Source organism: Streptomyces sp. NRRL F-5123 (genome assembly GCF_000721495.1).
Classification (GTDB): Bacteria; Actinomycetota; Actinomycetes; order Streptomycetales; family Streptomycetaceae; genus Actinacidiphila.
In genome coordinates this window covers 164,511-220,873 of the sequence record NZ_JOHY01000005.1, presented here as the reverse complement: position 1 = coordinate 220,873, position 56,363 = coordinate 164,511, and the positions used below count along the sequence as shown (strand labels likewise).

At 74.3% G+C, this 56,363-nt stretch carries 46 protein-coding genes, 1 pseudogene and 1 riboswitch (1 of these 48 only partly in view); of the genes and pseudogenes, 26 read left to right on the top strand and 21 right to left on the bottom strand.

Annotated features, from left to right (window positions below):
- Positions 1-15: 15 nt before the first annotated feature.
- Positions 16-1,557 carry an ATP-dependent DNA ligase gene (locus IH54_RS0107250; protein ID WP_031514007.1) on the bottom strand — a complete coding sequence of 514 codons (1,542 nt, stop codon included), beginning with the start codon at positions 1,555-1,557 and terminating at the stop codon, positions 16-18.
- 170 nt (positions 1,558-1,727) lie between these two features.
- Between IH54_RS0107250 and IH54_RS0107245 the strand changes: the two genes are divergently transcribed.
- The 3 genes from IH54_RS0107245 (at position 1,728) to IH54_RS0107235 (ending at position 3,860) form a co-directional block, all read left to right on the top strand.
- Positions 1,728-2,351: an alpha-ketoglutarate-dependent dioxygenase AlkB gene (locus tag IH54_RS0107245; RefSeq protein WP_031514005.1), complete on the top strand. Its 624-nt coding sequence runs from the start codon at positions 1,728-1,730 to the stop codon at positions 2,349-2,351.
- 415 nt (positions 2,352-2,766) lie between these two features.
- Positions 2,767-3,255: a DUF5709 domain-containing protein gene (locus tag IH54_RS0107240; RefSeq protein ID WP_031514003.1), complete on the top strand. Its 489-nt coding sequence runs from the start codon at positions 2,767-2,769 to the stop codon at positions 3,253-3,255.
- Between the two features lie 38 nt (positions 3,256-3,293).
- Complete coding sequence (locus IH54_RS0107235) at positions 3,294-3,860, top strand: hypothetical protein (RefSeq protein WP_031514001.1); 567 nt, start codon at positions 3,294-3,296, stop codon at positions 3,858-3,860.
- 79 nt (positions 3,861-3,939) lie between these two features.
- On the opposite strand, the gene IH54_RS0107230 is transcribed toward IH54_RS0107235, so the two are convergent.
- Positions 3,940-4,362, bottom strand: coding sequence for a hypothetical protein (locus IH54_RS0107230; RefSeq protein WP_031513999.1), 423 nt, complete (start codon positions 4,360-4,362; stop codon positions 3,940-3,942).
- Positions 4,363-4,790: 428 nt separating this feature from the next.
- Between IH54_RS0107230 and IH54_RS46620 the strand changes: the two genes are divergently transcribed.
- Positions 4,791-6,218 carry a GH12 family glycosyl hydrolase domain-containing protein gene (locus tag IH54_RS46620; RefSeq protein WP_078861996.1) on the top strand — a complete coding sequence of 476 codons (1,428 nt, stop codon included), beginning with the start codon at positions 4,791-4,793 and terminating at the stop codon, positions 6,216-6,218.
- A gap of 129 nt (positions 6,219-6,347) precedes the next feature.
- On the opposite strand, the gene IH54_RS0107220 is transcribed toward IH54_RS46620, so the two are convergent.
- The 5 genes from IH54_RS0107220 to IH54_RS0107200 form a co-directional block, all read right to left on the bottom strand.
- Positions 6,348-8,981 carry a discoidin domain-containing protein gene (locus IH54_RS0107220; protein ID WP_420711713.1) on the bottom strand — a complete coding sequence of 878 codons (2,634 nt, stop codon included), beginning with the start codon at positions 8,979-8,981 and terminating at the stop codon, positions 6,348-6,350.
- Positions 8,982-9,439: 458 nt separating this feature from the next.
- A complete protein-coding gene (locus IH54_RS0107215) occupies positions 9,440-10,138 on the bottom strand; it encodes a maleylpyruvate isomerase family mycothiol-dependent enzyme (RefSeq protein WP_031513994.1) in 699 nt (232 codons plus the stop codon).
- Positions 10,139-10,390: 252 nt separating this feature from the next.
- Positions 10,391-12,322: an alkaline phosphatase family protein gene (locus IH54_RS0107210; RefSeq protein ID WP_052397158.1), complete on the bottom strand. Its 1,932-nt coding sequence runs from the start codon at positions 12,320-12,322 to the stop codon at positions 10,391-10,393.
- Between the two features lie 220 nt (positions 12,323-12,542).
- Positions 12,543-13,802, bottom strand: a complete 1,260-nt coding sequence (efeB, locus tag IH54_RS0107205) for an iron uptake transporter deferrochelatase/peroxidase subunit (protein ID WP_031513989.1) — start codon at positions 13,800-13,802, stop codon at positions 12,543-12,545.
- Entirely contained in the window at positions 13,799-15,064 is a 1,266-nt protein-coding gene (locus tag IH54_RS0107200; RefSeq protein ID WP_031513987.1) for an EfeM/EfeO family lipoprotein, read from the bottom strand. The genes efeB and IH54_RS0107200 overlap by 4 nt, the downstream gene beginning before the upstream one ends.
- A 238-nt stretch (positions 15,065-15,302) precedes the next feature.
- Between IH54_RS0107200 and IH54_RS0107195 the strand changes: the two genes are divergently transcribed.
- Entirely contained in the window at positions 15,303-15,752 is a 450-nt protein-coding gene (locus IH54_RS0107195; RefSeq protein ID WP_052397157.1) for an RNA-binding S4 domain-containing protein, read from the top strand.
- Between the two features lie 54 nt (positions 15,753-15,806).
- Here IH54_RS0107195 and narI read toward each other — a convergent pair whose 3' ends face one another.
- From narI to IH54_RS0107175, 4 genes are read right to left on the bottom strand one after another with little or no spacing between them, the layout of a single operon-like run.
- Complete coding sequence (gene narI / locus IH54_RS0107190; protein ID WP_031513983.1) at positions 15,807-16,526, bottom strand: respiratory nitrate reductase subunit gamma; 720 nt, start codon at positions 16,524-16,526, stop codon at positions 15,807-15,809.
- On the bottom strand, positions 16,523-17,218 hold the full coding sequence (gene narJ / locus IH54_RS0107185) for a nitrate reductase molybdenum cofactor assembly chaperone (protein WP_031513981.1): 696 nt from the start codon (positions 17,216-17,218) through the stop codon (positions 16,523-16,525). The genes narI and narJ overlap by 4 nt, the downstream gene beginning before the upstream one ends.
- Positions 17,219-17,223: 5 nt before the next feature.
- Positions 17,224-18,897: a nitrate reductase subunit beta gene (narH, locus tag IH54_RS0107180; RefSeq protein ID WP_031513979.1), complete on the bottom strand. Its 1,674-nt coding sequence runs from the start codon at positions 18,895-18,897 to the stop codon at positions 17,224-17,226.
- Entirely contained in the window at positions 18,897-22,622 is a 3,726-nt protein-coding gene (locus tag IH54_RS0107175; protein WP_052397156.1) for a nitrate reductase subunit alpha, read from the bottom strand. The genes narH and IH54_RS0107175 overlap by 1 nt, the downstream gene beginning before the upstream one ends.
- Positions 22,623-22,990: 368 nt before the next feature.
- Between IH54_RS0107175 and IH54_RS0107170 the strand changes: the two genes are divergently transcribed.
- Positions 22,991-23,947: a tellurite resistance/C4-dicarboxylate transporter family protein gene (locus IH54_RS0107170; RefSeq protein WP_052397171.1), complete on the top strand. Its 957-nt coding sequence runs from the start codon at positions 22,991-22,993 to the stop codon at positions 23,945-23,947.
- On the opposite strand, the gene IH54_RS0107165 is transcribed toward IH54_RS0107170, so the two are convergent.
- Complete coding sequence (locus IH54_RS0107165) at positions 23,929-24,459, bottom strand: GNAT family N-acetyltransferase (RefSeq protein WP_031513972.1); 531 nt, start codon at positions 24,457-24,459, stop codon at positions 23,929-23,931. The two genes, IH54_RS0107170 and IH54_RS0107165, sit on opposite strands and share 19 nt — an antisense overlap.
- 26 nt (positions 24,460-24,485) lie before the next feature.
- Positions 24,486-24,881, bottom strand: coding sequence for a VOC family protein (locus IH54_RS0107160; RefSeq protein WP_031513970.1), 396 nt, complete (start codon positions 24,879-24,881; stop codon positions 24,486-24,488).
- Positions 24,882-24,944: 63 nt separating this feature from the next.
- Between IH54_RS0107160 and IH54_RS0107155 the strand changes: the two genes are divergently transcribed.
- The 4 genes from IH54_RS0107155 (at position 24,945) to IH54_RS0107140 (ending at position 28,464) form a co-directional block, all read left to right on the top strand.
- Entirely contained in the window at positions 24,945-25,382 is a 438-nt protein-coding gene (locus IH54_RS0107155) for a MarR family winged helix-turn-helix transcriptional regulator (RefSeq protein WP_031513969.1), read from the top strand.
- A gap of 213 nt (positions 25,383-25,595) precedes the next feature.
- The gene (locus IH54_RS0107150; RefSeq protein WP_031513967.1) at positions 25,596-26,786 is read left to right on the top strand and encodes an acetyl-CoA C-acyltransferase; all 1,191 of its coding nucleotides are present in this window, start codon (positions 25,596-25,598) and stop codon (positions 26,784-26,786) included.
- A gap of 110 nt (positions 26,787-26,896) precedes the next feature.
- Positions 26,897-27,763 carry a metallophosphoesterase family protein gene (locus IH54_RS0107145; RefSeq protein ID WP_031513965.1) on the top strand — a complete coding sequence of 289 codons (867 nt, stop codon included), beginning with the start codon at positions 26,897-26,899 and terminating at the stop codon, positions 27,761-27,763.
- Positions 27,760-28,464 carry a 4'-phosphopantetheinyl transferase family protein gene (locus IH54_RS0107140; RefSeq protein ID WP_031513963.1) on the top strand — a complete coding sequence of 235 codons (705 nt, stop codon included), beginning with the start codon at positions 27,760-27,762 and terminating at the stop codon, positions 28,462-28,464. Before IH54_RS0107145 ends, IH54_RS0107140 begins: the two co-directional genes overlap by 4 nt.
- A gap of 20 nt (positions 28,465-28,484) precedes the next feature.
- Here the strand turns inward: IH54_RS0107140 and IH54_RS0107135 are convergent, their stop codons facing one another.
- From IH54_RS0107135 to IH54_RS48060, 3 genes and pseudogenes are all read right to left on the bottom strand, one after another.
- Positions 28,485-29,537: a LacI family DNA-binding transcriptional regulator gene (locus IH54_RS0107135; RefSeq protein ID WP_031513961.1), complete on the bottom strand. Its 1,053-nt coding sequence runs from the start codon at positions 29,535-29,537 to the stop codon at positions 28,485-28,487.
- Between the two features lie 220 nt (positions 29,538-29,757).
- Complete coding sequence (locus tag IH54_RS48065) at positions 29,758-31,449, bottom strand: discoidin domain-containing protein (protein ID WP_420711717.1); 1,692 nt, start codon at positions 31,447-31,449, stop codon at positions 29,758-29,760.
- Between the two features lie 882 nt (positions 31,450-32,331).
- A pseudogene (locus IH54_RS48060) lies at positions 32,332-32,817 on the bottom strand (discoidin domain-containing protein); the annotation flags it as partial.
- A gap of 402 nt (positions 32,818-33,219) precedes the next feature.
- On the opposite strand from IH54_RS48060, the gene IH54_RS0107125 reads away from it, so the two are divergent.
- From IH54_RS0107125 to IH54_RS0107080, 11 genes are all read left to right on the top strand, one after another.
- Positions 33,220-35,766, top strand: a complete 2,547-nt coding sequence (locus IH54_RS0107125) for a glycoside hydrolase family 3 C-terminal domain-containing protein (protein ID WP_107060121.1) — start codon at positions 33,220-33,222, stop codon at positions 35,764-35,766.
- A 730-nt stretch (positions 35,767-36,496) separates the two neighbouring features.
- Complete coding sequence (locus tag IH54_RS0107120; protein WP_031513955.1) at positions 36,497-37,012, top strand: hypothetical protein; 516 nt, start codon at positions 36,497-36,499, stop codon at positions 37,010-37,012.
- On the top strand, positions 36,982-38,403 hold the full coding sequence (locus tag IH54_RS0107115) for a hypothetical protein (RefSeq protein WP_031513952.1): 1,422 nt from the start codon (positions 36,982-36,984) through the stop codon (positions 38,401-38,403). The genes IH54_RS0107120 and IH54_RS0107115 overlap by 31 nt, the downstream gene beginning before the upstream one ends.
- On the top strand, positions 38,400-39,875 hold the full coding sequence (locus IH54_RS0107110) for a vWA domain-containing protein (RefSeq protein ID WP_031513949.1): 1,476 nt from the start codon (positions 38,400-38,402) through the stop codon (positions 39,873-39,875). Before IH54_RS0107115 ends, IH54_RS0107110 begins: the two co-directional genes overlap by 4 nt.
- A gap of 81 nt (positions 39,876-39,956) precedes the next feature.
- Positions 39,957-41,102, top strand: a complete 1,146-nt coding sequence (locus IH54_RS0107105; protein WP_031513947.1) for an ATP-binding protein — start codon at positions 39,957-39,959, stop codon at positions 41,100-41,102.
- On the top strand, positions 41,099-43,897 hold the full coding sequence (locus IH54_RS0107100) for a DUF5682 family protein (RefSeq protein WP_031513945.1): 2,799 nt from the start codon (positions 41,099-41,101) through the stop codon (positions 43,895-43,897). The genes IH54_RS0107105 and IH54_RS0107100 overlap by 4 nt, the downstream gene beginning before the upstream one ends.
- Positions 43,898-44,106: 209 nt before the next feature.
- On the top strand, positions 44,107-44,262 hold the full coding sequence (locus IH54_RS45365) for a hypothetical protein (protein ID WP_159011702.1): 156 nt from the start codon (positions 44,107-44,109) through the stop codon (positions 44,260-44,262).
- Between the two features lie 170 nt (positions 44,263-44,432).
- Entirely contained in the window at positions 44,433-44,699 is a 267-nt protein-coding gene (locus IH54_RS45360; RefSeq protein WP_159011700.1) for a hypothetical protein, read from the top strand.
- Between the two features lie 213 nt (positions 44,700-44,912).
- Positions 44,913-46,112 (top strand): glycoside hydrolase family 6 protein, encoded by a 1,200-nt coding sequence (locus IH54_RS0107090; protein ID WP_031513941.1) that lies wholly within the window; start codon positions 44,913-44,915, stop codon positions 46,110-46,112.
- Between the two features lie 184 nt (positions 46,113-46,296).
- Entirely contained in the window at positions 46,297-46,815 is a 519-nt protein-coding gene (locus IH54_RS0107085) for a hypothetical protein (RefSeq protein WP_052397154.1), read from the top strand.
- Between the two features lie 116 nt (positions 46,816-46,931).
- Positions 46,932-47,876, top strand: a complete 945-nt coding sequence (locus IH54_RS0107080) for a carbohydrate kinase family protein (RefSeq protein ID WP_031513937.1) — start codon at positions 46,932-46,934, stop codon at positions 47,874-47,876.
- Positions 47,877-47,951: 75 nt separating this feature from the next.
- Here the strand turns inward: IH54_RS0107080 and IH54_RS0107075 are convergent, their stop codons facing one another.
- The 4 genes from IH54_RS0107075 to IH54_RS0107060 form a co-directional block, all read right to left on the bottom strand.
- Positions 47,952-48,824: a DUF6227 family protein gene (locus IH54_RS0107075; RefSeq protein WP_052397153.1), complete on the bottom strand. Its 873-nt coding sequence runs from the start codon at positions 48,822-48,824 to the stop codon at positions 47,952-47,954.
- Positions 48,825-49,057: 233 nt separating this feature from the next.
- Positions 49,058-49,255 carry a hypothetical protein gene (locus IH54_RS39400; RefSeq protein ID WP_043180044.1) on the bottom strand — a complete coding sequence of 66 codons (198 nt, stop codon included), beginning with the start codon at positions 49,253-49,255 and terminating at the stop codon, positions 49,058-49,060.
- Positions 49,252-50,358, bottom strand: a complete 1,107-nt coding sequence (locus IH54_RS0107065) for an AraC family transcriptional regulator ligand-binding domain-containing protein (protein WP_052397152.1) — start codon at positions 50,356-50,358, stop codon at positions 49,252-49,254. Before IH54_RS0107065 ends, IH54_RS39400 begins: the two co-directional genes overlap by 4 nt.
- A 314-nt stretch (positions 50,359-50,672) precedes the next feature.
- Positions 50,673-51,362, bottom strand: a complete 690-nt coding sequence (locus IH54_RS0107060; RefSeq protein ID WP_052397151.1) for a TetR family transcriptional regulator — start codon at positions 51,360-51,362, stop codon at positions 50,673-50,675.
- A 105-nt stretch (positions 51,363-51,467) separates the two neighbouring features.
- Between IH54_RS0107060 and IH54_RS46090 the strand changes: the two genes are divergently transcribed.
- The gene (locus tag IH54_RS46090; RefSeq protein WP_031513931.1) at positions 51,468-51,620 is read left to right on the top strand and encodes a hypothetical protein; all 153 of its coding nucleotides are present in this window, start codon (positions 51,468-51,470) and stop codon (positions 51,618-51,620) included.
- Between the two features lie 88 nt (positions 51,621-51,708).
- Complete coding sequence (locus IH54_RS0107050) at positions 51,709-51,990, top strand: hypothetical protein (RefSeq protein ID WP_043180041.1); 282 nt, start codon at positions 51,709-51,711, stop codon at positions 51,988-51,990.
- 112 nt (positions 51,991-52,102) lie between these two features.
- Here the strand turns inward: IH54_RS0107050 and IH54_RS0107045 are convergent, their stop codons facing one another.
- Positions 52,103-53,554, bottom strand: a complete 1,452-nt coding sequence (locus IH54_RS0107045) for a glycine hydroxymethyltransferase (RefSeq protein WP_031513927.1) — start codon at positions 53,552-53,554, stop codon at positions 52,103-52,105.
- A 21-nt stretch (positions 53,555-53,575) separates the two neighbouring features.
- Positions 53,576-53,678, bottom strand: a riboswitch (ZMP/ZTP riboswitch).
- A gap of 134 nt (positions 53,679-53,812) precedes the next feature.
- On the opposite strand from IH54_RS0107045, the gene IH54_RS0107040 reads away from it, so the two are divergent.
- From IH54_RS0107040 to IH54_RS0107030, 3 genes are all read left to right on the top strand, one after another.
- The gene (locus IH54_RS0107040) at positions 53,813-54,811 is read left to right on the top strand and encodes an enoyl-CoA hydratase/isomerase family protein (RefSeq protein ID WP_031513925.1); all 999 of its coding nucleotides are present in this window, start codon (positions 53,813-53,815) and stop codon (positions 54,809-54,811) included.
- Between the two features lie 90 nt (positions 54,812-54,901).
- Positions 54,902-55,642, top strand: coding sequence for a class I SAM-dependent methyltransferase (locus IH54_RS0107035; protein ID WP_031513923.1), 741 nt, complete (start codon positions 54,902-54,904; stop codon positions 55,640-55,642).
- A gap of 197 nt (positions 55,643-55,839) precedes the next feature.
- On the top strand, positions 55,840-56,363 hold the 5' portion of the coding sequence (locus IH54_RS0107030; protein WP_031513921.1) for a LacI family DNA-binding transcriptional regulator. 502 nt of this gene lie beyond the right edge of the window; the window shows 524 of its 1,026 coding nt (coding positions 1-524); it begins with the start codon at positions 55,840-55,842; its stop codon lies off the right edge, out of view.

The window sequence follows — 56,363 nt, the reverse complement described above, 5'->3', positions numbered from 1 at the left end:
GCGGCGTCGGGCGCCTCAGCCCGCGTGGGCTGCCCGGACGGCGGACACCGTGTCCGCCTCGTCCGCCCGCTTGTCCTCCCGGTAGCGGACCACGCGCGCGAACCGCAGCGTGAGCCCCGCCGGGTAGCGCGGCGACCGCTGCACACCGTCGTAGGCGATCTCGACGACGAGTTCGGGCCGGACGGTCACCACGTGGCCGTCGTCGCGCACCGCGAGCCCCAGCAGGCGTTCGGTCTGCCAGGCGAGCAGCGCGTCCGTGAGGCCCTTGAAGGTCTTGCCGAGCATGACGAACGTGCCGTCCTCCGCCCGCGCCCCGAGGTGCAGGTTCGACAGCTTGCCGGTACGCCGCCCGTGGCCCCACTCCGCGGCGAGGACGACGAGGTCGAGCGTGTGCACGGGCTTGACCTTGATCCACGAGGCCCCGCGGCGCCCCGCCGCGTACGGCCCGTCGTCGGCCTTGACGACGACGCCCTCGTGGCCGCGCTCCAGCGCCGCCGCCATGAAGTCCTCCGCCGTACGCACGGCCGCCGGGTCCGCGGGGTCGGCGAGGAACGCCCGCCGGACGCGTACCGCCGGCGGCACGATCGCCTCCAGCTCCGCGTGCCGCACACCGTAGGGCAGGTCGAGCAGGTCCCGGTCGCCGGCGGAGAGCACGTCGAAGAAGACGGCGGAGACGGGCAGGGCGGCCGCGGCCGCCGCGACGTCGACGCGCGAGCCGACCCGGCCGGCGGTCTCCTGGAAGGGCCGCGGCCGCCCGTCCTCGCCGAAGGCCAGCACCTCGCCGTCGAGGACGAACCGCGTGCCGGTCAGCGCACGCACGGTCGTGACGATCTCCGGCAGCCGGCCGGTGACGTCGTCGAGGGTGCGGGTGAAGAGCCGCACGTCGTCGCCGTCGCGGTGGGCCTGGATGCGGATGCCGTCCAGCTTCTCCTCCACCACGCAGGGCCCGCCCGCCTTGCCGACGGCCTCCGCGACGGACTTCGCGGAGGCCGCGAGCATCGGCAGCAGCGGGCGGCCGACGGTCAGCCGGAAGCGGGCGAGCGCCTCGTGGCCGTGGGCCAGCAGGGCCTGCGCGACGGGTTCGAGCGCGCCGGCCAGCATCACGGCCCGCCGGACCTCCGCGGGCGGGGCGCCAGTGGCCGCCGCGAGCCCCTCCGCCGCGGCCGCGTCCAGCGCGCCCTGCCGGACCTCGCCGGTGATCAGGGCGATCAGGTACTCCTGCTCGCCCGCGGTGGCCGCACCCATCAGGTCCTGGAGGAGGGCGCGGCGCCCGGCCTGGGCACCCTGCCCCGAGACGGCGGCGACCTCGGTGAGCGCCGCGTCCACCTCGGCGACGGTGAGCCGCGGCTCGGCGGCGGGGGCGGCGCGGTCGTGCAGCGCGGCCCAGCCGACGCCGAGCCGCCCCTGCGGCAGCCGGCCGGCGAGGTACGCGATGGCGGCGGGCGCGTCGCCCGCCTCCGCCTCCCGGAAGAAGCCCGCGAGCAGCTCGGTCTTGCGCGAGCGCGACGCCGTGCCCGCGACGTCCCGGGAGACCCGGGCGACTTCCGCGAAGAGCATGCCTCCATCGTGCGCCGGGCGCGGCGCGGGCGCACGGCTTCGCGCGGTCCCGCCGGTCGGGGGCCGTGGGCCGTGGCCCGGGGCTGTGCGCCGGAGCCGGGTCCGGGCTCGGCGGGATTCACTCGAACGGGTAATCGAAAAGATGTGCGATCTGGCGTTATGGTGGAGGCATGATCCTTCAGCAGACCTCACTCTTCGCCACCGGCGCCCCCGTCCTGGGCGGTCTCGACGGGCTGCGCCGCACCCCGCTCGGCCACGGGGCGTGGATCGACGTCCTGCCGGGATGGCTCAGCGGCGCCGACGACCTGTTCGCGGAGCTGGCCGCGCGCGTGCCGTGGCGGGAGGAGCGCCGCACGATGTACGACAGCGTGGTGGCGGTGCCCCGGCTGCTCGCCCACTACGCCGCGGGCGCCCCGCTGCCCGACCCGGTGCTCGCCGAGGCGCGCGACCGGCTGAGCGGGCACTACGCCGCCGAGCTGGGAGAGCCCTTCGTGAGCGCGGGGCTGTGCTACTACCGGGACGGACGGGACAGCGTCGCCTGGCACGGCGACCGGTTCGGGCGCGGCGCCACGCGCGACACGATGGTCGCGATCCTCTCGCTGGGCGAGCCGCGCCCCCTGCTGCTGCGCCCGCGCGGCGGCGGGGCCCCGGCCCGGAAGGTGCCGCTGGGCCACGGGGATCTGATCGTGATGGGCGGCAGCTGCCAGCGGACGTGGGACCACGCGATACCCAAGACGCGGGCGGCGGTGGGCGGCCGGATCAGTGTCCAGTTCCGTCCGCGAGGGGTGGCCTGACGGCACCTGGGACGAACGGGCCGCGCCCAGGAATCCGCCGCATCGGCCGAGGGGCAGCCGGGCCGGGACCGGGGTCCGTGCCGGCGGGTGATGCCGCGCCGGCCGGGCCGGGGGCGGCCGGCCCGCCCGCAGGCGCCCGGCGGGGGGTCGCCGCATGATGGAGGTGGGCCGTCCGGAGTAACGGCGGACGGCACCCCGGCCGGTTTCCGCGCCGGCCGGACGGGCAGGCGAGCGGGTGGACGACCCGCCCCGCCGCCGCGGTGGCGCGGCGGCAGCGCGCGGGCCGTACGGCTCCTGATCAGGGAGGACGGTGGTCAATCGTGCGACGTGCGCCCGACGCGGCAGGTCCGGCCGCCGCTCCGCGGGCCGCGGTCCGCGGATGTGCCAGGCCGGCGGACGAGGCAGGTGCGGTGAGATGACCGAGCGGATCGACGGCACGATGGGCGACGACGTCTACCAGCCGCAGTCGGACGGCAGCGGGATCCAGGAGGACGCCGGTCCGCTGGAGCCGGAGGACACCCTTGTGGTCGGCGGCCCGGACGACGTCCTCGACGAGGGGTACTCGCCCCCGGAGAAACCCCGCGCCGTCGACGAGTACGGCACCACCGCGGCCGAGCAGGAGGCCCGGGAGAACCTGGACGAGCGGCTGCCCCGCGAGCGGCCCGACGTCCGCCCGCTGTCGGGCGACGGCCTGGGCGACACCCCGGACTCCGACGGCGAGCTGATCGACATCGAGGCGGGGGAGCGGCGTTCCGGGCGGCTCGTCGCCCCCGACGAGGGGGTGCACGTGCGCCGGGACGGGATGGTCGGCGAGGACGTCGGTATCGACGGAGCCGGGGCCTCCGCGGAGGAGGCGGCCGTGCACGTCGTGTCGGACGCGGAGTGGCCCGAGCCGGAGGAGTAGCCCCGGCGGCCGGGCAGTGAAGGCAAGGAGCGAGTGCGATGAGCGAAGTGACCAGGCCAGAGGACACCCCGGGCGTGCCCCCCGAACACGACCGCATCGCGGGCCCGGCGAGCATCCGCGGCCAGGCGGCCTACTTCGACGAGCGGGCGAAGGCCGACGTCGAAGCCCAGGTCGCGGCCAGGGACCACCACGAGGGGCTGTCCGCGCGCATCCAGGAGTCCGCCGGCGAGATCCACGCCATGGTGGACGGCGTGCGGCACGACGACACCCGCATGCCCACGCGGGCGGATCTGCGCCCGGTGGCCAACGCGCTGGCCCGGCATTTCGAGGCGACCGAGAAGACCGCCCGGCAGGCGCTGGACGAGCGGCACGCGGCGGCCGACGTCGTCCGGGAGGACCGGGAGGAGGGCGAGCGGCTGCAGCGGAATCTGGACGACCTGCTCACGCGCGAGCAGCCGGAGGACACCTTCAACGTGTCCGCGTCCGGGGTGCTGGGCGAGATCGACCTGTACATGGCGCACGAGCGGCGCGACCTCATACCGGCGATCGACCGCGAGCTGTCGCCGACCCTGAGCGCCCGCCTGGCCCGCTCCTTCGCCGTCTGACGGCGCGTCCGAGCCGCCCGTACCCGGGCCCCCGCCCCGCACGGCGCGGACGGCGGCGTGCGGGGCCCGGGGCGTACGGTCACAAGCCGATGAACTGGTAATCCGTGGCGATCCGGCCGTCCGCGGCGAGCAGCAGGACCTGGAGGCCGCCGCCCTGCGGTTCACCGTCGGCGCGCGGCACGTAGGCCCAGCTGAAACGGACCACGTCGTGCAGCCGCTGCACGTCCCCGTGCACGCGGAATTCCGCCTCGCCGGGGGCGACGAACTCCTCGTAGGCGGTGCGGACCCGGAATTCGAGGGCGTCGTGGCCGCGTGCCTCCAGGACCACATCGCGCATGCCCACCTTCTCCGCCGCCTCCCGCATCGTCTGCGGCGGCTGGAGGACCTGGAGGGCGTCGTCGGCCCAGAGGCGTTCGACGGCCTTGCGCCGCGCGCCGGGGTCGGGTTCGTTCCAGACCGCGACGTAGCGGTCCGCGAACGCGTCGAGAGCGGTGTCGGGCATCGGTGCCACCTCAGGGGGAGTCGTCGTCGCGCGGTGCGCGGGTACGTCCCAGAGCCTGGTGCGCCCGGGTCGACCGGACAATTCCCGCCGGGGAATGGTCAGGATCCGGCCCGGACCGGCTTCGGCCGGGCTCGAACGGTCAACGCCCGTTCCACACGAAGAGCTTGACGGTGTGCGTTCAACTCATGAAGCCGTGACAGGGTCTTGACGGCGCGCGGGGCGGCTGGATTCCATGTGTTGCGGTGCCGGGAGCCGCTCCGGCCCCGAGAGTCGACGTCTGACGCCGCACCAGAGCCAGCGTTGTGTAAACCCCTTGGACCCAAAGGAATCCCGGGGTCAGCAGCACGACGGTTTGGGAGCGCTCCCATGGCGTGCTCCGCTTCCGTCCCGCAGGCCATCCCCCCACGTACTGGTGAAGGGACCATCCAGTGACTCGCCCACTCGTCCCCACCCGCCTCCGGTTACGGCGGCCGCTGCCGCGTCGGCGGCGCCTGCGGCCCGCAGCCGCGGTGCTCACCGCGCTCGCCGCGCTGCTGCTGCCGCTCACCGCGGCGCAGTCCGCGCACGCCGCCTCGGTGCAGACCTGCGACCCGCAGGGCACCATCGCGGCCGGTGACTACACCATCCAGGCCAACGAGTGGAATTCCACCGACCGGCAGTGCGTCACGTACACCGGCGGCACCGCCTGGTCCCTCGACACCGCGAACTTCGGGCTCGGCACGAACGGCGCCCCCGCCACCTACCCGTCGATCTTCAAGGGCTGCCACTGGGGCGACTGCACCCCGGGCAGCGGCCTGCCGCTCAAGGTGAGCGACCTCGGCAGCGTGACCTCGTCGTGGAGCACCGTCCAGCCCGCCTCCGGCGCCTACGACGTGGCCTACGACCTGTGGATCAACTCCGCGCCCAGCACCGCGGGCCAGCCCGACGGCACCGAGATCATGATCTGGCTGAACAGCCGCGGCGGCGTCCAGCCCTTCGGCGGCAGGACCGGCACCTCCACCGCGGCCGGCCACAGCTGGGACGTCTGGACGGGGCAGCAGACCTCCTGGAAGATCATCTCCTACGTCCTCCAGGGCGGCGCCACCTCCGTCGCCGGCCTCGACGTCAAGGCGCTGATCGACGACGCGGTCGGCCGCGGCTCGGTCGACCCCGCGCACTACCTGATCGACGCCGAGGCGGGCTTCGAGGTCTGGCAGGGCGGCCAGGGCCTGGCCACCACGGGCTTCGACTTCACGGCGAGCCCCGCCTCCGGTGGCGACACGCAGCCGCCCACCGCGCCCACCGGGCTGACCGCGTCCCCCTACCTGACCGACCGGGTCGACCTCAGCTGGTCGCCGGCCACCGACGACACCGGCGTCACGGCCTACGACGTCTACCGCGGCGGCGCCCTCGCCGGCAGCACCGCGGGGACGTCCTTCAGCGACACCGGACTGAGTCCCGCGACCGCCTACACCTACACGGTCAGGGCCAGGGACGCGGCGGGCAACGTCTCGGCCGCGTCCGCCCCGGCCACCGCCACCACCTACCCGGGCCCCGGCACCCCGCCCCACGACGACGGCACCTGCACCGCCGCCTTCACGCTCAACGACTGGGGCACCGGCTTCACCGTCGACGCCACGGTGACGAACACCGGAACCTCCACCCTCCACGGCTGGACGGTGAGCTGGACGTACGGCGGCGGCCAGCAGGTCACCGGCGGGTGGAACGCCACCGTCACCCAGACCGGCACGGCGGTGACCGCCAGGAACCTGTCCTACAACAGCGAGGTGGCCCCCGGCGCGACCACCCACTTCGGCTTCCAGGGCACCTCCACCGGTGCCGCCACCGTCCCGCGGCTCACCTGCACCGCGGGCTGACCGCCGTGTCCCCGCCCCCCACCGGGGACAGGGCAGGGGCCGCCGTCCCGGTCTCCCGGAACGGCGGCCCTTTCGGTCCGTCAGGTCGTCGTGTCCGACGACCGCGTGGCGGCCCTCACCGCCGCGCGGCTACGGGTACGAGGTGACCGTCGACGGCACCGTGCTGGTACCCGAGGTGCCGGGACCGGTGCTGTTGATGACGTGGGCGTACTGGCCCATGCCACCGAGCGACACCACCAGCAGGTCGTGGAACTTCACGCCGGGCGTCGCAGGGGCCTCGAAACCGTGGTCCTGCACGATCGTCGGATCGGCGGTGAAGTTGCAGTAGCTGCCGAGTCCCCAGCCCTCGTGCGAGGTCACGTTGTCGTCGACCTTGTAGGCCGCGTAGCCGCGGATGCTGCCGTTCTGGATCGCGGCCTGGTTCGGCGGGTCGTAGGCGATCTCGTTCTGGAAGAAGATCGTCTTGCCGTTCTGGCCGTGCCACTCGACGTCGTACTTCTCGAAGTGCTCCACGAACAGACCGGTGGCCAGCACGTTGTTGCCGTTCACCTTCATGCCGTAGTTGGACGGGTTGGTGGTCCACCCGACTCCGGCACCGTGGTCCGCGCGCCACAGCCAGGTGTGGTCGATGATCACGTCGTTGCTGTTGATCTCGAACGCGGTGTCCGCCTTGCCCGGGCCCGCCCCGCCGATCCGGGCGAAGACGTCCTGGATCGTGGTCGGGTTGGACGCGTGGCTCGCGGACGAGCCGGGCGCGCCCACCTGGAGCAGCTGCGCGGAGTTGCCGGTGCCGGCGTCGATCAGGAAGCCGGCCAGCCGCACGCCGTCGACGTCCGCGACCTTGACCGCGTCCACGCCGTTGTCCGGGATGACCGTGGCGTAGCCCAGGCCCAGCACCACGGTGTTGGCGCGGGTCACGTTGATGGGCTGGTCCACGTGGTAGATGCCCGGGGTGAGCAGCAGGTTCAGGCCCTGGGCGAGCGCGGCGTTGATGTGGGCCGCGGAGTCACCGGGGTGGGCCACGTAGAACTGGGTCAGCGGGATCGAGGTGCCCGGGGTGTTGGGCCACGACACACCGCTGGCGTTGGTGCGCAGGCTCGGCACGAACACCGAGTAGTTGTTGCCGTCCAGGTACATGTACGGCTTCTCGCGCGACTCGGGAGTGGTGTTCAGCGTCGTGTAGACCGGGTTCGGGAAGCCCTGCGCCGGAGCGCCCTGGACACCCGAGAAGACCATGTTCCACACGCCGTTGGTCCAACCGCCGATGGAGCTGTCGCGGGTGTACCACTGCTGCTGCGAGTACGGGCCGACGGTGCCGTCGATCTTGCTGTCGGCGATGTAGCCGCCGGACGCCCAGCCGTAGCCGTTGGGCGCGAGGTTCAGGCCGCCCTCGACGTGGATGCGGCGGAAGGGCGCGGCCTGCGCGACGGCCCAGCGGTCGTCGCCGCTGACCGGCTTGACGGCCAGGTTCTCCACCGAGCGCCAGAAGTTCTGGGTGGCGTTGCCGTTGAACCAGCCGGCGTCCACGGTGATGTCACCGTTGATCTGGACGTCGTCGGGGTTCTTGCCCAGACCGGAGACCGAGGTGTAGAAGCCGACCTGGTCGTTGAGGCCGTTGTAGGTGCCCGGCTTGAAGAACACCTGGTAGCGGGCGTCGCCGAACTGGTTGCTCTCCTGCTGCTGGAAGATCTGGTCCAGCTGGCCCTGGATGTTCGCGGTCGACGGGTCGAAGACCTTGACGTTCGGGCCGAGGTCGCCGCCGCCCTGGATCGGGCCGCCCGGGTCGGTGGTGGGCGGCGTGGTGGGCGGGGTGGTCTGGCCGCCGCCGGCGGTGCCGTAGACCTGGAACTCCCACAGCGAGTAGCCGTAGCCGGTGGCCCGGACCGTGCCGTACACCCGCACGTACCGGCCGGTGCCCGAGACGTCGAGCGTCTGGGTGCCGCCGGTGCCGGTGGTGGTGGAGTAGACGTCGGTCCAGTTGGTGCCGTCGGCCGAGGTCTGGATCTTGAAGGACTTCGCGTACGCCGTCTCCCAGTTGAGGGTGACCGACGAGATGGTCGCGGTGGCGCCGAGGTCGACCTGGAGCCACTGCGGGTCGCTGGCCGCGGAGGACCAGCGGGTGCCGGTGTTGCCGTCCACCGCGGCCGAGGCCGGGGTGCCGGCGTTCTCGGTCGAGGAGGCGGTCGCCGTCTTGCCCTGCGACAGCAGCGTGCCCGCGCCCGGGTTGGAGCCGCCGCCGGTGCTGCCGTAGACCTGGAACTCCCACAGCGACACGCCGTACTGGGTGGCGCGGACGGTTGTATAGATCCGGACATAGCGCCCGGAACCGTTTACGGTGAGGTTCTGGACGCCACCGGTCGCGGTGGTGGTGGAGTAGACGTCGGTCCAGTTGGTGTCGTCGGCCGAGGTCTGGATCTTGAAGGACTTCGCGTACGCCGTCTCCCAGTTGAGGGTGACCGACGTGACGGTGTCGGTGGCGCCGAGGTCGACCTGGAGCCACTGCGGGTCGCTCGCGGCGGAGGACCAGCGGGTGCCGGTGTTGCCGTCGACGGCCGCGGAGGCGGGGGTGCCGGCGTTCTCGGTGGAGGACGCTGTCGCGGTCTTGCCCTGCGACAGCAGGGTGTCGGCCGCGTGCGCCGAGTGCATGGGCACGAAGAGCAGCAGCGAGGCGATCAGCGCCGTGATCACCGCCGCGGCCACCTTGCGCCGGTTCGACAGCACCGGGGATCTCGGTGCGGCCGTCCCGGTGGGGGGAGCGAGCATGGGCAACTCTCCTGGTTCCACAGGTGGGGGGCAGAGGGTGCGCGTCCGGGCGCATACGTGTCCGGACGGTTCGTCAGGTGCCGGAGAAAGCATCGGTGAGCGCTCTCCCGGTGGAAACCCGATGGAAATGAGAGCGCTCTCCCGGCACACACGGTGATGTTTCTCCCTGTGTTTCATCCATGTCAAGAGTTGTGCACAAAGCCGGTACGGCGAAAAGGTGAAGGGTCAACAAGTCCGGCATATGGCCCGTAACTTGCGACAGATGTTGAACTTGACGCGTTGACCAGCACATATCGCGCTGGGTGTTCGGCGCGCGGTACCGCCGTGCCTCGTGTCCACCGTGGTCGGGCAGCTTCCGGGCGGCGGCGGGGGTGTGAGGAGCCTTCAGATCATGAACGCGGAAGCGGTGGTTCCCCTTCTGTGCGCGCGGAGCCTCCCGGCGGCGCGGTGCCCCGCGGTCACGGCACCAGCGGGCCGCGCAGCACGGCGTCCGCCGCCTCCGCGTCGCCCTTCCGCACCAGCCGCGGGTCCTCGGCGGGCAGCCGCCGCCACAGCATCAGCAGCAGTTCCTCGGCCCGCCCGGTGACCGCCGCCACGGGCGCGCCCGGCCCGTACGTCCACGAGCCGCCGGTGTCGGTCGCCTCGAAGGCCACCGCGCGGGGCGGCGCCGCGGCCCGGCCGACCGCGACCTGCCGCGGCGCGAAGGTGTCCAGCACCTCCGCCACCCCGTCGGCGGCCAGCTCCGGGTCGAGGGGGCCGGGCGTGTCGCCCGCGGCCTGCTGCGCGTCCCAGCGGTGCACCAGTGTCTCCAGGCAGCGCCGACGCTGCCAGAAGCCCACCGTGTGCGGCGGGTGGAAGGTCCACGCGGGCCCGGCCGGGTCGGTGTCCAGGGCGGTGAGGAGTTCCGCGCAGCGCTCGTCGAACCAGGGCAGCAGCGCCGCCTGCTCGCGCGGCGGTACGGGCGAGCGGTGCGCCGGGCGGCGGGCCCTGATCGCGGTGACGGCCTTGGCGTGGCCGGCCCCGAGGTGGCCCGCCAGGTCCCGCAGCGTCCAGCCGGGGCAGTGCGGCACCGGCGCGTCCGGGGCGCCGCCGGCCAGGCAGCCGCGGAGGGCGGCGCTCTCCCGGCGCAGCGCGGGCAGGTAACCGGCGGTCTCCATGGCGCGACCCTAAGCCTGCCCCGCCGCCCCGCCCGGCTGCGACGCGGCGCCGGGCACCCGGCTGCCGCAGTGGCCCGCCCGCCCGCGGAAGGGCGGCGCGGCCCCCGGGCCGCCTTCGCACGGCCGGCTGCCGCGGCGGGCACGCGAAGGCCGCCCCGGCGGTGCGCCGGGGCGGCCTCGGGTGGCGAACCGGGGTCAGGGGGTCCGGTTCAGCCGTGCGGCCGGGTCAGGGGCCGCTCGCGCGGGGTGCGGTCAGGCCGCGGCTCCCGTGCGGCTGGTGCGGTGCTTGCGGGCGTACCACAGGGCACCGCCGCCGGCCAGCAGGACGCCCGCGGTGATGCCCAGGGGCAGCACCGGGGAGCTGCCACCGGTCTCGGCCAGGGTCTGGGTCTCGGCGTTGTTCCCGCCGGTACCCTGCCCGTTGCTGCCGCCGTTGCCGTTGCCGCCGGTGTTGGCGTTGTTCCCGCCGCCGGCGTTGCCGTTCCCGTTGCCGCTGTTGCTGATCGGCTTGACCGACTTCACCGAACCGTCGGCGTTGAGCAGCACCTGCTGGTTGTTCGGGTGCTTGAAGTCGAAGGCGCCGTCGAGCGTGTTGGCGCGGGCGTCGAAGGACGCGTCACCGATGCGGCCGGTCTTCCAGTTGTCCTCGATGAACTTGGTGATCGAGGTCTGCTCGGTGCGGGTGTGGTCCACCGAGTTGGTCTTGCTGTAGGGCGAGATCACCAGCAGCGGCTGCCGGGTGCCCGGGCCGCAGCGGTCCGCGTAGCCGCCGGCCGACTGCGGACCCGCCTGGCAGGCCGGGCTGTCGATCGCCTTGCCGTTGGAGCCGACAGTGGCGTCCTTGGAGCCGTTCTGCGGCGTGGCGTACGCGTGGTCGTACCAGCCGTCGGAGTCGTCGTAGGAGATGACGACCGCGGTGTCCTTCCACTCCGGCGACTGCTGGAGCTGGTTGATCTCCTTGACCAGGAAGTTCTGCTCGTCGATCGGGTCGGAGTAGGCGGCGTGGCCGTCCTGGAACTCCGCGGCCTTCAGGAAGCTGACGGCCGGCAGGTTGCCCGCCTTGAGCGCGGCGTCGAAGTCGGTCAGGTCGTAGTTGTGGTTGGCCTGACCGTCGTGGCCGATCTCGGCGGTGTTCTTCGGTGCCAGGTGGTGCGGGTTCGACGTCGACTTGTAGTACTGGAACGGCGAGTGGTGCGGGCTGTAGTCCACCGAGGTCGCGCCGGCCACGTTGGTGTGCGTGCTGCCGGCGCAGGAGGCGTAGTCACCCTGCTTGCCGTCCCACGCGGTGGACGGGCGGAATCCGCCCTGGAACCAGCCCCAGCTCACGTCCTGCTGGTTGAGCAGGTCGCCGATGTTCTTGCCCTGCATCGCGGCCAGCGAGTTCTTGCTGGCGTGGCTGTTGTCCGAGCAGTCGTCGAACGCCGGGTCGGGGTCGTTGACGACCGTGCCGACACCCTTGGCGTCGGGGGAGAGGACCGTGTACGCGTCCGGCGTGGCGGTCTGCTTGGGGTTCTCCGTGCCCGAGGCCGGGTCCACCGAGACCACGCCGTGCGTCTGGCCGGAGACCAGGTTCAGCGCGCCCGGGGTGGAGGGGCCGTAGACGGTGCTGTAGGAGTTGTCGCCGAGCGAGTAGTGCTGGGCGTAGTTCCACAGCGCCGTGACGGTGTTGCCGTCGTAGTAGTCCATGACCAGGCCGGGCTCGCCGAACAGGCCGCCCGAGCAGGTGCTGGTCTCGGTGTTCTGGACGTACAGGTCGGCCTTGCCGCCGTTCGCGGCGTACTGCTCGGGACCGTAGTTGTGGTTCTGGTCGCAGGTGACGGCCTGGTCCGGCGTCAGACGCTTGGGCGCGTACTGGTTGGGGTTCTTCTTCAGCAGGCCCGCGTGGCTGAGGGTGTCGACGTTCTTCGGCGTGTTCTTGGCCGCGGTGAACGTCGTGCCGTCGGTGTTGGCGGCCACCGGGTAGCTGCCGAAGTAGTGGTCGAACGAGACGTTCTCGTCGTAGATGACGACCAGGTGCTTGATCGGCGTGGCGGTGGAACCGCCGCCCTTGCCGTGGCCGTTGGAGTCGGCGAACGCGGGCGCGGTGCCGCCCGCCAGAACGAGCGCTGCCGCCCCCGCGAGGGCAGCCCAGCGAGCCGGGCGCGCCCCTCTTTGCCTGCTCGTACCGCCGCCTGTGGTGCTCATGCTTTCTCAGCCTCCGCTACGTGGCGCTTTACGCGTGCCGCTGTCGATTCGTGCACGTTGTCGAACGAGATCGTCCGGGCGGTCCGCGACATGACAACGGCCCCGTGGTGGCGGCAGGGTGAACAGCGGGTCAGTAAATCCTTGGGAAAACTTGACCGTCCTTTTACCTGGGGCGCCGGGGCCCGGCCGGGTGCGACACGCCCGGCCGGGCGGGTTCCGGTCAGGCGAGCAGCGCACGTCCGAGCCAGTCCGAGCGGTCCTTCACCCCGGGCAGCGCGAAGAAGTATCCGCCGCCGAAGGGCGAGATGTAGTCCGTCAGCGGTTCGCCGGCCAGTCGCTGCTGCACCGCGGCGAACTGCCGCTCCAGGTCCTGCTGGTAGCAGACGAAGACCAGCCCCATGTCGAGGTTGCCGTTGCTGTCCGTGCCGCGGTCGTAGTTGTAGCCGCGGCGCAGCAGGCGCGAGCCGGCCGTCCTGGGCGTGCGCGGGTTGGCCAGCCGGATGTGTGCGTCCAGCGGGATGATGTCGCCGGTCGGGTCCTCGGCGAACTTCGGCGTGTCGAACTCGTGGCTGCCGTCGAGCGGCGCGCCGGTGTCCCGGGCGCGTCCGAACATCCGCTCCTGCTCCGTGATCGAGACCCGGTCCCAGAACTCCACCAGCATCCGGATGAGCCGGACCACCTGGTAGGAGCCGCCCGCGGTCCAGCCGGGCTCCGCGCCCGCGCCGACCCACACCAGGGCGTCGGCGGTCTTCGGGTCCGTCACGTCGGGGTTGGCGGTGCCGTCCTTGAAGCCCATGTGGTTGCGCGGGGTGCCGCTCGGGCGCGGCGGGCTGGTGAAGCCGTCCATCCGCCAGCGCACCTGCATCCCGCCGCGGGTGTGCCGGGCGATGTCGCGCACCGCGTGCAGCACGGTGTCCGGGTGCGGGGCGCTGATCTGGAGGCTCAGGTCGCCGTGGCACCACGCCGGGTCGAGGTCGTCGTCGACGAAGGCGGGCATCGGGGTGAGCCGCAGCGGCCTGCGGTCGGCGAGCCCGAAACGGCCGTCGAAGAGCGACGCGCCCACGCCGACCGTCACCGTCAGCCCGTCGCCCGGCAGTTGCGGGCCGAGCGTGCCGCTGTCGGAGGGGGCGTCGGTGATGCCCAGCGGGGCCGGCGTGCCGCCCGCCGTCAGGAAGCGCGCCCGCTCGGTGACGGTGTGCATCAGCTCGGTCAGCTCGCGCCGGTCGGTGGCCGTGACGTCGAAGGACAGGAACGCCGACGACGCCTGGACGTGCTCGACGATGCCCGCCTGGTGCGCTCCGTGGAAGGACGCCCTGGGCGCGGCGGCCGTCGCGGACGGCGTCGCGGTGGCGGCCGAGGCGGCCGGGCCGGATAGGGCGGTGGCGCCGCCCGCGACCGCGCCGACCGCGCCCACGCCCAGTGCCGCGCCGCGCAGGAAGCCGCGCCGCCGCAGGTCGCCGCCGTGCTCGGTGTCGGTCATGCCGTCCTCCGTACTTCGAAGATCGTCGCCACCGGGGCGAGTTGTTCCAGCAGGTCGCCGAAGTCGGCGTCGATGCGCTCGCGCTGCGACAGCGTCAGCTTGCCGACCGGCGTCCAGGCGGCGCCGTGGTGCTGGGCGTCCAGGTCCCTCCGAGCGCGGTCCAGCGCCGCGTCGAGCTGCGCGACCGCGGGGTCGCGGGGGACCAGCAGCGCGCGCAGCCGGGTGAGGATCGCGAGGGCGCCGTCGAGGTTGGCGCGGGCGGTCGCGAGGTTGGTGCCGCTGCCGTAGTCGGTGCGGGCGGTGAGCTCGAACTGCTCGGCGTTCTCGACGATCTCGTGGGCCCGCAGGCCCATCGCGGCCGGGTCCATCCGCTGGTCCGGCCAGCCCGCCTCGAGGTCGGCCACCGCGCGGGCGAGCGCGGCGGCCGGGGCCCGCAGCGAGGCCGCGGACTCGCCGTGCCACAGGCCGTACTCGACGCGGTGGAAGCCGGTGAAACCCGGGTCCTTCTCCGCGCCGGGGGTACGGGCCACGGTGCCGTTGATCAGGCCGTCGGCGTCGCCGAAGGTGTCGTACGCGGCGCCCATCCGCTCGTAGACCAGGTGCGCGGTCAGCCAGTCGGTGCGGGCCGCAGCGAGGTCGCCGCGGTCGATGTCCGCCTCGAGCTTCGTGGTGCCGGCCGCCAACTCGTCGATGCGGCCGCCGACCCACTTCTGGTAGTCGAGCGTCGGCGGGATGAGGTCGTGCTGGTTGACCGGGGCGGCGGCCGGGCCCTGCGGCTGCTTGCCGGGCACCACGACGGTCGGGCCCGTCACCGCGTCGGTGTCGTTCTGCAGGCACTTGAAGGCGTAGGAGCCGCTGCCCAGGTCCACCGTGAGCGGGCGGGTGGTGCCCGGCGCGAGGCCGTCGACCTCGCCGAAGATCTTCCCCGTGCGCGGGTCGTCGAGGTAGACCTCGGAGGCGGTGTCGGAGGTGTTGTGCAGGTCGAAGACCTGGCGGCCGGGCTTCGGCGCCGACCAGCCGCTGCCGCAGGTGCCGGGGGAGATCTCGATCGCGGTGTGCCGCAGCCCGTCGGCGGGCGCGGTGGCACCGGCCTCGGCGTCGTCCTTCGGCGAGCCGCCGGAAGCGGCGACCAGCACGGTCGCGGTCACCGCCGCGGCGACCGCGGCGGCGGCGGCCACCACCTGCCACCGCCGGCCGGTCCGGAGGCGCGGACCGGAGGGGGGCGGGGGCGGGGCTTCTATGCCGTCAGGTTCGGCGGACACACCGGACCTCCAGTTTCGTGCAAGTGATCGGGGCGCGGCTCACTCTAGGCACGGTCCGGCGGGGCCATACGGCTGCTGGGCGCGGGGAATCCACAATTCCGCGCCAGTTCACCGTCCGGTCACCTAAGGGTACCCTTACCGGGAGTTTTCCCGGCCGTACGGCCGGCCCCGGCCCCGCCGGAGTGACCGCCGGAAAACGCCGCGGTACGCGGGCGGCCGCCGCGTTAGGCTCGGCAGCATGGCAGCAGCTGGACAGCAGAACCCCACCGGGAACGGGAAAGCGGGCGGGAGCGGTGACGCGGGCGGCAGCGCCCGGGTCGACAGCTGGATCTGGTGCGTGCGCCTGACCAAGACCCGCTCGCTGGCCGCCGCCGCGTGCCGCGCGGGCCATGTGCGGGTCAACGGCGAGCGGGCCAAGCCCGCGCAGTCCGTCCGCCCCGGGGACGAGGTGCGGTTGCACCACGCCGGGCGGGAGCGGGTCGTCGTGGTGTCCAAGGTGCTCAACAAGCGCGTCGGCGCCGCCGTCGCCGCCGACTGCTTCGTCGACAACAGCCCGCCCCCGCCGCCGCGCGAGGACGTCCTCGCGCTGGGCCTGCGCGACCGCGGCGCCGGCCGCCCCACCAAGCGCGACCGGCGCGAGATGGAGCGGCTGTACGGGGGCTCCGCCCGCCGCACCCCCGGGCGCTGACCGGGCCCGGGGCCTGGCCGGCGGACGGGCGCGCCGCGGAGGTCCGGCCCCCGCTCACGCCCCGATGCGGTCCCAGCCGCGCGGTTGCTCGCGTTCGGTCAGCGGGCCGCGGCTGCGGTAGACGAGGTAGGGGCGGAAGAAGTACTGCAGCGGCGCGCTGAACATGTGCACCAGCCGGGTGTAGGGCACGGCCGCGATCAGCACCATGCCCAGCACCGCGTGGATCTTGAACTCGACCGGGATCCCCGCCATCAGGTCGGTGCGCGGGTCGAGCCGGAAGAGGCTGCGCGCCCACACCGCGAGGGTCGTCCGGTAGTCGTAGCCGGTGCCGAGGTCCGCGTGCGAGAGCTTGGCGTAAAGCCCCATCGCGATCTCGCCGACCAGCAGCACGTACATCGCCTTGTCGTTGCGGGTCGTGGCCAGCAGCACCGGCGCGTTGGTGCGCCGCCGGTAGACCAGCAGCGCGACGCCCGCGATCGCCAGCAGCCCGGCGAGGGTGCCGCCGACGAGCGACAGCAGGTTGTACGCGTGCTCGTCCACGCCGATCGCGTTCGTCCACGACGCGGGCACGAACAGCCCCAGCAGATGGCCGGCCAGCACGAACAGGATGCCGTAGTGGAAGACCGGCGAGGCCAGCGACAGCAGCCTCGACTCGTAGATCTGCGAGGAGCGAGTCGTCCAGCCGAACCTGTCGTAGCGGTGCCGCCACACCAGGCCGCTGACCAGCAGGGCGAAGGCGACGTAGGGCAGCGCGCCCCACAGCAGGGTGTTCACCGTCGGATCTCCGTTCCGTGGGCGGCCGGGCCCGCGGCCGTTCCGCCGGTCAGGACCGGCAGCAGCCGCAGGTGCCCGTACGGCGACAGCCCGACGTCCTCGTGCGGCGGCCCGCCACGGGCCATGGCCAGCGCCTGCGCGCGGTCCGCGGGCGACGCGCCCGGCAGCGCCGCGCACACCGCCCGCAGCGCCGCCGCGTACGGGGTGCCGCTCTCCTCCAGCGCGAGCCGCAGCAGCTCCAGCGCCGGGCGGTGCTCGCGCAGCAGCGTGTCGTCGCGGGTCGCGGCGCAGAACTCCAGCACCGCGGGCAGGAAGTCCGGCAGCTCGCCCGCGCGCAGCGCGAAGCCGCGGGCCAGGTAGGTCTGCTGGAAGCGGAGCAGGGCCGTCCCGCGGCGGCGGGTGTCGCCGTCGGTCCACCAGGTCAGGTGCAGGCAGTGCCGGCCGGTGAAGTCGAAGACCCGCACGTAGTCCGCGGCGAGCGCCGCGGGCTCGCCGGCCGCCAGATGCGCGGCCAGCGGCGCGAGCAGCGCGCCCGGCCCGCCCGCCTCGGCGAGCGCCGCGCGCAGCAGCTCCAGGTCGGCGTGCAGGGCCTCGTCCGGGAAGGCCAGCAGCCGGGCGGCCGCCTGGTGAAGGACCGCCGCCGGGTACGCCGTCACGGGCCCGGCGGCCTTCGCCGCGGGCCGCCTGCGCAGCGGGCTCACCGCTCGGCCTCCCGTTCGCCCGGTGCGGCCGCGCCGGTGGAGGTGCCGGCCGCCGCCTCGTCGTCGCCGGTCTGCCGCCTGCGCAGGAGGTGGAAGGTCTCCAGGCTCACCATCGGCAGCCGCCGGCGCCCGGAGTCCTCGCCGAAGGGGCCCTTGCCGGGGGCGTCGCCGCCCATGCCGGGCCCGCCGTCACCGTCCAGCGAGCAGCCGGGCGGCAGCACCGACTCCTCCAGGCTGCGCGCGTCGCCCATCGCGGCGGTCGGGATGACGTACCGCTCGTCGTACTTCGCGATCGCCAGCAGCCGGTACATCTCCTCGATCTCGCGCCCGCTCATCCCGACCGCGTCCGCCGCGTCCGAATCCGCGCCGGACACGGCCTCGCCGAGGGTGACGGCCCGCATGTGCGAGCGCATCGCCGCCAGCTTGTCCAGGCTCGCCCGCACCGGCACCGGGTCACCCGCGGTGAAGAGCCCCGCCAGGTACTCGACGGGGATGCGCAGCGCGTCGATCGCCCCGAACAGATGGCCCGCGTCCTCGCCGTCGAAGCCGCTCTCGGTGAGCGCCTCCACCACCGGCGACAGCGGCGGGATGTACCAGACCATCGGCATCGTGCGGTATTCCGGGTGCAGCGGCAGCGCCACCCGGTAGCGGCTGATCAGCGCGTGCACGGGGGAGCGGCGGGCCGCGTCGATCCAGTCCGGTGGTACCCCGTCGCGCTCGGCCGCCGCCCGCACCGCCGGGTCCTCCGGGTCGAGGAGGACGCCCAGCTGCGCCGCGTACAGGTCCTGCTCGTCGGGCGTCTGCGCGGCGGCCGTGACGCGGTCGGCGTCGTACAGCACCACCCCGAGGTAGCGCAGCCGCCCCACGCACGTCTCGGAGCACACGGTGGGCAGCCCCACCTCGATCCGCGGGTAGCAGAAGGTGCATTTCTCGGCCTTGCCGGTGCGGTGGTTGAAGTAGACCTTCTTGTACGGGCAGCCCGTCACGCACTGCCGCCAGCCGCGGCAGCCGTCCTGGTCGACCAGGACGATGCCGTCCTCGGCGCGCTTGTAGATCGCCCCCGAGGGGCAGGACGCGACACAGCTCGGGTTGAGGCAGTGCTCGCAGATCCGCGGCAGGTAGAACATGAAGGTCTCTTCGAAGGTGAAGCGCACCTTCTCGGCGATCCGCCGCGCCTGCTCGCCGGGGCCGCCGACCAGCGGGTCGGCGTCCCGGTGCTCGACCGACCCGCCGAGGTCGTCGTCCCAGTTGGCGCTCCACCCGATCGCCATCGGCCTGCCCGTGAGCAGCGAGCGCGGGGCGGCCACCGGGAAGTCGTCGCCGAGGGGTGCGTTGACCAGGTTGCGGTAGTCGTACGTCCACGGCTCGTAGTAGTCCTTGATGCCCGGCAGCACCGGGTTGGCGAAGATGTTCGCCATCCGCGCCAGCCGGCTGCCGGCCCGCAGGGTGAGGGCACCGCGGCGGTTCAGCTTCCAGCCGCCGCGCCACGCGCCCTGGTCCTGCCAGCGCCGCGGGTAGCCCTGCCCGGGGCGGGTCTCGACGTTGTTGAACCAGACGTACTCCATACCGCGTCGGTTGGTCCACGTCTGCTTGCAGGTGACCGAGCACGTGTGGCAGCCGATGCACTTGTCGAGGTTCATCACCATCGCGACCTGCGCCATGACCCGCATCAGTACGTCACCTCCGCGGTGCGGCGGCGGATCACGGTGACCTCGTCGCGCTGGTTGCCCGTCGGCCCCAGGTAGTTGAACGCCCAGGTCAGCTGGGCGTAGCCGCCGATGAGGTGGCTGGGTTTGAGGATCAGCCGGGTCAGCGAGTTGTGGACGCCGCCGCGCCGCCCGGTGCTCTGCGCCTTGGGGACCGCGACCGTGCGCTCCTGCGCGTGGTGCATGTAGACGGTGCCGGCCGGCATCCGGTGCGAGACGATCGCGCGCGCCGCGACGACCCCGTTGCGGTTGACCGCCTCGATCCAGTCGTTGTCCCGCACCCCGATCGCGGCCGCGTCCTGCGGCGCCAGCCAGATCACCTGGCCGCCCCGGGACAGCGACAGCATCAGCAGGTTGTCCTGGTACTCGGAGTGGATGGACCACTTGTTGTGCGGTGTCAGGTACCGGACCGTCACCTCCTGCTGCCCGCCCGCGCCGAGCCGCGGCTCGCCGAACAGCCGGTGCATGTCCAGTGGCGGCCGGTAGACCGGCAGCGCCTCGCCCAGCTCGTGCATCCAGTCGTGGTCCAGGAAGAACTGCTGCCGCCCGGTCAGCGTGTGCCAGGGCTTGAGCAGCTCGACGTTCTGCGTGAAGGGGCTGTAACGGCGGCCGCCGGCCTCGCTGCCCGACCACTCCGCCGAGGTGATCACCGTGGCCGGCGCCGCCTGCGTGTCGGCGTAGGTGATGCGCCGCGACGCGCTGTCCTCGGCCAGGTGCGCCATCGCCCGCCCGGTCCTCGCCTCCAGTGAGCGCAGGCTCTGCACCGCGAGCCGCCCGTTGGTCGTGCCCGACAGCGCCAGGATCGCGTTGGCCGCCTTCGCCGCGGTGTCCAGCCGCGGGCGGCCGTCGGCGGGGCCGCCGGCCGCGGTGCCGTTGAGCAGCCGCAGGCTCTCGACCTCGGCGTCCGGGCGCAGCGTCACGCCCTTCGCGGGCAGGCCCAGCTGCTCCGCGAGCGGCCCCAGTGCGGCCATCTTCGCAGCGACCGCCGGGTAGTCGCGCTCCACCACCGTCAGGCCCGGCATCGTCACGCCCGGCACGGGCTCGCACTCGCCGCGCCGCCAGTCCAGCGCGAGCCCGCCGGGCTGGGCGGTCTCGCCCGGCGTGTCGTGCTGCAACGCGGTCGCCACCAGGTCGCGGCGGGTGCCCAGATGGTCCACCGCCAGCTCGCTGAAGCGCGTCGCGATCGCCTGGAAGGCGTCGAAGTCGGTACGCGCCTGCCAGGGCGGGTCGATGGCCGGCGAGAAGGCGTGCACGTACGGGTGCATGTCCGTGCTGGACAGGTCGTGCTTCTCGTACCAGGTCGCCGCGGGCAGCGTCACGTCCGACAGCAGCGTCGAGGACGTCATGCGGAAGTCCAGCGACAGCAGCAGGTCCAGCTTCCCCTCCGGTGCCCGCTCGTGCCACACCACGTCGCGCGGCCGGACCTCGGGCGGGGCCTCGGTGGCGTTCAGCGAGGAGTGGGTCCCCAGCAGATGGCGGGTGAAGTATTCCGCGCCCTTGCCCGACGAGCCCAGCAGGTTGGCCCGCCACAGCGTCAGCACCCGCGGCCAGTTGCCCGGCGCGTCCGGGTCCTCGCACGCGAACTTCAGCGTCCCCGCGCGCAGTCCGGCCACCGCCGCGGCGACCGGGTCGTCGCCCTCGGCCAGCTCCAGCGGGTTGCGGTCGAAGGTCGGGTAGGACGGCATCCATCCCATCCGCGTCGCCTGGGCCAGGCAGTCCGCGCCGGTCATCCCCGCGAAGCGGCCCTCGCCCAGCGGCGAGGCCAGCACGTCGGCGCGGAAGTGGTCGTAGCGCCACTGGTCGGTGTTCAGGAACCAGTAGGCGGTGCCGATCATCTGGCGCGGCGGGCGGCTCCAGTCCAGCGCGCCGGCCAGCGTCGCCCAGCCCGTGGACGGGCGGCACTTCTCCTGGCCCACGTAGTGCGCCCAGCCGCCGCCGTTGCGGCCCTGGCAGCCGGTCAGCTGGAGCAGCGCCAGGAAGGCCCGGTAGATCGTCTCGGAGTGGAACCAGTGGTTGGTGCCCGCGCCCATCAGGATCATGCAGCGGCCCTGCGAGCGCTCGGCCGTCTCGGCGAACTCCCGGGCGATCCGCACGCACGCCGCCGCCGGCACCGAGGTGTGCGTCTGCTGCCAGCCCGGCGTGCCGGGCGTGCCGGCGTCGTCGTACGAGGCCGGCCACTGTCCCGGCAGCCCGTCGCGGCCCACCCCGTACTGCGCCAGCAGCAGGTCGAACACGGTGGTGACCAGCCGCCCGCCGGGCAGCCGCACCGCGGGCACCCCGCGCCGCACCACCGCGCCGCGGCCCTGGCCGTGCGTGCCGCCGTCGGTGTCGAAGCGCGGCAGCGCCACCTCGGCCGGCTCCCAGCCCGCCGTGCCCAGCAGGGTCAGCGCGGGGCGGATGTCCCCGAGGTCCAGATTCCACCGCCCCTGCCCCGACTCCGTCCAGCGGAAGCCCACCGACCCGCCCGGCACCGCGGGCCCGCCGGACGCGGTGTCCCACACCGCGGTCTTCCACTGCGCCGCGTCCTGCCCGGCCTCGGCGCCGCCCAGGTCCGCCGCCCGCACGAACTTGTCCGGGACGCAGGCCCCCTCGCGCTCGGACAGGCCCACCAGGAACGGCAGGTCGGTGTAGCGGCGCACGTAGTCGGCGAAGAAGGGCACCTCGCGCTCGACGAAGAACTCCCGCAGCAGCACATGGCCCATGCCGATCGCGAGCGCCGCGTCCGTGCCCGGGTGCGGGTGCAGCCACTCGTCGGCGAACTTCGTGTTGTCGGCGTAGTCCGGGGAGACCACCACCACCTTCTGGCCCCGGTAGCGGGCCTCGGCCATCCAGTGCGCGTCCGGGGTACGTGTGACGGGCACGTTCGTGCCCCACATCAGCAGATACGCCGCGTCCCACCAGTCGCCGGACTCCGGCACGTCCGTCTGGTCGCCGAACACCTGCGGCGAGGCCACCGGCAGGTCCGCGTACCAGTCGTAGAACGACAGCATCGGCGCGCCGATCAGCGCCATGAAGCGGGCCCCCGCGGCGTGCGAGACCATCGACATCGCCGGGATCGGCGAGAAGCCCGCGACCCGGTCCGGGCCGTACTCCTTGATCGTGTGCACGTGCGCGGCGGCGACGATCTCCACCGCCTCGTCCCAACTCGCCCGCACCAGGCCGCCCTTGCCGCGCGCCTGCTGGTAGCGGCGCCGCCGCTGCGGGTCGGCCTGGAGGTCGGCCCACGCCAGCACCGGGTCGCCGAGCCGCTCCCGCGCCTCGCGGTACATCTCCAGCAGCACCGCGCGGACGTACGGGTAGCGCACCCGGGTGGGGGAGTACGTGTACCAGGAGAAGGCCGCGCCGCGCGGGCAGCCGCGCGGCTCGTACTCCGGGCGGTCCGGGCCGACCGTCGGGTAGTCGGTCGCCTGCGTCTCCCATGTGATGATGCCGTCCTTGACGTACACCTTCCAGCGGCACGAGCCCGTGCAGTTGACGCCGTGGGTGGAGTTGACGACGGTGTCGTGGCTCCACCGGTCGCGGTAGAAGCGGTCACCCTCGCGGCCGCCCTTGAGGTGCTCGCTGTGCAGGTCGGGCGCGGCCTCGCCGCGCCGGAAGAACGTGCCCGCGGCCAGCAGCGCGGCGCCGGCCTCGCGCGGCGGGCCGCCGCCGGGCGGGCCGGTGTCGGTGTCCCTGGTGCTGGCGCGCATGGCGTTCCTTCCCGGCCGACGACTTCGGAAGGTAGCAATGTCGGACAAACGGCCCGCCGAGGCGGCTGTCGACATGCCGTACGTCCACCGTTCGGCCGCCGCCGGGTGGTGGGGTGCGCGGCGCCGCGTGGGCCGGTACGGCGTGGTGGCCGCGCGCGGGCCGGCTGCCCGGCGGGCGCCGGGGTGCAACGGCCGCGCGCGGGCCGGCTGCCCGGCGGGCGCCGGGGTGCAACGGCTGCGCGCGGGTCGGGCGTTCGGCGGGCGCGCGGGCGGCGTGGCGGTGCGGGGCGGCGGAGGGGGTGTGCTGCGATGCGGAGGTGACCACACTCCGGGCCCGTACCGTCGACGCGTTTCCCGGCGTCCGTGCCGTGGGCCGGCTCGCGACCGTGCCGCCCGGCGCGGGGGCCGCAGTCATGGCGACCGGGATCGTCTCGGTCGGGCTGCACCTGCTCGGCCATGACGTGCTGTCGGACATCCTCCTGGCCGTCGCCGCCGCGCTGTGGGTGCTGCTCGCCCTCGCCTTCGCCGTACGGCTGCTCGCCGACCGCTCCGGCTGGATCGCAGCCTCCGCCAACCCACCGGCGCTCACCGCCGTAGCGGCCACCTGCGTCCTCGGCACCCGGCTGTCGCTGCTGGGCTCGCAGCGCACCGCCCTGGCGCTGCTCGCGCTCGGCGCGGTGGCCTGGCCGTGGCTGCTGCTGTCGGTGCTGCGGCACCTGGAACGGCGCGCACCCGGTGCGGCCTTTCTCGTCTGCGTCGCCACCGAGGCCCTCGCCGTGCTCGCCGCGACCCTCGCGCTCGCCGGGCAGGGCGACTGGCTCGGGTGGGCCGCCCTCGTCGCCTGCCTGGCCGGCGTCGCGCTCTACGGCGAGGCGCTGAGGCGCTTCGACTTCGGCCAGGTCCTCACCGGCAGCGGGGACCACTGGATCGCGGCGGGCGCGCTGGCCATCTCCGCGCTCGCCGCCTCCAAGCTCACGGCCTCGCCCCTGTGGACCGGCGCCGGGCACAGCGCCCTGCGCATCCTCACCTTCGTGCTGCTCGGCCTGGATCTCGCGTGGTACGCGGTGCTCGCCGTCTGCGAGGTGCTCCGTCCCCGGCCGCGCTACGACCTGCGGCGCTGGTCGACGGTCTTCCCCCTCGGCATGAGCGCGGTGGCCGCACTCTCCACCTCGCAGGCCGCTCACGTCCCGCGGTTGCACGGGACCGGCACCGTACTGCTGTGGATCGCGTTCGCCGCCTGGCTGCTGGTGGCCGCGGGTTTCACCGCGCACGTGCTGCGCGGGCGCCGGGCGGGACCGCGGCCCGGCTACAGGGCGATCCAGTAGCGGCGCTTGACGCCCGCGGGGGTGCTGCGAACGTCCTCCAGGACGCCGCCGTTGCGCTCGACGGTGCGCGCCGACGCGGTGTTGCCGTCGTCGCAGGTGACCAGGACCCGTTCCAGGCCGAGCGCGCGGGCCTCGGGCAGCACCGCGCCGAGCGCCCACGTCGCCACGCCGCGGCGGCGGAAGGAGGGCCGGACGCTGTAGCCGATGTGGCCGCCGAGGTCGAGCAGGACGTCGTTCAGGTAGTGCCGCAGATCGATCGCCCCCACGTAGTCGTCGCCCTCGACGATCCACCAGTGGGTGGCGTGGACGCGCCCCTCGCCGACCGCGACGGAGGTGTCCGCCTGCCGCCGCAGCGTGTCGACCCATTCCGCGAAGACCGCGGGGTCGGCGAGGTCGCCCCCGGGCGCGAGGCGCAGACCTCCCCCGTCCTGGTGGGCCCCCGCGGGCCACTCGGCGAGGGCGGCGAGCCACGAGGCGTGCAACGTCTCGGTGGGCGTGACCAGTTCGGGCATGGGGCAGACGCTAGCACCGGCGCCGGTCAGTACGACTGGAGCTCCCACAGGTTGCCCGCCGGGTCACGGACGTGGGCGGTGCGCGTCGTCGGCCCCCACTCCGGACGGGCGGCCGGGCCCGCGACCGCGGCGGCGCCGTGCCGCAAGCACAGCTCGTACCCGGCGGTGACGTCCGCGACGCGGCTGACCAGCATGCTCGCGGCGGACCCGGCGCCGCCGTCCGCGCCGTCGTGGAGCGCGTCGAGGGCGCCGCGCTCCACGACGGCGAGGACGCCCTCGGTGCCCACGTCCCAGCTCGCGTAAGGCCCGTCGGCCGAACCGCGGGCGAGCCGCGCGCCGACGAGCGCGGGGAGCACGGCGTCGTAGAAGCGGAAGGCGGCGCCGAAGTCGGCGACCAGCAGGCGGGGGTGGAGTGCGTCCATCGCGGCCTCGTTCGAGAATAGTGGGTGCTCACCTATTATTGGGGTGAGCCTACAATACGGCTCATGGCCGCCGACGGGACGCCCCCCACGCTCACCGCCCTCACCACCTACCTGTTGTCGAGGACCGGCAAGACCGCGCGCGGCCGGCTCGCGGCGCAACTCGCCGGGCAGGGACTGCGGCTGTGGCACATGGCGGTGCTCGCCGCCCTCGCCGACTTCGGCCCGCACACGCAGCGGGAGCTGGCGGAACGCCTCGCGATCGACCCCAGCGACATGGTGAAGGTGCTCGACGACCTCACCGCCGCCGGCCACGTCACCCGCACACGCGACCCCGCCGATCGCCGCCGCATCCGGGTCGCCCTCACCGCGTCCGGAACCGCCGCCCTCGCCGCCCAGGTCACCCGGGCGGAGTCCGTCCAGTCCGCGCTGCTCGCCCCGCTGACCCCGCACGAACGCGCGACCCTGCACGCCCTGCTGCTCCGCGTCTACGGGGCGAGCTGACGCAGACGCCGAGGGCCGCCCGTTTCCGAGGGGCGCGGGAACAGCGCGAGCAACCCCCACGCCGGCCGCCGGTCCGGTGCGGACCGAACCGCCCCTTCGGGCCGGTGGCGACCCGCGCCGCGGGGGCGTGGCCGGGCATGCGGCGCCCGGCGCCGTGCAGATGCCCTCCTCCCGAAAACCCCGCGGAGCGACTAGCACTGCTAGTTTGACGTCATGCGCCCCGCAATCCACTTCGTCGCCGCCCGCCGCACCGCCATCGGCAAGCTCTGCGGCGGGCTGTCCGGCGTGCGGCCGGACGACCTCGCCGCGAGCGTCATCCGCGGCCTCGTCGCCGACGTGCCCGCGCTCGACCCCGCCCGGATCGACGACGTCTACTGGGGGGCCGCCAACCAGGCCGGCGAGGACAACCGCAACGTCGCCCGCATGGCGGTCCTGCTCGCCGGCCTGCCCGACTCCGTACCCGGCGCGACCGTCAACCGGCTGTGCGCCTCCGGCATGGAGGCGGTCACCGCGGCGGCCCGGGCCATCGCCGCCGGGGAGGCGGACATCGTGCTCGCCGGCGGCTCGGAGTCCATGAGCCGCGCACCCTTCGTGCTGCCCCGGCCGGACGAGGCCCTGCCCCGTACCCTCCAGACGTACGACACCCGGCTCGGCTGGCGGCTCACCAACCCCGCGATGCGCGACCTGCACGGCGTGCTGGCGATGGGCGAGACGGCCGAGGAGGTCGCCGCCCGGCACGGCGTCAGCCGCGCCGACCAGGACGCCTTCGCGCTGCGCTCGCACCGCGCCGCCGCCGCGGCCCGCGCCGCCGGGCGGTTCGACGCCGAGATCCTGCCGGTGACCCGGCCCGACGGCGTCACGCTCACCCGCGACGAGTCCGTCCGCGAGGACACCACCGCGGAGAAGCTCGCCGCCCTCGCCCCCGTCTTCCGCCCCGGCGGCACCGTGACCGCCGGCAACTCCTCGCCCATGAACGACGGCGCCGCCGGCCTGCTCCTGGTCAGCGACGCCGCGCTGCGCGACCTCGGCGCCGAATCCCTCGGCCGCTACGCCGCCGGCGCCAGCGCGGGCGTGCACCCCGACGTGATGGGCACTGGCCCGGTGCCCGCGACCAGGAAGGCGCTGGCCCGGCTCGGCCGCGCGGTGGACGGTCTGGACGCCGCCGAGGTCAACGAGGCGTTCGCCGCGCAGGCCCTGGCCTGCGTCCGCGAGCTCGGCCTCGACCCCGGGCTGGTCAACCCCGACGGCGGCGCCATCGCCCTCGGACACCCGCTCGGCGCGTCCGGCGCCCGCATCCTCACCACGCTGCTGCACCGCATGGCCCGCACCGGTGCCCGGCGCGGGCTGGCCACCATGTGCGTCGGCGTCGGCCAGGGCACCGCCGTCCTCGTCGACCGAGACTGACCCGCGGCCGGCGCGCGCCGGCCGCCGGAAGATCGATAGGGGTTGGCCGCGGCGCCCGGCTCTGGGAGAATCGGGTGCGCTGCTGCCGGCACCACGGGGACGGAGTCGCCATGACAGGCCCTGACGGGGCGCATCTGCTCGCGATCAGCGACCTGCACGTCGGGTACGAGGCCAACCGGCAGATCGTGGAGCGCCTGCGGCCCGAGCACGACGACGACTGGCTGCTGGTCGCCGGGGACGTCGCCGAGCTGACGCCGGACATCACCTGGGCGCTGACGACCCTGACCCGCCACTTCTCCAAGGTCATCTGGCTCCCCGGCAACCACGAGCTGTGGACCCACCCGCAGGACCCGGTCCAGCTGCGCGGTGAGCGCCGCTACCGCCACCTCGTCGACGAGGCGCGCGCGCTCGGCGTGATCACCCCCGAGGACCCCTACCCGGTGTGGGAGGGCCCGCAGGGGCCGGTCGCGGTCGTGCCGATGTTCCTGCTGTACGACTACACCTGGCGGGACGGCACGCCCGGCGCCCGCACCAAGGACGAGGCGCTGGCGCAGGCCCGCGAGGCCGGCATCGTCTGCACCGACGAGATGTTCCTGCAGCCCGACCCGCTGCCGGGCCGCGACGACTGGTGCCGGGCCCGCGTCGCCGAGACCGCCCGCCGGCTGGACGCCCTCGACCCGTCACTGCCCACCGTGCTCGCCAACCACTGGCCGCTGCACCGCGAGCCCACCCAGATCCTCACCTACCCGGAGTTCGCCCTGTGGTGCGGCACCGAGCAGACCGAGGACTGGCACACCCGCTACCGCGCCACCGAGGTCGTCTACGGCCATCTGCACATCCCGCGCGTCATCTGGCGCGACGGCGTCCGCTTCACCGAGGTCTCGCTCGGCTACCCGCGCGAGTGGAGCCGCCGCGAGAGCGGACCCGCGGGCCTGCGCCGCATCCTCGCCGGCCCGCGGCAGGCGGCCCGCCGGTGATCGAACTCGTCCTGCCCGCGGCCGTCTTCCACCGCGCCGCCTACGGTGGCGAGCTGGACCACGCGCCACTGCACCCCGAGGAGACGCCCGCCGTCACCCGCGCCGTCGACAAGCGGCGCCGCGAGTACGCCGCCGGGCGCGCCTGCGCGCGCGACGCCCTCGGGCAGCTCGGCATCCCGCCGGGGCCGATCCTGCGCGACCCGAAGCGCGGCGCCCCGCAGTGGCCGGACGGCGTCGTCGGCAGCATCACCCACTGCGACGGCTACCGCGCCGCGGCCGTCGCGCGCACTGCCGACATGCTCGCCCTCGGCATCGACGCCGAGCCGCACGACGTGCTGCCCGAAGGCGTCCTGGAGGCCGTCCTCGCCACCGACGCCGAGCGCGCCCGGCTCGCCGAACTCGTGCGGAGCGCTCCCTCGGTCCACTTCGACCGGCTGCTCTTCAGCGCCAAGGAGACCGTCTACAAGGCCTGGTATCCCTACCACCACCGCATGCTCGGCTTCGACGAGGCCGAACTGCTGCTCGCCACCGACCCCGGCACACCCGACCGCGGCAGCTACACCGCCCGCGTCCTCGTCCCCGGCCCCCTCCTCGCCGAGGGCGTCGGCCCCGACGTCTTCACCGGCCGCTGGGCCGTACGCGACGGCCTCCTCGTCACGGCCATCGCCGTCCCGGCCGACGGCACCGAACCGGCGGCCTGACCGCCCGGCCACCGGGTCCGTCAGCCCGAGTCGCGCTCCACCAGCGTCGTCCTGAAGATGACCGAACGGGTGTCCTGCCGCGGGTCGTCGATGCGGGCGAGCAGCAGGCGGGCCATCTCCGCCGCCATGTCCTCGACCGGCTGACGGATCGTGGTCAGCAGCGGGCGGGACGCCTGCGCCGCGCTGCTGTCGTCGAAGCCGATCACGGCGACGTCGTCGGGCACCCTGCGGCCCTGGTCGCGCAGCACCAGCAGGGCGCCCTGCGCCATCAGGTCGTTCGCGACGAACACCCCGTCGGTGTCGGGGTAGCGCTCCAGCAGCTCGTGCATCGCACGCTCGCCGCCGGCCTGCGTGAAGCTGCCCTCCACGCTGGGCACGTACGCGTAGCCGTGCTCGGCCATCGCCTCCCGGAAGCCCGCCAGCCGGTCCTGGCCCGCGGGGGAGTCGAACGGGCCCGCGATCGTGGTGATACGGCGGCAGCCGCGCGCCAGCAGCCGCTCGGCCGCGAGCCGTGCGCCCGCCTGCTGCGCCACGTCCACGTAGCTGATGGGGATCGGCGTGGAGGGGCGCGCGAACAGCACCGTCGGCAGGCCCGCTTCGGTCAGCAGGAGGGGCAGCGAGTCACCGGGCGCTATCGACACCAGCGCCACGCCGTCGATGTGCTCCTGGCGCAGGTTGGCCACGAGCGTGTGCCGCGCGTCCTCGGAGTCGGCCAGCATCAGCACCGGATGCACCCCGCGCGGGCGCAGCACCGTCAGCAGGCCGCCGACCACCCGGCCGAAGAACGGGTCGCTGAACACCTGGCCCAGGAAGGGGTCGTCGGCGGTGCGGTGCGCCGGGACGGAGAAGACCAGCGCGACGGAGTCGGTGCGCCGGGTGACCAGGGTGCGGGCCGCGCGGTTGGGCACGTAGCCGGTCGCCGCGACCGCCTCCTGGACGATCCGCTGGATCTCCGGATCGACGTTGCGCGTCCCGTTGACCACGCGCGACACCGTCGCCCGCGACACCCCCGCGGACCGCGCGACGTCTTCCAGAGTGGGCTGGCGCGGCCCCGGGGGACGGCTGCTCGTCATGGGTGCAGTTATACCATGAGCGGGAGAGCGCTCTCCGGCCTTCGGTGCAGGCCACAGCACGGACCGGCACCCCGCGGTGGCCTTGCGCGCACGGGCCGGGACGCGGGGGGCGTACGGAGGCGTCATCGCCCCTGCCCGGTCCTGCCGCGGCAACGGGAGCGGGGTGCGGCGACCCCCACAGGCCCGCCGCACCCCGCCCCGGGTCAGCCGGGTCCGCCGCTCACGCGTACACCCCGAACTCGTACAGCGAGTCGCCGTACGCCGTGCCCCGCGCGGTGATCGTCACCCGCACGTACCGGCCGGTGCCGCTGACGTCCAGGGTGTCCACCCCGCCCGCCCCGGCCGACGTCGAGTGCACGGTCGTCCAGTTGCTCCCGTCGTTCGACACCTGCACCTGGTAGGCCTTCCCGTAGGCCGCCTCCCAGGCCAGCTGCACGTGCTTGACCGCGGTCGGCGCGCCCAGGTCGACCTGGATCCACTGCGGGTCGCTCCACTCGCTCGCCCACCGGGTCGTCATGTTCCCGTCGGTGGCCATCGCCGGCGTGCACGGGCAGCCGCCCGTCGGGTCGGACTGGTAGGTCGAGGCGGTCGTGGGCCTGCCCTGGGCGACGTTCGTACCGTCGACCTTCGGCGCCACCACCCGGAAGGACCTCGTCTCCACGCCGAGGTTGCCGTGGCCGTCGTAGGCGTAGACGTACACCTTCCACACCCCGAGTGTGGTGGGCGCGGTCACCGTGAACTGCCCGTCGCCGGTCTGAGTGAAGGCCACCTGGCGCAGGCCCGTCGTGCTGTCCACGTACTTGGTCGAGTACATCAGGTTGTACCGGACCGGGTCACCGTCCGGGTCGGTCGCCTTCGCCGACACCGTGAACGTGCCGCCCGCGGGCACCGACGAGCTGTTCGACAGCGTCATCGAGCCGATCGACGGCGGGGTGTCCGCGCCCGGCGAGCCGCCGTAGTCCTTGGCGACCGAGTAGTACGCGGGCCGCTTCCAGCCCTCCGGGCGGAGGTTGAACCAGATGCCGCCGAAGTCGTTCTCCTCGCCGTAGTTGAACATCGTCGCGCCGAGCCCGACACCGGTGTGCCCGACGACGCAGTTCCACGCCGAGGTGTACGCGTCGCGCTTCTGCGCGTCCGTCGGCTCGGTCGGCACCCCGTTGGCGTCGTTCGGCACCTCCCACTCGCCCGCCTCGCCGGACTCCGTCACGATGTACGGCTTGCTGTAACCGCCCGAGACCCAGTCCTGCCTGACGTTGCAGACCGCCCCGTAGGAGTTGACGGCGTAGAGGTCGAGGGACGGGGTGTACTGCTTGTAGTACGGCCACGCGCCCGTCCACGCGTCGGTCGACGTCACCGGGTGGTTCGGGTCGATCGCGTGGATCGCCTGCGCCACCTGCTCCACGAACTGCGCGTAGGCGATGCGCTGCTGCTCGACCGCCGCGCCCGAGTAGTGGTCCTGGGTGGTGAGGATGACCTCGTTGCCCACGTCCCACATCAGCACGCCGGGATGGTTCTTGTAGGTGCTGACCCAGTTCTTGATGTCGTTGAGGGTGCTGGTCTTGTACGCGGTGTCGTTGACGTAGTCCGCGCCCTGGTTGAGCCAGAAGCCGTTGACGACCTTCATCCCGTACGCCGCAGCCGCGTCCAGCAGCGGCTTGCTGCCGGCGTCGGTGCCCCAGGTGCGCAGCGTGTTGACGCCCATCGACCTCAGGTCGCGCATGTGGGCGTCGGCGGTGGTCGCGGACGGGCCCCACGTCACGCCCTTGACCTGCCACGGCCTGCCGTCCACCGTGAGCTGCCAGTTGCCCTGGCCGCCCGTGACGCGGACGTTGCTCGCGCCGGTGGGCACCGGCGGGTCGGTCAGCGGGGCCGGGGCACTGCCGGTGGTCTGCGACACCGTGACGCTGTCGATGCTCAGCACGCCGCCGGAGGAGGTGTCGTCGGTGGGCGAGGTGCAGCCGCACACCGCGTTCGGGTAGGAGCCGCCGATGCGCAGGCTGAAGTCGAGGTACACGCCGTGGTGCACGGCCGCGTCCCACGTGGACACGCCGACCTGCGACTCGCTGACCTGCCACACCTGGTTGCCGTCGAGATACCAGCGGATCTGCTCGTCGGACGTGGTGCGGTCGATGATCTCGGAGTAGGTGTGGTAACCGGTCTGGCAGCCCGCGCACGTGGCCAGGCCGCTGGTCAGGCCGTTGTACTCGGCGCAGTTGCCGCCGGGGGCGGTCCCGCAGTGCAGCGTCGCCGAGAGCTGGCTGCGGCCGTTGACGTCCTCCATGATGTCGCTCTCGCCCACCGCGGGCCAGGTGTTGACGTTGCCGCGGTAGCCGGCGCCCATCGCGCGGAAGGACGGCCAGTAGCCCAGTGCCTTGGCGACGTCGGGCTGCTTGAGCGTCGCGGAGATCTGCAGCCGGCCGCCGGCCGGGGCCTGGAAGTCGGTGCGCCTGGTCTCGATGCGGCCGGAGGTCCAGGAGCCGCCCGACTTCAGGGCGGTCAGGCTGAGGTGGCCGCTGCCGTCGAGGCCGACGTTGGCGGGGGAGTCGGTGGCCGTCTCGACCTCGCCGGTGCCCCAGCCGGCGGGGCCGCCGGGGTAGGCGGTGCCTGTGTCGGTGATCCAGCTGCCCGCGTCGGGCTTGGTGCCCGCGGCGCCGTCGAAGCCGTCGCTCCAGAGGGTCGTCCAGTCGCCGGGGGGCGGGGTGCCGGTGCTGCCGCCGCTGGCGCCGCCGGACGTCGTGCCGCCGTTGCCGCTGCCGGTGCCCGCGGTGCCGTAGACCTGGAATTCCCACAGCGAGTAGCCGTAGCCGTTGCTGCGGGCGGTGCCGTTCATCCGGACGTAGCGGCCGGTGCCGGTGGCGGTGACCGTCTCGGTGCCGCCGGGCGCGGCGTTCGTGGCGTAGATCTGCGTCCAGTGGGTGGCGTCGTCCGAGACCTGGACCTGGTAGGCCTTCGCCGGGTTCTCCCAGGTCAGGACGACCTTGCTGACGGTGGAGGATGTGCCGAGGTCGACCTGGAGCCACTGCGGGTCGGCCCAGGCGCTGGCCCAGCGGGTGGCGGGGTCGCCGTCGACGGCCGCGGTGGCGGGGTAGCCGGCGCCCTCGGTGGACGAGGCGGTGGCGGGCTTGCCCTGGGAGAGCAGGGCGTCGGCGGCGTGCGCGGGGGCGGCCGGGACGGCGAGCGCGTAGAGCGCGAGGCCGGTGGCCACCAGCAGCAGGAAGGCGGCACGCAGCGGCGGAGGCAGGGCTCCGGCCCGCGAGCGTGCCGAGGGTGACGCTCTCATGACGGACTCCAGCGGTGGGGGGTGGGGGTGGAGGAGGTGGGGGGAGAACTGCGGTGGGGGAGGGGAAATGTGATCTGGGAGAGCGCTCTCTCAGTGGCCCCCGATGGTTGCCCCATGGTTTCCGGGGTGTCAAGGGATGCGACGTGAACGGCCTCTCGTGGGGCGGGTGAGGGGGCCGTGGCGGGCCGCCGGCGGCTGGGTCGCGGCGAGCCGCGCCGCGGGCTGCGGCGGGGCTTGACACCCGGTCGGCGGGCGGACAGGGTGGCCGTGTGGGAGAGCGCTCTCCCACATATTGACGCCATCCGGACCACTCGTCCCCAGCCTGCCGCTCACCGCGGCCTTCCCGCCGATGGGCCGTCACGCCGCGGGCGGCGCCGCACGGAAGGCCATGAAGGGATGACCATGATCACCCCAGGGCCCGTGCCCGTGCCGCCCGCCACCGCACCCGCGCTCACCGACGAGCGGCTCGACGCCCTCGTCGCCCGGCTCGACCTGCCCGCGAAGATCCGGCTGCTGTCCGGCGCCGGGACCTTCCGCACCGCGCCGGAACCCGCCGTCGGCCTGCGTGCGCTGGGCTTCTCCGACGGCCCGGCCGGTGTCCGCGGCGAGCGCTGGGACGAGCGCGACACCGCGCTGGCGCTGCCCTCCCCGACCGCGCTCGCCGCCGCCTGGGACGACGGACTGGTCGCCGAACTGGGCGGGCTGCTCGCCGCCGAGGCCCGCCGCAAGCGCATCCACGTGCTGCTCGCCCCGACCCTCAACCTGCACCGCACCCCCGCCGCCGGCCGCCACTTCGAGTGCTTCGCCGAGGACCCGCTCCTCGTCGGCCGCACCGCCGCCGCCTACATCCGCGGCGTGCAGGCCGGCGGAGTCGCCGCGACGGCGAAGCACTACGTCGCCAACGACTCCGAGACCGACCGCCTCACCCTGGACGCCCGCGTCGACGAGCGCACCCTGCACGAGGTCTACCTCGCCCCCTTCGAGGCCGCGGTGCGCGCCGGGGTGTGGGTGGTGATGTCCGCGTACAACCGCGTCAACGGCGTCACGATGTCGCACAGCCCGCTGCTCGCCGAACCCCTCAAGGGCTCCTGGGGGTTCGACGGAGTCGTCGTCTCCGACTGGGGCGCTGTGCGCAGTACGGAGCCGGCCGCGCTCGCCGCACAGGACCTCGCGATGCCCGGCCCGCACCCTCTGTGGGGGGAGCCGCTGGTCGCGGCCGTACGCGCGGGGCGGGTTCCGGAGGAGCTGGTGGACGCCAAGGTGCGGCGGCTGCTGCGGCTCGCCGCGCGGGTCGGCGCGCTGGAAGGAGCCGGGCCGCCGCCGGCCGCCCCGGCGCCCGCCGAGCCGCGCGCCCTGCTGCGCCGAGCGGTGGCCGCTGGCTGCGTACTGCTGCGCAACGAGGGCGGGTTGCTGCCGCTGGTTCCGGCGGCGGCTCCCGGTGCGGTTCCCCCGGGGGTCCCGGGCGCGTCCGCCGTACCCGGCCTGCTCGCGCGGCTCGCGGTGATCGGGCCGAACGCCGCCGCGGCGCGGGTGCAGGGCGGGGGCAGCGCGGGCGTCTTCCCGGAGGCGGTCGTGTCACCGCTGGACGGTATCCGGGAAGCGCTCTCCGGCACCGGCACCGAGGTGGTGCACGCGGAGGGCGTGCGGCTGGGCACCCGGCCGACCCCGCTGCACCCCGGCAACGCCGTCGACCCGCGCACCGGCGACCCCGGGGTGCTGGTCCGCTACCTGGCCGCCGACGGCGCCGAGCTGTGCGCCGAACACCGGCTCAGCGGCCGCGTCCTGGAGCCCGGCGACGCGCCGGACCTGGCCCGTACGGCGGCGTCCGTCGAGGTCAGCGCGCATTTCACGCCCACGGCCACGGGGGAGTGGCGGCTGTCGGTCGTGGGCCTGGGCGCGGTCGCGCTGCGCGTGGACGGCGAGGAGCTGATCGGCACCGTCGTGGAGCCGGAATCCGACGACCCGACGTACGTGCACGTGGCGCCGTCCTTCCGCACCGCGGTCCGCAAGGCCGTCGCGGGCGAGCCGCTGCACCTGGTCGCCACCCGGGAGCTGCGGCCGGACCAGGGGCTGGCCGTCGCGCTGGCCGCCGACGCGCCGCAGCCCGCGGAGGACGAGGCCTTCGCCGAGGCCGTCGCGTGCGCGCGCGGCGCCGACGCGGCGGTCGTGGTGGTCGGCACCACGGACGAGATCGAGAGCGAGGGCGCCGACCGCACCTCGCTCGCACTGCCGGGCCGCCAGGACGAGCTGGTCGCGGCGGTGGCCGCCGCCAACCCGCGCACGGTGGTGATCGTCAACGCGGGCGGCCCGGTCGAGCTGCCGTGGCGGGAGAGCGCTCCCGCAGTGCTGCTGTGCTGGTTCCCGGGCCAGGAGGCCGGGCACGGGCTCGCCGATGTCCTCTTCGGCCGCGCCGAGCCGGGCGGGCGGCTCCCCACCACCTGGGCCGCGCGGGCCGCGGGCGCACCGCTGCCCGCCACGGCCCCCGCGGACGGCGTGCTGCGTTACGCGGAGGGCCCGTACGTCGGCCACCGCGCCTGGCGCCGCGCGGGAGTGGAACCGGCGTACTGGTTCGGCCACGGCCTCGGCTACACCACCTGGGCGTACGAGGCGCTGGAGGTGCGGCCGCCGGAGCCGGACTCCGCAGGACCGGGCGCGACCGCCCTGGTCACGGTGCGCAACACCGGTACCCGCGGCGGGCGGGAGGTCGTCCAGGTCTATCTGACGACGGGTCCGGACGAGCACGACGACGGCGGCCCGCGGCTCGCCGGATACGCCGCCGTGCACGCGGCGCCCGGCGCGTCCGCGGTCGCCGAGGTGCGGATCGAGCCGCGGGCGCTGCAGCGCTGGTCGCCGGCGGAGGCCCGCTGGGTGCCGCGCCCCGGCCCGTACGTGCTGCACGCCGGCCCCTCCGCCGCTCGGCAACCGCTCTCCGCGCTGCTCGCCCCCTGACCGCCCGTCACACCGGGGCCACCCCGGACCGGGGCGCCTCCCGCTCCTGACGGCGGGAGGCGCCCCACCCCACCGCCGACTCCGACCCTGGGGCGTGTCCGCGAAATCCCGCCCGACACGCGCCCCCTGCCCTCGGCGGGAGGTGCGCCCCGCGTTGCCGGGCTCGTCCGAGCAGGCCCCCTACGAGGACGACCCCTCCGAGCTGCGATCGGGAGTGCCTCCCGGGCGAAGCTCCGGGGGAGCGCCGGCCCCCGCCGGCCCGGCCCTCCGGACCGACGACGGGGCCTTGCGGACACGCCCCGGAGGCCGGTGCTCCCCGTTGACGATTGGCCCGTACAGGGCCCTCCCGCGGCTCTGCCCGGCGGTCTCCGGCGTGCCCGTGCCGCCGCCTGACCCCGAACGGCAGCGGGCCGCAGGCCGCGGGCCCGTGCTCCGCCGTGCGCGGCCAGGGGGCGGGCCCGTGCTTCGCCGTGCGCAGCCACGGAGCCCGCTCCCGGCCGCCCCGTGCCGTGCTCCGGCCCCCGGCCCGTCCGCGGGGCCCTCGGGTGGCGCCTTCCGCGGTCCTCACGTCCCTTCCCGGCGGCCGTTTCGCGACGGCGTCCGGCCCCCCACCGGGGCCGACGGGCAGGGCCTCCGCTCAAGATCGGCGTTGTCAGACCCTCCCACTACCTTCAGTGGTGTCGCGCCGGTCAGGCGCGCAAATCCCGGCGTGTGCAGAGGAGATGACGCGTTGTCCGAGTGGGAGCCCGACTGGGGGAAATCCAGCACGGTGCGGGTGGTGGCGCCCGCCAGTCCGCGCAAGCTCGCCAAGGTGCCGTTCGTCGAGCTGGCCGACGGGCGGTTGCAGGGAGTGGTGTCGAGCGGCTCGGACATAGCGCGGGTGTACGTCTCGTCGGTCGCCGCGGGCTCGTTCGCGTTCACCTGCAGCACGAACAACAACCGCCCCTGCGGCGGCGCGCGCGGCATGTTCTGCAACCACATCCGCGCGCTCGTCGGCGAGGCCGTCCTCCAGTACGGCGCGCAGCGCGTCGCCCGCTACATGCGGCTGGATCCCGTCGAGGCCGGGGCGGACTCCGACGCGGTCCTCACGCCGATGGTGCAGGCCCGCCCGCAGCAGGGCGACTCGTCGGCGGCCGCCTCCGTCTTCAGCCGCTTCCTGCGCCAGCTGAGCTACCTGGAGCTGGCGCCGACCACCGCGCCGCTGCCGGAGATGCAGTGGTTCCCGCCGACCAGGGCGGTGGCGTGATGCGGGCGGACGTGCTGGCCGAGGAGATCGACGGGCTCGACGAGGCCCTGGCCGTCGTCGACGCCTTCGACGAGGCGCTTGCCTCCGGCCTGCTGCGCCCGCAGCCCGCGCAGGCGGCGGGCCTGGCTGCCCTGGCGGGCGCGCTCGCCGGGTCGCCGCTGGCCGGGAAGGTCGCCGAGGCCGCGGAGAAGGCCGCGGCGGGGGCGGCGGGCGAGGACCACTTCGTTGCGCTCGCCGCGGGCCGCACCGCCCTGCTCGGCTCGGTTCACGACGCACTGGCCGCCCGTGCGGCCGAGGCGACGGGGCGGTCCGCCGCCGAGCCCGCCGCCCCGGAGCCGGGTGCGCAGCAGGCGGTGAACGTCCTGGCGGCCGCCCGCTCCTGGCTGTCGGACCTGGCCCGCTGCGGCTGGCGCGGTATGGACCACGAGGTCGTCTCGGGCGCCGCGCCGGTCGTCTCGGCGATGCTGCCGGACCCGGCACTGCGCCGCCTGGCCGCGCTCCTCGACGGGTTCGCAGACGAGCTGGCCGCGTGCTGCCCCGGCGCCGCCCTGGAGCGCCTCCCGGTCCGCCGCTGGGCCGACCTGTGGTCGCGCGCGCTGCTGCTGACGCTTCCCGGCGCCGCCGGCGCGACCGCCGGGGGCCGGGCGACCGGCCGCCTGCTGCCGCTCGGTGTCGACCTGCACGAGCACGCCACGGCCGTCCAGGCCCAGGTGCATGCGGTGTTCGAGCCCGCCGACGGGTCCACGGCGCTGCTGGTGCGGGCGAGCGTGTCGGCGCCCAAGCCGGAGACCGTGGTGGGCGCGGGCCTGTGGCAGCTGCTGCGCCCGCACATGTCGCTGCTGGCCGCCGCGGGCGAGGGCCGCTGCATGGACGTCACGGGCATGCCGCTCACGGCCGAGGGCGATCTGGTCTGGGACGACGCGTGCGCCCGCCCGGGGGAGCCGGCCGACGCGTTCAGCACGGCCAGGGTCGCGATGCCCGCGGCCGCGGACCTGGCGACAGCGCCGCTCGACCGGCACCCGGCGCGGATCGCCGTCCCGGTCTTCGTGGAGGGCTACACGGCCGCGCAGGACGAGGAGAAGGGCCTGGTCCTCACCTTCGCGGGCGGTGAGCTGCCCGTCGACACCGACCGCGTCCCGGTCGCCGGCCCGCTGACGCCGGAGGCCGTCGCGAAGTCCGCCGCCTGCATCGGCCTGCTGCGCTGGGACGCGGGCGCCTTCCGCCTCCAGCCGCTCGCCGTCGAGAGCGTCGTCCGCAAGAAGCCCGTCGCGCTGCACGCGGGGGCGTGGGCGGGCGGCACCGCCGACAAGACCGGGGCCAAGGCGGAGAAGGCCGCCACCGACGCCGCCGCGGCGTTGCGGGAGCGCGCGGGAAGGCTGCTGCGGAAATGACCGACCAGCACACCGCGCCCGAATCCGCGCCCGCGCCCGCCCACGACGCCCGGCGGCAGGTGGTCTACTGGCGGCTGCTCGCCCGGCTCTTCGACCAGGAGGAGCAGCCGGCCCTGGAGTCCGCGAGCCTGGCCGTCGTCGAGGACATCGGCCTGCCCGGAGCGCTCCTCGACCCGCAGGTGTCCGTCGACTCCCTGGTGCAGCGCCACCCCGAGCTGGCGGCCGAGTTCGACGGCCTGATGGTCCCGCGGCCACCCGAGCCGGACGGGAGCGGCGCGGACGACGGGGACGACGTCGACGATGCGGACGACGACGGCGGTAACGCCGACGATGCCGACGACGGCAGGGACCGCGCAGCAGAGGTGCGCCGCGCCGCCCTGGTCTCCAAGGTGCTGCTCAACGTCTTCGCGACCGGCGGCGGGGCCGTCACCGCGGGCCAGCTGGCCCGCTGGCAGGCCGACGCCGGCTGGCTTGAGCGCGCCCTCGGCTGCCGTCCCGGCGAGCTGCGCGGCGGCGGCCGGGGCGTCAGCCCGACCGGTACGGGCGCCGGGCACGGCGCACCCGACCTGAGCCGGCTGATCCCGGCCATCGGACCGGACCTGGCCGCGATCGAGGCCGACCTCGTCAAGCGGATGCAGCTGCGCGAGGTGCTGGCCGATCCGCAGCTGGCCGCCCGGCTCACGCCGAGCATGTCGCTCATCGAGCAGTTGCTGCGCGACAAGAACAACCTGTCGGGGGTCGCGCTGGCCAACGCCAAGGCTCTGATCCGCCGCTTCGTCGACGAGGTCGCCGAGGTGCTGCGCACCCAGGTCGAGAAGGCCACGGTCGGCGCGATCGACCGGTCCGTCCCGCCCAAGCGGGTCTTCCGCAACCTGGATCTGGACCGCACGATCTGGAAGAACCTCACCAACTGGAGCCCGGAGGACGAGAAGCTCTACGTCGACCGGCTCTACTACCGGCAGACCGCCCGCCGCACCACACCGCAGCGGCTGGTCGTGGTGGTCGACCAGTCGGGCTCGATGGTCGACTCGATGGTCAACTGCACCATCCTGGCCTCGATCTTCGCCGGGCTGCCCAAGGTCGACGTGCATCTGATCGCGTACGACACGCAGGCCCTCGACCTCACCCCGTGGGTGCACGACCCGTTCGAGACGCTGCTGCGCACCAACCTCGGCGGCGGCACGGACGGCACGGTCGCCATGGCCCTGGCGCAGCCGCTGATCGCCGAGCCGCGCAACACCGTCGTGGTGTGGATCTCCGACTTCTACGAATGGCGCAGCGAACCGCTCTTCGAGAGCATGGCCGCGATCCACCGCTCGGGCGCCCGGTTCATCCCCGTCGGCTCGGTGACCAGCTCCGGCCGCGGCAGCGTCAACCCGTGGTTCCGCGAGCGCTTCAAGGATCTGGGCACGCCGGTGCTGTCCGGCCACATACGCAAGCTCGTCCACGAGCTGAAGTCGTTCCTCACCTGATCCGGGCCGTGCCGCCCGACCACCTCCGCCGCGAAGGCGGCCCCTTCACACGTTCGACCCTCTTGCGAGAAAGGCCCTGACATGTCCGACCTGCTGCGCGCGCCCGCGGAGATCAAGTACGCCGAGGAGCTGGACTGGCTGGAGTCCGTCGACGACGGCCCGAAGCCCTTCACGTGGCGGCTGTCGCCCAAGATGGTGCGGCTGTTCGTCCTCGGCTCCGAGCGCTCCGACGGCCTGGACCGGGAGATCGCCCCGAAGTGGTTCGGCGACCGCAGCTTCGTGGAGCGCTCGATCGTCACCCTCGCCTCCGACCGCGGCCTGCTGCTGATCGGTGACCCGGGCACGGGCAAGAGCTGGCTCGCCGAGCTGCTGTCCGCCGCGATCTGCCGCAATTCCACCCTCGTCGTCCAGGGCACCGCCGGCACCACCGAGGACCACATCAAGTACTCGTGGAACGTCTCCCAGGTCATCGCGAGCGGCCAGTCGCGCGACTCGATGATCCCCTCACCGATCATGACCGCGATGGAGGCCGGCGCGATCGGCCGCTTCGAGGAACTGACCCGCGCCACCAGCGACGTGCAGGACGCGCTGATCTCCATCCTGTCGGAGAAGTACATCTCGGTGCCGGAGCTGGGCGGCGACACCGCGGAGGTCGGGGAGGGCGGCACCGCCGACAACATCGTCTTCGCCAAGCCGGGCTTCTCGGTCATCGCCACCGCCAACAGCCGCGACCGCGGCGTCAACGACCTGTCGTCGGCCCTCAAGCGGCGCTTCAACTTCGTCCGCATCCCGGTGGTGACCAACAAGAAGAGCGAGGCGGAGATCGTCCGTTTCCGCACCGAGGAGCTGCTCCGCCGGCACTCCATCGACCTCGACGTGCCGCCGACGCTGCTGGACGTGCTGCTCCAGAGCTTCGCCGATCTGCGCGCCTCGGCCGCCGCGGCGGGCAGCGACGACGAGAAGCTGGAGTCCGCGCTGTCCACCGCCGAGCAGATCGGCGTGCTGGAGGACGCGATCCTCCACAGCACCTTCTTCGGCGAGCGCAGCCTGACCGCCCGCACCCTGGCCGTCTCCCTCGTCGGTTCGCTGGCCAGGCGCCAGCCGGAGGACCTGGCGATCCTCAACAAGTACCTGCACGGCGTGGTCGAGCCGCGCAGCAAGGACCAGGGCGGCTCCTGGCCGGAATTCCTCGACGGCGGCCGCGACGCGATAGCCACCCTGTCGTGAGCGGCGGGCAGGAGGCAGCGCCCTTCGACGCGCTGCGCGGCCGGCTCCAGGAGGCCGCCGCCGAGTTCGCGGACGGTCCGGACGCCCTGGAGGGCATCCTGCTCGGCATCGTCGACGACGTCGACCGCGCGGTGCACGAGCCGCTGGAGATCTTCCCGGTGTGCCACCACTCGCCGGCCTCCGCCGTCGCCATGGCCCGCCGGCTGCGCGAGAAGCAGCCCAAGGTGGTCTATCTGGAGCTGTGCGAGGACATGGCGCCGCTGCTCGCCGAGCTGCGCAACTGCCGCCTGCCGGTGGCGGTGCAGGCCTTCGCGAGCGAGGTCGACGGCTTCCCCGCCGAGTGGGCGCCGCTGTCGGTCGTCGCCCCGATCACCGAGGCGTCCGCCGAGTACCAGGCCGTCGCGTACGCGCTGGACACCCCCGGCGTGGAGCTGGTGCTCGTCGACCGGTCGTGCGACCACGTCTTCCAGTGGCAGCCGGAGGGCCCGCGCCCCGCCGCCGAGCCCGACGGCGAGCCGGGCGCGCCCGCCCCGGAGGAGGAGGCGGCGCTGCACGGCGACGCCGTCGGGGTGGAGGTGGGCGACCTGCGGCCGCGGTTCGCCGAGCTGGAGGAGTTCCTGCTGCACCACGGGCGGGTGCGGCACTGGTCGGAGTGGTGGCACCAGTACGTCGAGGTGCCGCTCGGCGACAGCGACCACGACACCTACCGCCAGGTGATGCTGCTCATCGGCAGCCTCTTCCGGCGCCTCGCGCCCGGCGACCCGGGCCGCGTCCGGGTGGACGAGGACCGCGAGCGCTACATGTGGACGCGGATGCGTCAACATCTGGCGGCCACCGGCACCGACCCGGCCGACTGCCTCTACGTCTGCGGCGCCTTCCACGCCGCCAGCAGTGTCCCGGAGTTCGGCGTGCACGGCAGCGACACCTTCGAGATCAGCCCGCCCAGCGCGAGCACCTGGCAGTACGGTCTGATCCCGTCCAGCCACGCGGCGATCGAGGCACAGTTCGGGCTCGCCGCCGGGTCGGTGTCGATCGCCGCGACGCAGTGGGCGAAGAACGTCAGGCGCAGCCGGGTCCGGCCCTTCCGGCTCGCCGGGCAGGCCGGCGACCGCAAGCTCCCCAAGGCCGCGCGGGCCCTGCCCCGCGTGCCGGACACGGAGGCGTCCGACCGGCTCAGCGGCTTCCTGCAGCGCCCGCCGGTCCTCGACCGGCTGGACGAGGAGGAGTTGCTCGGCTGGAGCGTCGACGTCGTCCGCGCCGCCCGGCGCAACGGCTACCTCGCCTCCACCGCCGACGCCATCGCCGTCTTCGAGACCTCCATCCTGCTGGCCGGCATGCGCGACCGCGCCAGGCCCACGCCGTACGACTTCCAGGACGCGGCCGTCACCTGCATCGAGAAGGACACCGTGCCGGGCCGCCGGGACGTGCGCCGGATCGTCGAGATCATGATGGGCGGCGACCGGATCGGCCAGGTCGGCTACGACGCCCTTCCACCGCTCGCCCGCGACGTCCACGACCGGCTCGCCCCGCTCGGCCTGAAGCTCCAGCAGCGCGGCGTGCAGCGCGCGCTGCTGGACATGGCGTCGAAGCCGGAGCTCAAGGCCTGCTCCGACGTCCTGTGGATGCTGCGTCACCTGATGCCGCACGGCACCGCCCGCCCCATCATGGGCGAGCGGAAGCTCGGCGAGCAGCCGATCCAGGAGTCCTGGGACGTCGCCCTCGGCACGCACCAGCGGGCCCTGATCGAGCTGGGCTACGAGGGCGTGAGCATCGAGCAGGTGCTGGAGCAGCGGCTGCGGCGCGAGGCCTACGGGCCGCAGGCGACCACCGCGCGCGTGCTGCAGGCCGTCGAGGACGCCACGCTCCACCTGCGCAGCCGCCGGCTCGCCGACGAGCTGGGGAACCGCGCCCTGGAGGTGCTGGCCACCGAGCGCACCGTGGACGGCGCCCCCGAGGTGCTGCGCCGGGTCCGCCGGCTGCTCGCGTACTACCGCACCAGCGAGCCGTCGCTGCCCGGCTGGATCGGGTCCTTCGTCAAGACCGGCTACGCGCACTACTGCACGCTGCTGCCGACCGCCTTCACCGACGAGGACGCGACGGTACGGCAGGTCGCCGCGACGCTCGGCTTCCTCTTCGGCATGGAGAGCCTGGCGCTGTCGCTCGGCTGCGACCGCACGCAGCTGGAACTGGCCGTCGCGCAGTCCCACCCGGAGGAGCCGGCCAGGGTCGCGCTGCTGTGGGCGGCGCAGCTCCAGCTCGGGCGGCTGACCCGGGCCGAGCTGCGCACCCGCTGCGCCGGGCTGCTCGGCAACCCGCTGGTGGTACCTGCCTACCCGCGCTACCTCAGCGGTTTCCTGCACGCGCTGGAGCCCGTTCCGCAGCTCGCGGACTTCGTGGTCGAGCTGGTCTCCGACGCCTTCGCGGTGCTGCCCGACCCGGTGCTGCTGCCGTGGCTGCCGACACTGATCGGCACGCTGCGCTCCGGCGGCGCGGAGCTGGCCCCGCTGCTGATCCGGGAGGCCGGGCGGGTCTTCCCCGGCCGGCTCGCGGCCCTCGACACATGGGTGCCGCCGTGGGCGGTGGAGCCCGCGGCCCTGCTGCCGCCCTCCGCCGCGCCCGCCGCCGCCCGCGGCGCCGCGCTGCTGGCCGCCCACCCTGCGGCGTGCGACGCGCTCGCGGAGCTGCTGGGCTGCGAGGTCACCTGGGTGGTGGCCGAGTCCGGCCCGGGTGGCGCGGTCCTCGCCGCCCGCCACCCGGCGACCGCAGCGGCCCTCGCGGAGATCCTCGGGGCCTGACCCGCCGGGACATCGGTCAGGACCGCCCCGCCGCCGGGGCGGTCCTGACCGATGTCCCGTGGCGCCGGGCCGCGGCGGGAATCCGGGAGAGCGCTCCCCGAGCGGCGGCGCCGCAGCCGCGATCTGGCACTATGTGCCATGCCGTAGCGATTCCCCGGGGGCGCCGTGCAGTCCTCTCCGGCCGGGTCAGCGCCGCCATGGGCCCGGCCATGCTGCCCGCCGTGCGCGACGCGATGCGCCGCCACACCCTGGACTACCCCGCCGAGCGCGCCGTGCTGGAGCTGGGGCGGCTCGGCCCGGAGCAGGTCGCGCTCGGCGCGGCGACGCTGCCGGTGCACGAACTCCTCACCGCCGGCGGGTGCTGATCCGGCGCCGGGCGTCCGACCGCCGGCGGGCTTTGATCCGGCGCCTGGTACCTGACTGCCGCCGTGCCCTGATCCACGCGGAGTCCGCGGTACCGGACTCACTCCTGGAGGCCGGTCGGATCGACGGGGCGGGGGAGGGGCGGCGGTTCCTCCCGGTCGGGCTGCGGCTCATGGGGCCGGGGCCGGCGACGGTCTTCCTGCTGCAGTTCGTCGCCGTCCGGAACAACGTCCTGCTGCCGTTCGTGATGCTCACCTCCGACGACAAGTTCCCGCTCACCGTGGGGCTCTACAGCCTGCTGCGGCACGGCGCGGCGGAGGCGTCCCTCTACTCGCTGGTGATCACCGGGACGCTGCTGTCCGTGCTGCCGGTGATCGCGCTGTTCCTGTCCCTGCAGCGCTTCCGGCGGATCGACCTGGTGACGGGGGCCCTCAAGTAGGGGACCGCGGCTCGCGCCTGTGCCCGGCCCCGACCCTGTGCGGGCTTCGAGGTCTTCACTTCTTGAAGCCCGCACAGGGGATTGACGCCGGTAGTGGTGCGAGGAGTTAATTCCTTCAACCGCCGGTGGGAGCGCTCCCACGTCCCGAGCCGGGCAGCGCCTCCCGGCGGCCACCTTGTCCTGTGCCCGAGGAGTACCGAGGAGCCTGTCCGCATGACCGCACGCGTCCGCGCACGTACCCGTACGCTCACCGTCGCCGCCGCGACCGCCGCACTCGCCGCCGTCACGGCCGTGGTGCCCGCGCACGCCGGCGTGCCCGGCCACTCCGCAGCAGCCCCCACCACGCTGTTCACCCCGCCGGCCAACGCGGACGCGAACGCGCAGATCCTGGACCTCGTGAAGCACTGGCAGATCAAGGACGCCGCCGGTCTGCTCGCGATGACCCTCACCCCGCAGGCCGTGTGGCTCGACGGCGGCACCGCGCCCGACGCCACCCGCGCCGCGGTCGACAAGACCGTCAGCGCCGCCGCCCGCCGCCACCAGCTCCCGGTCCTCGCGCTCTACAACATCCCCGGCCGCGACTGCGCCCAGTACTCGGCGGGCGGCGCCGCGAACACCGCCGACTACCAGGCGTGGATCGACGCGGTGAAGGCCGGCATCGGCAACCGCCCCGCCGACGTCGTCCTGGAGCCCGACTCGCTCGCGCTCGTCCCCTCCGACTGCGGGATGGACGACGCCCAGGGCACCAAGACCGCCGAGCGCTACGACCAGATCCACTACGCCGTGGACGCCCTGGAGCCGCTGGCCGGCACCAAGGTCTACCTCGACGCCGGGCACAGCGGCTGGCACAGCATCAACGACATCGTGCCGCGGCTGATCGCGGGCGGCGTCGACGACGCCACCGGCTTCTACCTCAACATCTCCAACTACCGCTCGGACAGCGAGATCGCCTGGTACGGCAAGCTCGTCTCGTCCTGCCTGGCCTACGTCTCCGCGGGCGGCGACGCCGCGGCCTGCCCCAACCAGTGGTGGTCCGTCAACGACGCCCAGACCTGGCTGGACGCCAACGTCCACACCGCGCCGGCCGCCATGAAGCACTACGTCGCCGACACCAGCCGCAACGGCCAGGGCCCCTGGACGCCGCCGGCCGGCGTCTACTCCGACGCCCAGGACTGGTGCAACCCGCCCGGCCGCGGCCTCGGCGCCCGCCCGACCCTGAAGACCGGCGACCCGCTCCAGGACGCCAAGCTCTGGGTCAAGATCCCGGGTGAGTCCGACGGCCAGTGCACCCGCGGCACCGCCGGCCCCGACGACCCCGAGCGCGGCTACCAGGACCCGGCCGCGGGCAAGTGGTTCCCGCAGCAGGCGCTGGAACTGCTGCACAACGCGAACCCGGCGCTGCTGCCGCACTGAGCCAGGACCCGCGCCGGCCCCGGACCGCCCCCGGGCCGCGCGCGCAGCGGCTCCTCCGCCCGCAGCCTCGGGCGAGGGCCGCGCCCCGAGCCCGCCCGCCGGCACCGCGCCCGGCGGGCGGGCTCTCCGCCTTTCCGGCGTGGGGCCGCCGGTGCCGCGGTGGGCGATGGGGCAGAGTGGCCGCATGCTGCCCGAGGTGCCCTCGCCGGACGACCCGCACGTGCGCCACATGCGCCGCGTGCTGCTGGCCGTCATCACCGGAAGCTTCCTCTTCCTGATCCCCTGGATCGGCTATCTCTACGTGAGCCTGCCCACCCACCGCACGGTGAGCAACTGGCGCTACGCCTGGGTGGGTTTCGACGGCGCGCTCATCGTGCTGCTCGGCATCACCGCGGTGTGCGCGTGGCGGCGGCTCCAGATCTTCATCCCGTGGGCCGTGGCCACCGCCACGCTGCTGTGCTGCGACGCGTGGTTCGACATCGTGCTGGACTGGAACAGCGGCGATCTGGCGGTCTCGATCCTCACCGCGGCCGTGGCCGAACTCCCGCTCGCCGCCCTGCTGCTGCACGCGGCCCGGCGGATGATCCGGCTGACCCTGACCGTCGCCTGGGCGCGGGCCGGGCGAGAGGGGCCCGTGCCGCCGCTGTCCCGGATGTCGGTGCTCGTGCTGACGGAGGACGCCGGGCCTGAGCGCAGGCCCTGAGGGGGCTTTCCACAGGGCGGGGCGCGGGCCTGGCCGGGGCGGGGACGGCTCGGTAAGATCTTTCTGCAAGTTTCGGCACGGTCAACCAGGTTGGCCGGAACGGGGGGAGCAGGGCCATGGCTGTCGCAGCGGAGGACGCGGCGTACGACGTGCTGGTGGTCGGCGGTACGGGCGTCGACACGATCGTGCTGGTGGACGAACTGGCGGTGCCGGCGGGCGACTCCCGTTCCGTCCCGCCGATCAGGGACTACGTGGCGCACACGGGCAACGGGGTGGCGCTCGGCTTCCAGGCCCTGGGCCTGGCCACGGCCTTCATCGACTTCCTCGGCGAGGACGCGCAGGGCCGGATGATCCTGGAGCGGTACGCCGCGACCGGGCTCGACTTCCACCACCTGCCCGCACCGGCCGGCACCCCCCGCAGCGTCAACCTGGTCGACCGGCAGGGCCGCCGCTTCTCCTTCTTCGACGGGCGGCACCCGCTGGACCTGCGGCTGCCCCGGGAGTTCTACCTGCCCTACGTCGAGCGGGCCCGGCATGTGCACATATCCCGCTCCGCGCACGCCGAGCCGGTGTTCGCCGACGCGGCACGCCTGGGCCGCACCATTTCCACCGACCTGCACGCGTGGGACGGCGAGGACGCGTCCGCGCTCCCCTGGGCCCTGGGGGCGGACCTGGTCTTCCTGAGCGCCGCGGAGGTGGGGCAGCGGATACCCGAGGTCATGCGGCGGATCCTGGCGGAGGGCCGGGCGTCCCTCGTGGTCGCGACCGACGGTGCCGCGGGCTGCCATGTCCTGGAGCGCGGGGAGACCGTGCCGAGGCACTTCCCCGCGGTGGTGCCGGAGCGGCCGGTCGTGGACAGCAACGGGGCGGGCGACGCCTTCCTGACGGCCTTTCTGCACCGCCGTCTCTCCGGCGCGCCCCTGGAGGAGTGCGTGCTCGCGGGAGCGGTCTCCGGCGCCTTCGCGTGCGGCGTCCCCGGCACGCACGAGGAGCTGATCGGCGCCCCTGAGCTGGCCGCGGCCGTCGCGCGGGCCACGCCGGCCGGTACGGCGGTGGGCTGACCGGCTCCCGTACGGCGGGGGCCCGGCGGGTGCCGGCGCCGGGGCGTGCCGGGGGCGGTCGGCGGGGGAAGGCGGTCAGCCCGCCTCGATGCGGCGGACGGCGGTGTCGAGGGCGGCGTCCTGCGAGGTGTAGACCTCGCACACCGGGTTGCCGGTCGGCGTCCTGGTGTGGTCGATCTCCCACAGGCTCAGCTCGGTGCCGTCCAGTAGCAGGAACGCGTGCTCGTAGAGCGACCAGGACACCTGCCGCCCGGCCACCAGGGTGCTCCGGCGGGTGACGATGCTGATGTCGTGCGCGATGGCCGCGCGCAGCCGGGCCCGCAGTTCGTCGCCGGGCGCGCTCGGGTTCGCCGCGCGGCGCAGCAGCCGCCGGGCGTGCTCCGCCGAGTCGCCCTCGGTGTACGTGCGCCGGAGCGCCTGGTCCGGGGCCGGGGCGGCGAGCAGGGCGTCCAGGTCGTCGGCGTCACCCGCACCGGCGTCGCCGGTCACCTGGTCGCGCCCGCCGGGACGGCTGCCGCCCGCCGGGTCCGTGTCCCGCGGCGCTCCGCCGAAGGCGCCGTAGGGCACCTCCACCGGGCCCATCGGGCCGCCGAAGGCCAGGTCGACCTCCCACTCGGCGAGGGCCAGATCCTCCGGCTGCGTGAAGACCGTGCGGTGCGGCAGGCCGTCGGGCGCGGTGTCGTGCTCCAGCTCCCACACCAGCCGCACGTCGCCGTCCGGCATCAGGAAGCTGTGCCGGAAGGTCCGGCGGTTCATCCGTCGCGGCGGGCCCTTGGCGTGGCGGCAGGACTGCAGGCCGCAGTGGTGCATCAACGCGGTCCGTAACGTGTCCAGTTCGTGCGCCGCCTCGATTCCGCCGACCGCTCGGGCGAGCAGTCCTTCGAGCTGGTTCGCGGGCGTGCCGCCCGCGCGCTCGGGTTCCGCTGTGTCCGCGAACTCGCCGTCCATACGGTCCTCCCGGCCTCCGCCGTACCGCAACCCCGGCGACTCAGGGTAGTAGGCCCGTCGCCGATTGCGCCCGCGAACGCCGACATTTCCGGGCGTGCGGCCGATTTTCGCGCTCCGCGCGGCATATTCCAGCCTCGCGCGCCCCACGCGCACCCCGCCACACCCCCGCCGCAGGGGCCTCTCGCGTCAGGGGTGTGGCAGCGGGGCGAGCCGGCCGCGGCGCTCCCGGCGGGTCAGCCGGCGGGGTGGCCGGCGGGGTGGCCGGCGCGGTCCGGCTCCGGTCCGGGGAAGGGCGTACCGCAGCGGACGCAGCAGGGTGCCTTCATGTCCTCGCGCATCGCGCCGCACTCGTCGCATACCCGCTCCAGCCAGCAGACCGGGTCACCACCCTCGGTGCGCTCCTCGTGGCCCTGCTCGCCGTCCGCCGTCATGGCTGCGTCCCTCCCGCCGTCGTCGGTCCCCCGGTCCCCTCCGCGGTCCGCGCCCCGTCGCCGCCTTCCGCGGTCCGCTCCTCCCGGGCGTCCCAGCGGCTCCGTGCGCGGCGCAGCGAGCGGGCCTCGGCGTAGCCGAGCCGGGCCGCTGCCTGCTGCGCCGACCAGTTCCCCGCACGCCGCAGGCCCACGGAGAACTCCTCGCGCACCGCGTCCAGTTCCGCCCGCCAGGTGGTGTCGGACTCGGCCAGCCGGCGCTGCAGGGTACGCGGGCTGACGGCGAGCTGCCGGGCGGCCTCGGCCAGCGACGGGCGGCCGTCGGCGAACTGCGTGAGTATCGCCCGGCGCAGATCCGGCAGCGGCCCGGCCGGCCGGTGCGGCGGAACGGCCGCCGCGGTGCGCCGGATGATGGCCGCGAGCGCCGGGTCCGCGCCGGGCAGCGGGGTGTCCAGTGCCCGCCGGGTGAGTGTGATGCTGTCCGCGCCCGCGCCGAAGTCGATGCGGCCGTCGCCGAAGAGACGGGTGTGGCCGGCGGTCCTGCGCGGCGCCCGGTGGGCGAAGGAGACCCGGGCGGGGGTGACCGCCCCGCCGGTGCTGTGCCGTATCACCTGGGTGAAGGCACCCAGGACGAATTCCGCCACCAGCCCGCGCAGTTCGCTGTCCGGGAGCAGCGCGCCGTAGGAGAGGATCACCTCGTCGTCCGACTCCTCGGTGACGAGCGCGGAGCCGTCGCTGAGCAGGTGCAGGTACGTGCCCGCGACCGCGAGTCCCTCGCCCAGCGTGGGGGCCGTGCTGAACAGGTAGTCGAAGAGGTCGAACTGGCCGTGCCGGTATTCCGCCGCGGTGAGCAGTCCGGCGTCCTCCCGCCCGGTGTGGCCGACCACCTGCGTCCACAGCCGGTAGAGGTGCATCGACGGGACGCGTGCGGTCGCCGGGCCGTCGAGGACGTCCGGCCGCAGCCCGGCGGCGCGCAGCAGCCACCGGGTCTCGCTGTCGCCGGTCGCCGCGGCGCGGGCTATCAGCCGGGGCAGGGCGACGCTCTCGGTCGGCCCGGCGTTCGGCGCGGCCACGGCGGTCGGCGGGGACGTCAGGGTCGGCGGCATGCCAGGCACCTCGGGGTCTGCGGCGGCGTATGGGCGGAGGTGAGGGGCGTCGGGCGGGGGAGTCGTGCCGGTCGGAGGGGCGCAGTACGCGCGGTGCCGCCGGTCTTCCGGAAGCCTAACCTCCTCCTGGCGCGTTGCGTCCGCCTGCCGGCGCGTTCCGTCCTCCCGGACCGGGGCGGCGGTGACGATGATCGGACGGACTGGTGTCCTCGGGCACCGGGTGCGCCCGCGCCAGGGAGGGGGCGGGCGTACCGGGGGGAGGGGCACCGGCGCGGACGGGACACCGTCCGCGCCGGTGAGCCGGGCGGCCGGTCTCAGCCGCCACCCGTGCCGTCTGCGCCGGCCGCGCGCTCCTTCGGCCAGTGGCGGCGGCCGAGGCTGACGATCCGCATCCGCAGCCGGGCCGTCTCGGCGACCGAGGCCCGCGCGGCGGTGTCGTCCTGCGGTGCCTCCATGACGGCCGCCGCCGTCAGCACCATGTGGTCCACGTACAGCCCCGCCAGCACCCGCAGTTCCGCGGGGCGCCAGCCCGCCGACTCCGGCTGGGCGGCGAGCCCGGCGGCCACCTCGCTGGTGAAACGGTCGAGTTCGGCGGCGATGGCCTCGCGCACCGGGCGCACCCCGCCGTAGCGCTCGCGCGCGATGAAGCGGACGTGCGCGCGGTGCTCGTCGGCGTACGCGACGGTGAGCGCCACCGCGCGGTCAATGAGGTCGGAGGGGCCGGAGGGGTCGGAGGGCGCCGGGTCCGCCGTGCCGCCGGCCATCACCTCCCGGACGACCGCGTGCAAGCTGCCCAGCGCCTCGCCGACCAGCGCCACGCCCAGCGCGGCCATGTCCGGGAAGTGCCGGTAGAAGGCGGCCGGCGCGACGCCGACCTCCCGGGTGACCTCCCGCAGGCCGAGACTGCTCAGGCTCTGCCGGTCCAGCAGCCGCAGCCCGGCGTCCAGCAGCGCCCGCCGGGTCTGCTCCTTCTGGGCCTGCCGGACCCCTGGTGTGTGACTCATGTCATTCAGTAAACAACCGTTTGCCGACTCCCGCTGCCATTAGACTCATCAGTCAGTGAACAACTGTTATCCGAACCCCCGAGACCGACTGGAGGTGCCGCCGGTATGGCCCTTGTCGTCGTCCTGCTCGGCATCGGCGTCGTGATGGGCGCCGCCGCCCACATGCCGCTCACCGTCTTCGGCGTCGCGTCCGCGGCCGTCGCCGCGTGGCTGCTCGCCTTCGCCGTACGCGAGGCCGTCGCGCGGCGCCGCGGCTGACACCCGCCGCGGCGTCCCGGCCGACGCTTCCGGCCGCCGCCCGCCCAGCGCCGGCCCCACCCGACAACCGCCCACGGAAGAGGACACCGTGAACTCCGCAGCCCACCCGGTCCCGGCCGGTACCCCGGCCGCGACCACCCATGACGCCGACGGCATGGCCGTCGCGTCCTTCCTGCTCGGCCTGCCGGGCCTGCTCGTGCTGAACCTCGTGCTCGGGCCCGCCGCGATCGTGCTGGCCCTCGTCGCGCTCGCCCGCGGCACCCGCCGCCGCGGCCGTGCCCTGCTCGGCCTCGCCCTCGGCGTGGCCGCGGTGGCGCTCCAGGTCGCACTGACGATCGCCGGCCACGGGGTGCTCTGGTCCTTCGAGTGACCCGCGCCCCGTGCGGGCCCGGCGGGGCAAGGGCCCCTGACATGGGTGAAGGCCCGGCCGTACGGCCGGGCCTTCACCCATGTCACGAGCGCGCGGCTGCGCGCCGCCCGCGTCAGCTCAGGTCGATGCCGGGGTAGAGCGGGAAGCCGGCCAGCAGGTCCGACGCGCGCTTGGCGACCTCGTCGGCGACCGCGGCGTCCAGCACGTGGTGCGCCTTCGACAGGCCGCCCTTGGGCGCGGCGGCGGCGGTCGTCCCGGACAGCACGGTGTGGATCAGCCCGGCGATCTCGTCCATCTCCGGCGCGCCGAGGCCGCGGGTGGTGAGCGCCGGGGTGCCGATCCGGATGCCCGAGGTGTACCAGGCGCCGTTCGGGTCCTGCGGGACGGAGTTGCGGTTGGTGACGATGCCCGCGTCCAGCAGCGCCGCCTCCGCCTGCCGCCCCGTCAGCCCGTAGCCCGACACGTCGATGAGCACCAGGTGGTTGTCCGTGCCGCCGGTGACCAGCTTCGCACCGCGGGTGAGCAGGCCCTCGGCGAGCGACCGCGCGTTGTCGACGATCCGGTGCGCGTACGCGCCGAACTCCGGCCGGGAGGCCTCGGCGAGCGCCACCGCCTTCGCCGCCATGACGTGCGGCAGCGGCCCGCCCAGCACCATCGGGCAGCCCCGGTCGACGTGCTCGGCGAGCGAGTCGTCGCACAGCACCATGCCACCGCGCGGGCCGCGCAGCGACTTGTGGGTCGTGGTCGTCACGATGTTCGCGTGCGGCACCGGGTCGAAGTCGCCGGTCAGCACCTTGCCGGCGACCAGGCCCGCGAAGTGCGCCATGTCGACCATGAGCGTCGCGCCGACCTCGTCTGCGATCTCCCGCATGATGCGGAAGTTGACCAGCCGGGGATAGGCCGAGTAGCCCGCGACGATGATGAGCGGGCGGAACTCGCGCGCGGTCTCGCGCAGCGCGTCGTAGTCCAGCAGGCCCGTCACGGGGTCCGTGCCGTAGCTGCGCTGGTCGAACATCTTGCCGGAGATGTTCGGCCGGAAGCCGTGGGTGAGGTGGCCGCCGGCGTCCAGCGACATGCCGAGCATCCGCTGGTTGCCGAACTCGGCGCGCAGCTGCGCCCAGTCCTGCTCGGACAGGTCGTTGACCTGCCGCACCCCGGCCCTGGCCAGGCCCGGGGTCTCCACCTTCTGCGAGAGCACCGCCCAGAAGGCCACGAGGTTCGCGTCGATCCCGGAGTGCGGCTGCACGTACGCGTGCGCGGCGCCGAAGACGCCGCGGGCGTGCTCGGCGGCGAGCGCCTCGACGGTGTCGACATTGCGGCAGCCGGCGTAGAAGCGGCGGCCGACGGTGCCCTCGGCGTACTTGTCGCTGAACCAGTTGCCCATCGCCAGCAGCACGGCGGGCGACGCGTAGTTCTCGCTGGCGATGAGCTTGAGCATCTCGCGCTGGTCGGCGAGCTCGCCGGCGATCGCGTCCGCGACCCGCGGCTCCACCCCCCGGATCACGTCCAGGGCACTGCGGAAGGCGATCGACTCGGTGCTGTACGGCTGCTCGGGCGCTGCCACGGCGGTCCTCCATTTGGTCAACGGGACGGCCCAGGCGCACGGCTCTTCGTTCTTCCGGATCTTTCCGGTCGAGCCGCTCCCCGATGGTTGACCCCATCCCAGCGCGCCAGTCACGGCTCCGCCCAGAGCCTACCAACCCCACCCCGCGGCCACACCGGGGGCGCGGGCCGCCCGCGCCGTCCGGCGGGACCGGCGTCGCAGCTCAGGGCGGAGGGCGGCGGTGTTTGATGGGGGGCAGACGACGGCGGAAGGAGCCGCATGACAGGCAGCGACGGGCCCGCACCGGTGCAGACCCGGGTCGGGGCGGACGGCACGGCGGTGATCGAGCTGGACCGGCCGGCCGCCCTCAACGCGCTGGACCTCACGATGGTCCGGCTCCTGACGCGCGCCCTCGTGCGGTGGCGGGACGACCCGGCCGTCCGGTCCGTCCTCGTCGTCAGCACCTCGCCGAAGGCGTTCTGCGCCGGCGGCGACATCGTGGCGGTGCGGACCGCCGGCGCGTCCGGCGACGACGGCGCGGTGCGCGGGTACTTCACCGCGGAGTACGCCCTCGACGCGCTGATCGCCCGCTACCCCAAGCCGTACACCGCGCTGATCGACGGCTACGCGATGGGCGGCGGCCTCGGCATCTCCGTGCACGGGTCGGCCCGGGTGGTCACCGAGCGCGCGTGGCTGGCGATGCCGGAGACGGCCATCGGCTTCTTCCCCGACGTCGGCGCGAGCTACTTCCTGCCGCGCCTGCCGGGCGCGTACGGCTGGTACCTGGGGCTGACCGGCGCGCGGATCGGCGGGCCGGACGCGGTGGCGTGCGGGCTCGCGACGCATCACGTGCCGGCGGCCGACCTGCCCGCGCTGCGGGACGCGCTGACCGCGGACGGCACGCCCCCGGACGCGGTCCTGCGCAGTTTCGCAGCGCCCGTCCCGGAGCGCCCCGCGCACGCCGCCGCCGTGGCCCGCTGCTTCGCCGAGCCGGACCCGGCGCGGGTGCGGGCCCGGCTGGCGGCCGAGACGGAGGAGCCGGAGTGGGCGCAGGACACGCTCACGCTGCTCGACGCCGCCTCGCCCGCGAGCCTCGCGGCCACCGCGGGCCTGCTGCGTGCGGGCGCGGGATCGACGCTGGAGGAGTGCCTGGCGCGCGAGCTGGAGCTGGCCTGCCGTACGGCGGGCAGCGCGGACTTCCAGGAGGGGGTGCGGGCCGCACTGGTGGACAAGGACCGCAAGCCGGTCTGGTCGACTCCGGTGGTGTCCACATCATAAGATCACGGTGTCAGTATGCGGACGGTGGTCGTAGTGTTGCCGTCGAACCCGCCGCGCCGCGCCGGGACATGACCACGGGAGGGCTGCGCCATGCCTCGGGAATGGGACGCCAAGACCTACGACTCGCTGCCCCTGCCCCACCTGGGGTGGGGCCGCCGCACGCTGGGGCGGCTGGAGCTGCGCGGCGACGAGCGGGTGCTCGACGCGGGCTGCGGCACCGGCCGCGACACCGCCGGCCTGCTGGACCGGCTGCCGCAGGGGCAGGTGGTCGCCCTGGACGGATCCGTCCGCATGCTGGAGCAGTTGCGCGAGCGGCTGGAAGGCCGGCTGGACCGGGTCGAGGTCGTGCACGCCGACCTGACGAAGCCGCTGCCCTTCGACGGCGAGGTCGACGCCGTCTTCAGCGTCGCCGCCTTCCACTGGATCGAGGACCACGCCGCCCTCTTCGCCTCGCTGGCCGGGCGGATGCGCCCGGGCGCCCGGCTGGTCACCGAGTGCGGCGGCCGCGGCAACATCGCGGCGGTCAACGCCGCCGTCGCCGACGTGACCGGCGGGACCCGTGACGCATGGGAGTTCGCCGGCGTCGAGGACACCCGACAGCGGCTGGCCGCCGCGGGCTTCACCGGCATCGAGGTGCAGTTGCGGCCCGACCCGGCCCGCTTCGAGCCCGGGGAGCAGCTGGAGGCATTTCTGGCCACCGTCGTGCTGGGCGCCTACCTGGACGCGATGGCCGAGGCCGACCGCGAGCCGTTCGTGAAGGCGGTGGCCGCGCGCCTGGCCGAGCCGGTCGTCGACTACGTACGGCTGGAGATCGCGGCGACCCGCGGCTGACGGAGGCGGGTCCGTGCGGTTCGGCCCGGCGGTGTCCCGGCAGCCGTGCCGGGCCGCCGCCCGCGTTGTTAAGGTATGGGCGCCGATCACCCGTTCACCCGATCACCCGTCAGCCCGCCCGCCCGTCAGCCCGCCCGCCGGCCGGCCAGCCGAAGCCGGCTCGCAGGCCCGCGGGCCGTCCGCCGTATCGAGGCCCCATGAGCCCCAAGAAGCGTCCCACCATCGCCGACATCGCCGAGGCCGCCGGCGTGTCCAAGGGCGCGGTGTCCTACGCGCTCAACGGCAAGGCGGGGGTCTCCGAGCAGACCAGGGCCAGGATCCTGGAGATCGCGGCGCGGATGGGCTGGCACCCCAGCAGCGCGGCCCGCGCGCTCTCCGACGGACGCAGCGGAGCGATCGGCCTGGTGGTGGACCGCCCGGCGTGGGTGCTGGGCATCGAGCCGTTCTTCATGCAGCTCATTTCCGGTGTCGAGGCGGGCCTCGCGGCCACCGGCACCGCGCTGCTGCTCCAGGTCACCGACGACGCCAGGGCCGAGGAGGCGGCGTACCGGCGCTGGTGGGGCGAGCGCCGGGTGGACGGCGTGCTGCTGGTCGACCTGCGCGAGCAGGACCCCCGGCTCGGCCTGGTCGCGGAGCTGGGCCTGCCCGCCGTGGTGATCGGGCACGCTGCGGAGTCCTCGGAGGTGCCGTCGGTGTGGATCAACGACGGCGCGGCCGTGCG

What these genes read in the sequence shown, in the direction of transcription:
- IH54_RS0107060 (WP_052397151.1), bottom strand. Translation starts at nt 51,362, where the DNA reads ATGAGTCACACACCAGGGGTCCGGCAGGCCCAGAAGGAGCAGACCCGG.
- IH54_RS0107235 (WP_031514001.1), top strand. Translation starts at nt 3,294, where the DNA reads ATGAGCGAAGTGACCAGGCCAGAGGACACCCCGGGCGTGCCCCCCGAA.
- IH54_RS0107240 (WP_031514003.1), top strand. Translation starts at nt 2,767, where the DNA reads ATGACCGAGCGGATCGACGGCACGATGGGCGACGACGTCTACCAGCCG.
- IH54_RS0107250 (WP_031514007.1), bottom strand. Translation starts at nt 1,557, where the DNA reads ATGCTCTTCGCGGAAGTCGCCCGGGTCTCCCGGGACGTCGCGGGCACG.
- IH54_RS0107135 (WP_031513961.1), bottom strand. Translation starts at nt 29,537, where the DNA reads ATGACGAGCAGCCGTCCCCCGGGGCCGCGCCAGCCCACTCTGGAAGAC.
- IH54_RS0107035 (WP_031513923.1), top strand. Translation starts at nt 54,902, where the DNA reads ATGCCTCGGGAATGGGACGCCAAGACCTACGACTCGCTGCCCCTGCCC.
- IH54_RS0107195 (WP_052397157.1), top strand. Translation starts at nt 15,303, where the DNA reads ATGGCAGCAGCTGGACAGCAGAACCCCACCGGGAACGGGAAAGCGGGC.
- IH54_RS0107145 (WP_031513965.1), top strand. Translation starts at nt 26,897, where the DNA reads ATGACAGGCCCTGACGGGGCGCATCTGCTCGCGATCAGCGACCTGCAC.
- IH54_RS0107105 (WP_031513947.1), top strand. Translation starts at nt 39,957, where the DNA reads ATGTCCGACCTGCTGCGCGCGCCCGCGGAGATCAAGTACGCCGAGGAG.
- narH (WP_031513979.1), bottom strand. Translation starts at nt 18,897, where the DNA reads ATGCGGGTCATGGCGCAGGTCGCGATGGTGATGAACCTCGACAAGTGC.
- IH54_RS0107085 (WP_052397154.1), top strand. Translation starts at nt 46,297, where the DNA reads ATGCTGCCCGAGGTGCCCTCGCCGGACGACCCGCACGTGCGCCACATG.
- IH54_RS0107175 (WP_052397156.1), bottom strand. Translation starts at nt 22,622, where the DNA reads ATGCGCGCCAGCACCAGGGACACCGACACCGGCCCGCCCGGCGGCGGC.
- IH54_RS46090 (WP_031513931.1), top strand. Translation starts at nt 51,468, where the DNA reads ATGGCCCTTGTCGTCGTCCTGCTCGGCATCGGCGTCGTGATGGGCGCC.
- IH54_RS0107080 (WP_031513937.1), top strand. Translation starts at nt 46,932, where the DNA reads ATGGCTGTCGCAGCGGAGGACGCGGCGTACGACGTGCTGGTGGTCGGC.
- IH54_RS0107110 (WP_031513949.1), top strand. Translation starts at nt 38,400, where the DNA reads ATGACCGACCAGCACACCGCGCCCGAATCCGCGCCCGCGCCCGCCCAC.
- IH54_RS45365 (WP_159011702.1), top strand. Translation starts at nt 44,107, where the DNA reads ATGCTGCCCGCCGTGCGCGACGCGATGCGCCGCCACACCCTGGACTAC.
- IH54_RS0107150 (WP_031513967.1), top strand. Translation starts at nt 25,596, where the DNA reads ATGCGCCCCGCAATCCACTTCGTCGCCGCCCGCCGCACCGCCATCGGC.
- IH54_RS0107230 (WP_031513999.1), bottom strand. Translation starts at nt 4,362, where the DNA reads ATGCCCGACACCGCTCTCGACGCGTTCGCGGACCGCTACGTCGCGGTC.
- IH54_RS0107215 (WP_031513994.1), bottom strand. Translation starts at nt 10,138, where the DNA reads ATGGAGACCGCCGGTTACCTGCCCGCGCTGCGCCGGGAGAGCGCCGCC.
- IH54_RS0107210 (WP_052397158.1), bottom strand. Translation starts at nt 12,322, where the DNA reads ATGAGCACCACAGGCGGCGGTACGAGCAGGCAAAGAGGGGCGCGCCCG.
- IH54_RS0107155 (WP_031513969.1), top strand. Translation starts at nt 24,945, where the DNA reads ATGGCCGCCGACGGGACGCCCCCCACGCTCACCGCCCTCACCACCTAC.
- IH54_RS0107220 (WP_420711713.1), bottom strand. Translation starts at nt 8,981, where the DNA reads ATGCTCGCTCCCCCCACCGGGACGGCCGCACCGAGATCCCCGGTGCTG.
- IH54_RS0107090 (WP_031513941.1), top strand. Translation starts at nt 44,913, where the DNA reads ATGACCGCACGCGTCCGCGCACGTACCCGTACGCTCACCGTCGCCGCC.
- IH54_RS0107065 (WP_052397152.1), bottom strand. Translation starts at nt 50,358, where the DNA reads ATGCCGCCGACCCTGACGTCCCCGCCGACCGCCGTGGCCGCGCCGAAC.
- IH54_RS0107165 (WP_031513972.1), bottom strand. Translation starts at nt 24,459, where the DNA reads ATGCCCGAACTGGTCACGCCCACCGAGACGTTGCACGCCTCGTGGCTC.
- efeB (WP_031513989.1), bottom strand. Translation starts at nt 13,802, where the DNA reads ATGACCGACACCGAGCACGGCGGCGACCTGCGGCGGCGCGGCTTCCTG.
- IH54_RS0107245 (WP_031514005.1), top strand. Translation starts at nt 1,728, where the DNA reads ATGATCCTTCAGCAGACCTCACTCTTCGCCACCGGCGCCCCCGTCCTG.
- IH54_RS39400 (WP_043180044.1), bottom strand. Translation starts at nt 49,255, where the DNA reads ATGACGGCGGACGGCGAGCAGGGCCACGAGGAGCGCACCGAGGGTGGT.
- IH54_RS45360 (WP_159011700.1), top strand. Translation starts at nt 44,433, where the DNA reads ATGGGGCCGGGGCCGGCGACGGTCTTCCTGCTGCAGTTCGTCGCCGTC.
- IH54_RS0107040 (WP_031513925.1), top strand. Translation starts at nt 53,813, where the DNA reads ATGACAGGCAGCGACGGGCCCGCACCGGTGCAGACCCGGGTCGGGGCG.
- IH54_RS0107125 (WP_107060121.1), top strand. Translation starts at nt 33,220, where the DNA reads ATGATCACCCCAGGGCCCGTGCCCGTGCCGCCCGCCACCGCACCCGCG.
- IH54_RS0107160 (WP_031513970.1), bottom strand. Translation starts at nt 24,881, where the DNA reads ATGGACGCACTCCACCCCCGCCTGCTGGTCGCCGACTTCGGCGCCGCC.
- IH54_RS0107075 (WP_052397153.1), bottom strand. Translation starts at nt 48,824, where the DNA reads ATGGACGGCGAGTTCGCGGACACAGCGGAACCCGAGCGCGCGGGCGGC.